The sequence below is a fragment of the Deltaproteobacteria bacterium genome (genome assembly GCA_013151915.1).
Lineage (GTDB): Bacteria > BMS3Abin14 > BMS3Abin14 > BMS3Abin14 > BMS3Abin14 > BMS3ABIN14.
Genome location: JAADHJ010000006.1, coordinates 1 through 57165 on the forward strand (window position 1 = coordinate 1; position 57165 = coordinate 57165).

63 protein-coding genes and 1 tRNA gene (1 of these 64 only partly in view) are annotated in these 57165 nt (G+C 55.6%); 62 read left to right on the forward strand and 2 right to left on the reverse strand.

Features of this window, described 5'->3' with window-relative positions; genetic code table 11:
* The 56 genes from GXP52_00945 to GXP52_01220 form a co-directional block, all read left to right on the forward strand.
* Positions 1–95: elongation factor Tu (locus tag GXP52_00945; protein ID NOY85851.1), on the forward strand; the 95-nt coding region annotated here is incomplete at its 5' end.
* Positions 96–132: 37 nt separating this feature from the next.
* Positions 133–282 carry a 50S ribosomal protein L33 gene (gene rpmG / locus GXP52_00950; GenBank protein NOY85852.1) on the forward strand — a complete coding sequence of 50 codons (150 nt, stop codon included), beginning with the start codon at positions 133–135 and terminating at the stop codon, positions 280–282.
* 26 nt (positions 283–308) lie between these two features.
* Positions 309–385: transfer RNA gene (locus tag GXP52_00955), tRNA-Trp, on the forward strand.
* Between the two features lie 58 nt (positions 386–443).
* On the forward strand, positions 444–629 hold the full coding sequence (secE, locus tag GXP52_00960; GenBank protein NOY85853.1) for a preprotein translocase subunit SecE: 186 nt from the start codon (positions 444–446) through the stop codon (positions 627–629).
* 11 nt (positions 630–640) lie between these two features.
* A complete protein-coding gene (nusG, locus tag GXP52_00965; protein NOY85854.1) occupies positions 641–1183 on the forward strand; it encodes a transcription termination/antitermination protein NusG in 543 nt (180 codons plus the stop codon).
* 131 nt (positions 1184–1314) lie between these two features.
* Positions 1315–1740 (forward strand): 50S ribosomal protein L11, encoded by a 426-nt coding sequence (rplK, locus tag GXP52_00970; GenBank protein ID NOY85855.1) that lies wholly within the window; start codon positions 1315–1317, stop codon positions 1738–1740.
* Positions 1741–1984: 244 nt separating this feature from the next.
* Positions 1985–2686, forward strand: coding sequence for a 50S ribosomal protein L1 (locus GXP52_00975; protein NOY85856.1), 702 nt, complete (start codon positions 1985–1987; stop codon positions 2684–2686).
* Between the two features lie 259 nt (positions 2687–2945).
* Positions 2946–3467 (forward strand): 50S ribosomal protein L10, encoded by a 522-nt coding sequence (locus tag GXP52_00980; protein ID NOY85857.1) that lies wholly within the window; start codon positions 2946–2948, stop codon positions 3465–3467.
* A 230-nt stretch (positions 3468–3697) separates the two neighbouring features.
* Positions 3698–4075, forward strand: coding sequence for a 50S ribosomal protein L7/L12 (rplL, locus tag GXP52_00985; GenBank protein NOY85858.1), 378 nt, complete (start codon positions 3698–3700; stop codon positions 4073–4075).
* Positions 4076–4169: 94 nt separating this feature from the next.
* Positions 4170–8327 carry a DNA-directed RNA polymerase subunit beta gene (gene rpoB / locus GXP52_00990; protein ID NOY85859.1) on the forward strand — a complete coding sequence of 1386 codons (4158 nt, stop codon included), beginning with the start codon at positions 4170–4172 and terminating at the stop codon, positions 8325–8327.
* A 37-nt stretch (positions 8328–8364) separates the two neighbouring features.
* Positions 8365–12459, forward strand: a complete 4095-nt coding sequence (gene rpoC / locus GXP52_00995; GenBank protein ID NOY85860.1) for a DNA-directed RNA polymerase subunit beta' — start codon at positions 8365–8367, stop codon at positions 12457–12459.
* 292 nt (positions 12460–12751) lie between these two features.
* On the forward strand, positions 12752–13123 hold the full coding sequence (locus GXP52_01000) for a 30S ribosomal protein S12 (protein ID NOY85861.1): 372 nt from the start codon (positions 12752–12754) through the stop codon (positions 13121–13123).
* A 15-nt stretch (positions 13124–13138) separates the two neighbouring features.
* Positions 13139–13609 (forward strand): 30S ribosomal protein S7, encoded by a 471-nt coding sequence (gene rpsG / locus GXP52_01005; protein ID NOY85862.1) that lies wholly within the window; start codon positions 13139–13141, stop codon positions 13607–13609.
* 48 nt (positions 13610–13657) lie between these two features.
* Positions 13658–15739 (forward strand): elongation factor G, encoded by a 2082-nt coding sequence (fusA, locus tag GXP52_01010; protein NOY85863.1) that lies wholly within the window; start codon positions 13658–13660, stop codon positions 15737–15739.
* Positions 15740–15775: 36 nt separating this feature from the next.
* Complete coding sequence (gene tuf / locus GXP52_01015) at positions 15776–16978, forward strand: elongation factor Tu (protein ID NOY85864.1); 1203 nt, start codon at positions 15776–15778, stop codon at positions 16976–16978.
* A 60-nt stretch (positions 16979–17038) separates the two neighbouring features.
* Positions 17039–17350 carry a 30S ribosomal protein S10 gene (gene rpsJ, locus GXP52_01020; protein ID NOY85865.1) on the forward strand — a complete coding sequence of 104 codons (312 nt, stop codon included), beginning with the start codon at positions 17039–17041 and terminating at the stop codon, positions 17348–17350.
* Positions 17351–17363: 13 nt separating this feature from the next.
* Complete coding sequence (gene rplD / locus GXP52_01025) at positions 17364–17984, forward strand: 50S ribosomal protein L4 (protein NOY85866.1); 621 nt, start codon at positions 17364–17366, stop codon at positions 17982–17984.
* Positions 17981–18271, forward strand: coding sequence for a 50S ribosomal protein L23 (rplW, locus tag GXP52_01030; protein NOY85867.1), 291 nt, complete (start codon positions 17981–17983; stop codon positions 18269–18271). The genes rplD and rplW overlap by 4 nt, the downstream gene beginning before the upstream one ends.
* A gap of 27 nt (positions 18272–18298) precedes the next feature.
* On the forward strand, positions 18299–19120 hold the full coding sequence (rplB, locus tag GXP52_01035) for a 50S ribosomal protein L2 (protein NOY85868.1): 822 nt from the start codon (positions 18299–18301) through the stop codon (positions 19118–19120).
* Between the two features lie 15 nt (positions 19121–19135).
* A complete protein-coding gene (gene rpsS / locus GXP52_01040; protein ID NOY85869.1) occupies positions 19136–19417 on the forward strand; it encodes a 30S ribosomal protein S19 in 282 nt (93 codons plus the stop codon).
* A 54-nt stretch (positions 19418–19471) separates the two neighbouring features.
* Positions 19472–19804 carry a 50S ribosomal protein L22 gene (rplV, locus tag GXP52_01045; protein NOY85870.1) on the forward strand — a complete coding sequence of 111 codons (333 nt, stop codon included), beginning with the start codon at positions 19472–19474 and terminating at the stop codon, positions 19802–19804.
* Between the two features lie 11 nt (positions 19805–19815).
* Positions 19816–20472, forward strand: coding sequence for a 30S ribosomal protein S3 (gene rpsC / locus GXP52_01050; GenBank protein ID NOY85871.1), 657 nt, complete (start codon positions 19816–19818; stop codon positions 20470–20472).
* 44 nt (positions 20473–20516) lie between these two features.
* The gene (gene rplP / locus GXP52_01055) at positions 20517–20930 is read left to right on the forward strand and encodes a 50S ribosomal protein L16 (protein ID NOY85872.1); all 414 of its coding nucleotides are present in this window, start codon (positions 20517–20519) and stop codon (positions 20928–20930) included.
* Positions 20930–21136, forward strand: a complete 207-nt coding sequence (gene rpmC / locus GXP52_01060) for a 50S ribosomal protein L29 (protein ID NOY85873.1) — start codon at positions 20930–20932, stop codon at positions 21134–21136. Before rplP ends, rpmC begins: the two co-directional genes overlap by 1 nt.
* Positions 21136–21426, forward strand: coding sequence for a 30S ribosomal protein S17 (rpsQ, locus tag GXP52_01065; protein NOY85874.1), 291 nt, complete (start codon positions 21136–21138; stop codon positions 21424–21426). The genes rpmC and rpsQ overlap by 1 nt, the downstream gene beginning before the upstream one ends.
* 153 nt (positions 21427–21579) lie before the next feature.
* Positions 21580–21948: a 50S ribosomal protein L14 gene (gene rplN, locus GXP52_01070; GenBank protein ID NOY85875.1), complete on the forward strand. Its 369-nt coding sequence runs from the start codon at positions 21580–21582 to the stop codon at positions 21946–21948.
* A 5-nt stretch (positions 21949–21953) separates the two neighbouring features.
* Positions 21954–22280, forward strand: coding sequence for a 50S ribosomal protein L24 (locus GXP52_01075; GenBank protein ID NOY85876.1), 327 nt, complete (start codon positions 21954–21956; stop codon positions 22278–22280).
* A gap of 73 nt (positions 22281–22353) precedes the next feature.
* Complete coding sequence (rplE, locus tag GXP52_01080; protein NOY85877.1) at positions 22354–22893, forward strand: 50S ribosomal protein L5; 540 nt, start codon at positions 22354–22356, stop codon at positions 22891–22893.
* Positions 22894–22906: 13 nt separating this feature from the next.
* On the forward strand, positions 22907–23092 hold the full coding sequence (locus GXP52_01085) for a type Z 30S ribosomal protein S14 (protein ID NOY85878.1): 186 nt from the start codon (positions 22907–22909) through the stop codon (positions 23090–23092).
* Positions 23093–23105: 13 nt separating this feature from the next.
* Positions 23106–23504, forward strand: a complete 399-nt coding sequence (rpsH, locus tag GXP52_01090; protein NOY85879.1) for a 30S ribosomal protein S8 — start codon at positions 23106–23108, stop codon at positions 23502–23504.
* 77 nt (positions 23505–23581) lie between these two features.
* Positions 23582–24121, forward strand: coding sequence for a 50S ribosomal protein L6 (gene rplF, locus GXP52_01095; protein NOY85880.1), 540 nt, complete (start codon positions 23582–23584; stop codon positions 24119–24121).
* A gap of 107 nt (positions 24122–24228) precedes the next feature.
* Positions 24229–24573, forward strand: coding sequence for a 50S ribosomal protein L18 (locus tag GXP52_01100; protein ID NOY85881.1), 345 nt, complete (start codon positions 24229–24231; stop codon positions 24571–24573).
* 51 nt (positions 24574–24624) lie between these two features.
* Entirely contained in the window at positions 24625–25152 is a 528-nt protein-coding gene (rpsE, locus tag GXP52_01105) for a 30S ribosomal protein S5 (protein ID NOY85882.1), read from the forward strand.
* 16 nt (positions 25153–25168) lie between these two features.
* Positions 25169–25357 carry a 50S ribosomal protein L30 gene (gene rpmD / locus GXP52_01110; GenBank protein ID NOY85883.1) on the forward strand — a complete coding sequence of 63 codons (189 nt, stop codon included), beginning with the start codon at positions 25169–25171 and terminating at the stop codon, positions 25355–25357.
* Positions 25358–25792, forward strand: a complete 435-nt coding sequence (gene rplO / locus GXP52_01115; protein ID NOY85884.1) for a 50S ribosomal protein L15 — start codon at positions 25358–25360, stop codon at positions 25790–25792.
* Between the two features lie 11 nt (positions 25793–25803).
* Positions 25804–27111 carry a preprotein translocase subunit SecY gene (gene secY / locus GXP52_01120; GenBank protein ID NOY85885.1) on the forward strand — a complete coding sequence of 436 codons (1308 nt, stop codon included), beginning with the start codon at positions 25804–25806 and terminating at the stop codon, positions 27109–27111.
* Position 27112: 1 nt separating this feature from the next.
* Entirely contained in the window at positions 27113–27775 is a 663-nt protein-coding gene (locus GXP52_01125) for an adenylate kinase (GenBank protein ID NOY85886.1), read from the forward strand.
* 49 nt (positions 27776–27824) lie between these two features.
* Positions 27825–28583: a type I methionyl aminopeptidase gene (gene map / locus GXP52_01130; GenBank protein ID NOY85887.1), complete on the forward strand. Its 759-nt coding sequence runs from the start codon at positions 27825–27827 to the stop codon at positions 28581–28583.
* A gap of 14 nt (positions 28584–28597) precedes the next feature.
* Positions 28598–28816, forward strand: a complete 219-nt coding sequence (gene infA / locus GXP52_01135; protein ID NOY85888.1) for a translation initiation factor IF-1 — start codon at positions 28598–28600, stop codon at positions 28814–28816.
* A 94-nt stretch (positions 28817–28910) separates the two neighbouring features.
* A complete protein-coding gene (gene rpmJ, locus GXP52_01140) occupies positions 28911–29024 on the forward strand; it encodes a 50S ribosomal protein L36 (protein NOY85889.1) in 114 nt (37 codons plus the stop codon).
* 17 nt (positions 29025–29041) lie between these two features.
* Positions 29042–29413: a 30S ribosomal protein S13 gene (gene rpsM, locus GXP52_01145; protein ID NOY85890.1), complete on the forward strand. Its 372-nt coding sequence runs from the start codon at positions 29042–29044 to the stop codon at positions 29411–29413.
* Positions 29414–29593: 180 nt separating this feature from the next.
* On the forward strand, positions 29594–29986 hold the full coding sequence (gene rpsK, locus GXP52_01150) for a 30S ribosomal protein S11 (GenBank protein NOY85891.1): 393 nt from the start codon (positions 29594–29596) through the stop codon (positions 29984–29986).
* A gap of 15 nt (positions 29987–30001) precedes the next feature.
* A complete protein-coding gene (gene rpsD, locus GXP52_01155) occupies positions 30002–30628 on the forward strand; it encodes a 30S ribosomal protein S4 (GenBank protein ID NOY85892.1) in 627 nt (208 codons plus the stop codon).
* 123 nt (positions 30629–30751) lie between these two features.
* Positions 30752–31774: a DNA-directed RNA polymerase subunit alpha gene (locus tag GXP52_01160; protein ID NOY85893.1), complete on the forward strand. Its 1023-nt coding sequence runs from the start codon at positions 30752–30754 to the stop codon at positions 31772–31774.
* 166 nt (positions 31775–31940) lie between these two features.
* Positions 31941–32561, forward strand: a complete 621-nt coding sequence (gene rplQ, locus GXP52_01165; GenBank protein NOY85894.1) for a 50S ribosomal protein L17 — start codon at positions 31941–31943, stop codon at positions 32559–32561.
* A gap of 315 nt (positions 32562–32876) precedes the next feature.
* A complete protein-coding gene (locus tag GXP52_01170; protein ID NOY85895.1) occupies positions 32877–34607 on the forward strand; it encodes an ATP-binding cassette domain-containing protein in 1731 nt (576 codons plus the stop codon).
* 306 nt (positions 34608–34913) lie between these two features.
* Complete coding sequence (locus tag GXP52_01175) at positions 34914–36266, forward strand: TrpB-like pyridoxal phosphate-dependent enzyme (protein NOY85896.1); 1353 nt, start codon at positions 34914–34916, stop codon at positions 36264–36266.
* Positions 36267–36278: 12 nt separating this feature from the next.
* Entirely contained in the window at positions 36279–37130 is an 852-nt protein-coding gene (locus tag GXP52_01180; GenBank protein NOY85897.1) for an acetyl-CoA carboxylase carboxyltransferase subunit beta, read from the forward strand.
* Positions 37127–38410 carry a bifunctional folylpolyglutamate synthase/dihydrofolate synthase gene (locus tag GXP52_01185; GenBank protein NOY85898.1) on the forward strand — a complete coding sequence of 428 codons (1284 nt, stop codon included), beginning with the start codon at positions 37127–37129 and terminating at the stop codon, positions 38408–38410. The genes GXP52_01180 and GXP52_01185 overlap by 4 nt, the downstream gene beginning before the upstream one ends.
* Positions 38407–40317: an LPS-assembly protein LptD gene (locus GXP52_01190; protein NOY85899.1), complete on the forward strand. Its 1911-nt coding sequence runs from the start codon at positions 38407–38409 to the stop codon at positions 40315–40317. Before GXP52_01185 ends, GXP52_01190 begins: the two co-directional genes overlap by 4 nt.
* Positions 40318–40469: 152 nt before the next feature.
* Positions 40470–40676 (forward strand): hypothetical protein, encoded by a 207-nt coding sequence (locus GXP52_01195; protein ID NOY85900.1) that lies wholly within the window; start codon positions 40470–40472, stop codon positions 40674–40676.
* Positions 40673–42472 (forward strand): elongation factor 4, encoded by a 1800-nt coding sequence (gene lepA / locus GXP52_01200; GenBank protein ID NOY85901.1) that lies wholly within the window; start codon positions 40673–40675, stop codon positions 42470–42472. Before GXP52_01195 ends, lepA begins: the two co-directional genes overlap by 4 nt.
* A 214-nt stretch (positions 42473–42686) precedes the next feature.
* The gene (gene lepB, locus GXP52_01205; protein ID NOY85902.1) at positions 42687–43310 is read left to right on the forward strand and encodes a signal peptidase I; all 624 of its coding nucleotides are present in this window, start codon (positions 42687–42689) and stop codon (positions 43308–43310) included.
* Positions 43311–43350: 40 nt separating this feature from the next.
* Positions 43351–45768 (forward strand): response regulator, encoded by a 2418-nt coding sequence (locus GXP52_01210; GenBank protein ID NOY85903.1) that lies wholly within the window; start codon positions 43351–43353, stop codon positions 45766–45768.
* 9 nt (positions 45769–45777) lie between these two features.
* Entirely contained in the window at positions 45778–46143 is a 366-nt protein-coding gene (locus GXP52_01215; GenBank protein ID NOY85904.1) for a hypothetical protein, read from the forward strand.
* A 95-nt stretch (positions 46144–46238) separates the two neighbouring features.
* The gene (locus GXP52_01220; protein NOY85905.1) at positions 46239–47000 is read left to right on the forward strand and encodes a response regulator; all 762 of its coding nucleotides are present in this window, start codon (positions 46239–46241) and stop codon (positions 46998–47000) included.
* A 6-nt stretch (positions 47001–47006) separates the two neighbouring features.
* Here the strand turns inward: GXP52_01220 and GXP52_01225 are convergent, their stop codons facing one another.
* Together GXP52_01225 and GXP52_01230 are read right to left on the reverse strand one after the other, a co-directional pair.
* Complete coding sequence (locus tag GXP52_01225) at positions 47007–48035, reverse strand: response regulator (GenBank protein NOY85906.1); 1029 nt, start codon at positions 48033–48035, stop codon at positions 47007–47009.
* An 18-nt stretch (positions 48036–48053) separates the two neighbouring features.
* Positions 48054–48404 carry a TIGR02266 family protein gene (locus GXP52_01230; protein ID NOY85907.1) on the reverse strand — a complete coding sequence of 117 codons (351 nt, stop codon included), beginning with the start codon at positions 48402–48404 and terminating at the stop codon, positions 48054–48056.
* A 308-nt stretch (positions 48405–48712) separates the two neighbouring features.
* Between GXP52_01230 and pyrR the strand changes: the two genes are divergently transcribed.
* From pyrR to GXP52_01260, 6 genes are all read left to right on the forward strand, one after another.
* Entirely contained in the window at positions 48713–49267 is a 555-nt protein-coding gene (gene pyrR / locus GXP52_01235) for a bifunctional pyr operon transcriptional regulator/uracil phosphoribosyltransferase PyrR (protein ID NOY85908.1), read from the forward strand.
* Between the two features lie 189 nt (positions 49268–49456).
* Entirely contained in the window at positions 49457–50392 is a 936-nt protein-coding gene (locus tag GXP52_01240; protein ID NOY85909.1) for an aspartate carbamoyltransferase catalytic subunit, read from the forward strand.
* Entirely contained in the window at positions 50376–51674 is a 1299-nt protein-coding gene (locus GXP52_01245) for a dihydroorotase (GenBank protein ID NOY85910.1), read from the forward strand. The genes GXP52_01240 and GXP52_01245 overlap by 17 nt, the downstream gene beginning before the upstream one ends.
* A 23-nt stretch (positions 51675–51697) precedes the next feature.
* A complete protein-coding gene (gene carA, locus GXP52_01250) occupies positions 51698–52852 on the forward strand; it encodes a glutamine-hydrolyzing carbamoyl-phosphate synthase small subunit (GenBank protein ID NOY85911.1) in 1155 nt (384 codons plus the stop codon).
* A 144-nt stretch (positions 52853–52996) separates the two neighbouring features.
* Positions 52997–56194: a carbamoyl-phosphate synthase large subunit gene (carB, locus tag GXP52_01255; GenBank protein NOY85912.1), complete on the forward strand. Its 3198-nt coding sequence runs from the start codon at positions 52997–52999 to the stop codon at positions 56192–56194.
* Between the two features lie 135 nt (positions 56195–56329).
* On the forward strand, positions 56330–57165 hold the 5' portion of the coding sequence (locus GXP52_01260) for a dihydroorotate dehydrogenase electron transfer subunit (GenBank protein NOY85913.1). 13 nt of this gene lie beyond the right edge of the window; only the first 836 of its 849 coding nucleotides appear in the window; the start codon lies at positions 56330–56332; its stop codon lies off the right edge, out of view.

Here is a 57165-nt window from a genome sequence, read left to right on the forward strand (position 1 = left end):
TTACCCCCATAGCCATGGAGAAGGAACTTCGCTTTGCCATTCGCGAGGGCGGCCGTACCGTGGGCGCCGGAGTGGTCAGCGAAATTGTTGAATAAACCCGCAGTAATTACTTAAGGACAAAGGTTCACTGATATGCGTGTGATCGTAACGCTTGAGTGCATGGAATGCAAAAATCGCAACTATACGACAACCAAAAACAAGAGAAATACCACCGGGCGGGTGGAGCTTAAGAAATACTGCCGTTTCTGTCAGGGACACAGGGTCCATAAGGAGACGAAGTAACCCGTCAGTGTTACGGGCAACGGGATAGGCCAGTAGCTCTAACGGTTAGAGCACCGGTCTCCAAAACCGGGTGTTGGGGGTTCGAATCCCTCCTGGCCTGCCAGCTTTCCTCCCCGCGACAGGGGTGTTGTTGTGTTTTTTAGAAAACGAGGTTGACTCCCATGTGGAAGAAGGTAAAGACGTTTCTCGGTGAGGTTAAAGTCGAACTTAAGAAGGTCACTTGGCCCTCGAGACAGGACACCGTGTCGTCCACAGGTGTTGTCCTGGTCGTGGTTATGATTTCCGCATTTTACCTTGGTTTCGTCGATATTCTACTCAGCCATTTGATAAGGTATATCCTCGGGTAGGAAATCAGGAGATGCTAGTGGAAGAATCCAAAATGGACTGGTACGTCGTTCATACACATACCGGCTATGAGAACCAGGTAAAGGAGGCCCTCGCCCGGAAGTTTCATGAACATGAAAGGGATGATTGGCTCGGACACATCATGATCCCCTCCGAGGAGGTTGTTGAACTCAAGAAAGGGAAGAAAAAGATCTCCACCCGGAAGTTCTTTCCCGGTTACATAATCGTAGAGATGGAGCTTACCGACGAAACGTGGCATCTCGTCAACAGCCTTCCCAAGGTCACCGGTTTCGTGGGAGGTTCCAATCCGGCCCCTCTTTCAGGTGACGAGGTCATCAAGATTCAGAAACAGATTGTGGAGGGCGCCGAGCGGCCTACCCCCAAGGTGATCTTTTCAGCCGGTGAAAGCGTGCGGGTCGTAGACGGCCCGTTCACAAATTTCAACGGCATCGTCAAGGAAGTCAATGAGGAAAAAGGGAAACTCAAGGTGCTCGTCACTATCTTCGGCAGGGCGACTTCCGTTGAACTGGAGTTTCTCCAGGTAGAGAAGAACTGACATCCACCGGTTGGTGCATCGGGTCCGCCGCCGGTCCATGGAAGTCGGATAAATTCAACCTTTGATGACTTCGCAAAAAGTCATGGATGGCCTTTTTACGACCCTGTCAACCTGTAGGAAGGAAACGGCAAATGGCCAAGAAAGTCATTGGGTTCATTAAACTTCAGATACCGGCCGGACAGGCCAATCCGTCACCTCCTGTCGGCCCGGCGCTGGGCCAGCATGGGGTTAATATTATGGAGTTCTGCAAGGCCTTTAATTCCAAAACCCAGGACCAGGGCGGTATGATTATTCCCGTGGTGATAACGGTTTACGCTGATCGGTCCTTCAGCTTCATTACAAAAACCCCCCCTGCGGCCGTTCTTCTCAAGAAGGCGGCGGGCCTTGAAAAGGGCTCCGGGGAACCAAACCGGGTCAAGGTGGGGAAGGTGACAAAGGCCCAGGTCGAGGAGATCGCCAGAACCAAGCTTGAGGACCTGAACGCCTACGACCTCGAGAATGCCGCCAGGATGGTCGAGGGTACCGCCCGAAGTATGGGGATCGTGGTTGAAGATTAAAAACCAGGCGCCGGGTACCGGGGCCTGCTCCCTGAGACCTGGTCACCGAGGTCTATTTACTGATTTTGGGAGATGATGACTTCGCAAAAAGTCATCAATGCGCCCACTGAAGGGCGCCCAAATCAATGACTTGCGTTGCAAGTCCTTAGATTTGTGAGGAAAGTGAAAATGACACTTTTCGCTTTCCGTAGAGTAAAAAGCCACGCATGGACTTTTTACGACACTGTCAGGAGATGATCGAGAGATGAAAGCTGGAAAGAGATATCTGCAGGCCGCCGAAAAGATCGACAGGAACAGGACCGTGGATTTTGAGACCGCCGTTTCCCTTGTGAAGGAGACCGCCGGAGCCAGGTTCGATGAGACCATAGAGTGTGCTGTCCGGCTTGGGGTGGATCCCCGGCGCAGCGATCAGATGGTAAGGGGCGCGACGGTGCTTCCCCAGGGATTGGGAAAGACAGTGCGGGTCATTGTCTTTGCCAAGGGTGAGAAGGAGAAGGAAGCAAGAGACGCCGGTGCTGATTACGTCGGTTCCAATGATCTTGCCGAAAAAATACAGGGCGGCTGGCTCGAATTCGACCGGGTCGTCGCCACACCCGACCTAATGGGGATCGTGGGAAAACTGGGTAGAACCCTGGGACCGCGAGGGCTTATGCCCAACCCGAAACTTGGGACGGTGACATTCGACCTCGTCAAGGCAATCGAGGAAATCAAGGCCGGAAAGACTGAATTTAAAACCGAGAAAAACGGGATCGTCCATTCTCCCATCGGCAAGGCGAGCTTCACCAACGAGCAGCTACTGGAGAATCTTGAAGCCTTTCTGGGGACCTTGCTGAAACTGAAGCCGGCTGCCAGTAAAGGCCGATATTTCAAGAGTATTGCCCTGACATCCACGATGGGGCCAGGGGTCAAGATCGATCCCGTCTGGGCCGTTAACGCCCTTCGTTAGGGGGCAGAACCAGATATCAATATTGCCACACCGGATGTTCAATGACAGCAGGGTCAGCCTTCGTCCGATGAGATGACAAACTCAGGGCTATGGCCGATTAAACGCCCCACGGGCGCCCAGCCGAGGCACGGTGCGGATCCAAGGCATTCCATGAAGATTACCTGGATAGCTGAGGGCCACTTCAAGTCTCATCACGTCTTTGCCGGACCGGCGTGGATAAACTCACGTCAACTGACCATGAGAAGAAAGGAGGTTGAAGTTGGCTCGTACCGATCGAGACAAACAAGTTGAGGAACTGCACAGCCTTTTCAGCGAAATGGAGATGGCCGTCCTTGCGGATTACCGCGGTCTGACGGTTGCTGATTTATCAGAATTTCGCACCCGGCTTCGTGAGGTTCAGGGCAGGTTCCGTGTCGTGAAAAATACCCTGTCCATTCGTGCTGCCGAGGGAACCCCTTTGGAATCAGTCAAAGAACATTTCGTGGGTCCGGTGGGCATCCTTTTCACCGCGGGCGACCCGGTGGGGCCTGCCGAGGCGCTCGTTAAATTCATGGAGGACCACGAGAACCTCGAACTAAAGGTGGGGATTCTCGCCGGAAAGGTTATCAGCCTGAATGAGATCAAGACACTGGCTGCTCTTCCCGACAGGGATACATTGTTGGCGACAACACTGGCCACTTTCCAGGCGCCTGCCGGAAGCTTTGTTCGGCTCCTGTCGGAGATTTCCGGCAGCTTTGTCAGGGTGATGGATGCTATTCGAACCCGGAAGGAAGCCGCCTGATCGCGAATATCCGGGATAGGGCTTAAATAATTGATGACTTCGCAAAAAGTCATCAACGTGCCCACTGAAGGGCGCCCAAATCAATAACTTGCGTTGCAAGTCATTGATTTGTAAAGAAAGTGAAAATGAAATTTTTCGCTTTCCGTGGAGTAAAAAGTCATGAATGGACTTTTTACGACCCTATCAATGATTAATATAAAATCACAATAGTATTTGGGAGGAAAGGTAAAATGGCTGACGTTACAAAAGATGATGTGGTTAAATTTATTGAGAATATGACCGTTCTCGAAATGGCGGAATTCGTCAAGGAATTGGAGGAAAAATTCGGCGTGAGCGCAGCCGCCCCGGTCGCGGTAGCCGCCGCGGCCCCGGGTGCCGTCGCCGAGGCCGAGGAGAAAACCGAATTTGACGTCATACTCTCCGATATCGGAGCTGAGAAGATCAAGGTTATCAAGGTAGTCAGGGCACTCACCGGGCTTGGACTCAAGGAGGCCAAGGACGTGGTTGACGGTGCCCCCGGGCCCGTCAAGGAAGGTGTCTCCAAGGATGAGGCCGAAGACGCCAGGAAACAGCTCGAGGAAGTCGGCGCCAAGGTGGAGGTAAAGTAGCCCCACCCACGAGAATTTCCGGAGGAGCACCCCCTGTGTGGTGTTCCTCCATTAAACCCTTTGTTTGACACGCCTTTTACAATGAGGTGAAGTGATGGCAAAAGCCGCGCAGACCAGGTTTTCTCTGAGAAGAGACTATTCACGATTGCCCTCGATCATAAGTATGCCCAACCTGATTGAGGTTCAGAAGGAATCCTACGAGAAGTTCCTCCAGATGAATGTACCACCTACTGAACGGGAGGAAGTCGGCCTTCAGGCTGTGTTCAAGGGGATATTCCCCATAGAGGATTACTCCAGGACGACTCTCCTCGATTTCGTCGAGTACGACATCAGGGAACCGAAATTCGATGTCCAGGAGTGTCAGGACCGAGGGATGACTTTTGCCGCCCCCCTGAATGTGACGATCAGGCTTATCCACCTTGACGTGGATGAGGAGACCAAAACAAAAAAGGTCCGGGAGGTCAAGGAGCAGGAGGTTTACCTGGGGGAGATTCCCCTCATGACCCAAAACGGCACTTTCATCATCAACGGAACCGAGCGGGTCATCGTAAGCCAGCTTCACAGGTCGCCCGGGGTGTTTTACGAACTGGATAAGAGCAAAAGCATGTTCGCCGGAAGGCCGCTATATTCCGCCAGGGTTATTCCCTACAGGGGATCGTGGCTGGATTTCGAATACGATGCAAAGGGACTTGTTAATGTCCGTATCGACCGGCGGCGCAAGATCCCTGCCACTATTCTTCTTAAGGCGTTGGGATTTCGTCCGGAGGAGATCCTCCGCCAGTTCTACCTTGTCGACCGGGTTGTCCTCAGGGACGGTAAAGCGTTCAAGATCTACCAGAAGGAGACCCTGGAATTTCAGAAGGCGTCCAGGGAGATCATGGACCCGATCAGCGGCGATGTCCTCGTCAGGGGGGGGCGAAAAGTTTTTGCCTCCACCATAAAGAAGATCGAGGCGGCGGGTCTCGTTGAATATGAAGTCGACCCCGAGGAGGATGTGGTAGGGAAATATCTGGCATCCCCCGTGGTGGACACGGCCACCGGGGAAATTATAGGCGAATGCAACGAGGAGATCACCCAGGAGGTTTATGATCGGATCATAGAGGCCGGCGTCGAGGAAATTGAGACGATATTTATCGACAACCTCAGGTATGAAGCGTCCGTCAGGGCAACTCTGGCGGCCGATAAAGCCGCCGACAGCAACGAGGCGTTGCTGGAGATCTATCGGAAACTCAGGCCTGGTGATCCACCTACTCTTGAGACTGCAAAAACCCACTTCGACCGCCTTTTCTTCTCCGATGAGCGATACGATCTCTCCAGGGTGGGAAGATTGAAGCTCAACAAGAAACTGGGTCTGGATACACCGCTGGGGATGAGGACCCTGATGAGCGAGGACATCGTCGCCATCATGCAGTACCTCATCAGGCTGAGAAGTGGTGCCAAGGATGCCCAGATGGATGACATCGATCACCTGGGGAACCGCCGGGTCAGGAGTGTCGGCGAACTTTTGGAAAACCAGTTCAGGATAGGTTTGGTTCGCATGGAGAGGGCTATCAAGGAGAGAATGAGCATCCAGGAGATGGAAACCGTCATGCCCCATGACCTCATCAATGCAAAGCCTGTCTCCGCCGTGGTCAAGGAGTTTTTCGGCAGCAGCCAGCTCTCCCAGTTTATGGATCAGACCAACCCCTTGTCGGAGATAACCCACAAGAGACGGCTTTCGGCACTGGGCCCAGGTGGTTTGACGAGGGAACGAGCCGGGTTTGAGGTTCGTGACGTTCACCCTACCCACTACGGTCGCATCTGTCCCATCGAGACACCGGAAGGACCCAATATCGGGTTGATTTCGAGCCTTAGCACGTATGCCCAGATCAACGAATTCGGGTTCATAGAAACTCCCTACAGGATTATCAGGGACGGGGTGGTCACCAAGGAGATCGTTTATCTTTCAGCCCTTGATGAGGACAGGTACGTAATCGCCCAGGCGAACGCGGTCCTGGATGAGGAGGGTCGATTCGCCGGCGAGTTGGTGTCCGCCCGCAAGAGCGGCGAGCCGACCATGATCGGCCGGGATAATGTCGATCTGATGGACGTATCACCCAAACAGCTTGTATCGGTCGCCGCTTCTCTCATCCCGTTCCTCGAGAACGACGATGCCAACCGCGCCCTGATGGGATCCAACATGCAGAGACAAGCCGTGCCGCTCCTGCGGACCAGCGCGCCGCTCGTCGGAACCGGGATGGAGTCCATTGCCGCCAGGGATTCCGGCGCTGTCGTGGTGGCAAAGAGGGGCGGCAAGGTCGAGAGTGTCGAGGCAAACCGCATTGTGATTCAGGTGGATGAGTCCGAGGAAGAGAAGGAAGGCGTTGAAGGCTCATCCAACGTGGATATTTACCATCTGATCAAATTCAAGAGGTCCAATCAGAACACCTGCATAAATCAGGTCCCCATCGTTGAGCCCGGTCAAAACGTCCTGTCGGGAGATGTCATTGCGGACGGTCCTGGAACGGACGGCGGTGATCTTGCCCTGGGGCAGAATATTCTGGTCGCCTTCATGCCCTGGGGTGGCTACAATTTCGAAGACTCTATCCTTGTGAGTGAAAAGCTTGTTCAGGAAGATGTATTCACATCCATCCACATCGAGGAATTCGAGGTGATGGCCCGCGACACCAAGCTGGGTAAAGAGGAAATAACCCGGGATATTCCTAACGTAGGAGAGGAAGCCCTCAAGGATCTTGACGGGTCCGGCATCGTACGGATCGGCGCGGAGGTTGCTTCGGGCGATATCCTCGTGGGGAAGGTGACTCCCAAGGGTGAGACCCAGCTGACACCCGAGGAGAAGCTCCTCAGGGCGATTTTCGGAGAGAAGGCCGGCGATGTCCGCGATACATCTCTCCGTGTTCCTCCGGGTGTCGAGGGTGTTGTCATTGATGTAAAGGTCTTCTCGAGAAGGGGAATGGATAAGGATGCCCGGGCCCAGGAAATCGAGGACGATCAGGTGGGCAGGTACATCAAGGACCGTGACGATGAGATCAGGCTCGTTCGCAACAGCATGTATGAAAAGGTACGGGCCACTATCATCAACCGTAAACTGGCCGCGGCGGTGACCGGGCCTGATGGGACCGTCCTTGGGAAAAAGGACGGCAAGGCTACTGGAAAGCTCCTTGACGAGCTGCCGAGGGTCAAGTGGTTCGATATCCCCCTGTCGGACTCCAAGGCCATGGAGAGGCTCCTTGCGCTCCGACAAAGAGCTGAAAACCAGGAGGAAATGATCCGTTCCCTGTTTGATGGGAAGATTGAAAAGCTGCGGAAGGGCGATGAATTGCCTCCCGGTGTAATCAAGATGGTCAAGGTCTATCTGGCAATCAAACGGCACCTTTCTGTTGGGGATAAAATGGCCGGTAGACACGGGAACAAAGGTGTGCTTTCCAAAATCGTTCCGGTGGAGGATATGCCGTACATGGAGGACGGTACGACGGTGGAAATGGTCCTGAATCCTCTGGGGGTTCCGAGCCGCATGAATGTTGGACAGATCCTGGAAACAATGCTGGGTTGGGCGGCAAAGGGGGTTGGTGAGCAGGTCAACAAACTCCTCGATTCCGGAGCCGCGACCAACGCCCTTCGCCAATATTTAAAATCCATATATACCAGTGAAATTGTCACAGAGTCCACTGGAAGGGCCTTCAACCTTATTGATGGGTTGGACGATGACGAGCTTCGAGATGTCATTCGGAAGATGAAAAAAGGGATACTTCTGGCTTCTCCGGTTTTCGACGGGGCCGATGAGGGTGATATCCGCGCCCTTCTTACGAAGGGGGGGCTACCGATCAGAGGCCAGGCCGGGCTTTACGACGGCAGGACCGGTCTTCCCTTTCAGCGAAAGGTCACGGTGGGCATCATCTATATGTTGAAGCTCCATCATCTGGTTGATGACAAGATCCACGCCAGGTCAATCGGTCCGTATTCGCTTGTCACACAGCAGCCTCTGGGCGGAAAGGCCCAGTTTGGCGGGCAGAGGTTTGGTGAGATGGAGGTCTGGGCTCTCGAAGGATACGGAGCCGCTCATACCCTGCAGGAGATGCTCACCGTAAAGTCCGACGATGTGGCAGGCAGGACCAAGATGTACGAGGCCATCGTCAAAGGTACCAACACCGTGGATGCCGGCCTCCCCGAGTCGTTCAATGTGCTTGTTAAGGAACTCCAGAGCTTCTGCCTGGATGTGGAGCTGCTGGAGGTTGAGGACGTGGACGTTTAACCTATAAATTCTTTCCTTCCTTTCAGGAGGTTGATGAATGTCTTTAAGCGATTTTTACAGTGAATACTTCGACCGACCGAAGTATCCCGCCAATTTCAATTCCATTCGGCTTAAGCTGGCTTCTCCCGAAAAGATCCGCGCCTGGTCCTACGGTGAGGTGAAGAAACCGGAGACCATCAACTACAGGACCTTCAAACCCGAGAGGGATGGTCTTTTCTGTGCCAAGATCTTCGGGCCCACCAAGGACTACGAGTGCAACTGCGGCAAGTACAAGAGGATGAAGCACCGGGGGATCGTCTGTGAGAAGTGCGGCGTGGAGGTAATTCAGTCCAAAGTCAGGCGGGAGCGGCTTGGCCATATTGAACTGGCCTCCCCCGTTGCACACATCTGGATGATGAAGGGGATCCCGAGCCGTATAGGTCTCATGCTGGACATGTCCTTGCGTGAGTTGGAAAGGGTCCTGTATTTTGAGGAATATATAGTTCTCGATCCCGGAGGTGAGGAGACGGGCTTAAAGGAGCGGGAACTGGTTTCAGAGGACCGATACCGTGAGCTTAAGGAACAGTTCGGGAACACATTCGTTGTGGGAATGGGGGCCGAAGCGGTAAAGGAACTCCTTTCACGGATTGATCTGGATCTCCTGGCTGTAGAACTCCGTGAGGAAATGCTGGAGACCAATTCGGAGGCGAAGCGAAAGAAGATTGTCAAACGTCTTCACACGGTTGAGTCGTTCAGGGGATCCGCCAACCAGCCTGTATGGATGATCCTTGACGTTCTACCTGTACTTCCCCCCGAGTTAAGACCCCTTGTCCCGTTGGATGGTGGGCGATTCGCCACCTCGGACCTCAATGATCTGTATCGGCGCGTAATCAACAGGAATAACAGGCTCAAGAGGCTCATGGAGCTCAGGGCTCCGGAGATTATTGTCAGAAACGAAAAAAGGATGCTTCAGGAGGCGGTTGACGCCCTGTTCGACAACGGCAGAAGGGGACGGCCCATTGTTGGGTCCAACAAGAGGCCGTTAAAATCGTTGAGTGACATGCTCAAGGGCAAGCAAGGCCGTTTTCGACAGAACCTGCTTGGAAAACGTGTCGATTACTCGGGGCGAAGCGTTATTGTTATAGGCCCCGACCTCCGCCTTAACCAGTGTGGAATCCCGAAAAAAATGGCGCTCGAACTCTTCAAACCGTTCATTTATCATAAACTTGATGAGTATGGCCATGTAACAACCATAAAAAGTGCGAAAAAGATGGTGGAGAAGGAGCGACCGGAGGTTTGGGACGTGCTGGATGAGGTTATCAAGGACCATCCTGTCATGCTGAACCGTGCTCCCACCCTTCACCGGCTGGGAATTCAGGCGTTTGAACCTGTTCTCATCGAGGGGAAAGCAATCCAGCTTCACCCACTCGTATGTGCCGCTTTCAACGCCGACTTCGACGGGGACCAGATGGCAGTCCACCTGCCGCTGGGGCTGGAAGCCCAGATGGAAGCCCGGACCTTGATGCTCGCTACCAACAATGTTCTCTCGCCGGCCAACGGGAGGCCCATTGTCATCCCGACCCAGGATATCGTTTTAGGGATTTACTGGATGACCAAAGAACGGCCGAAGTCAAAGGGGGAGGGGCTGATCTTTCCCAGTTTCAGCGCTGTTCGAATGGCTTACGACAGGGATGCAGTTGACCTCCAGGCTATCATAAAGGTCAGGGCTGACGGGAAGATGGTGGATACCACCGTGGGCAGGGTTTTGCTGAAGGAAGTTTTGCCGGAAGAGGTTCCATTTGAATCTATTAATCGGCTGTTGAGGAAAAAAGAGCTGGGGGGGATCATCATGTCCTCCTTCAGGATGGCGGGAAGCGAGAGGACTATCCGTCTCCTTGACGACCTGAAGTCCCTTGGTTTTTCCTATGCCAATCAATCCGGGCTTTCCATCTGCGTCGATGATATGCAGATACCGCGCCGAAAGGCCGAGCTCCTCGACTTGGCGGAAAAAAAGGTTGCGGAGGTCCAGAACCAGTACATCGAGGGGCTGATTACCGACGGTGAGCGCTACAACAAGGTCGTAGACATCTGGGCCGACGTCACCGAGGTCATTGCTTCTGAGGTTATGGAGGACCTGGAGACGGAGGGCGCCGAGGGTGAAGGCACCTTTAACTCCATCTATATGATGGCCGACTCGGGAGCACGAGGGTCGGCTCAGCAGATCAGACAGTTGGCCGGAATGCGTGGTTTGATGGCAAAACCTTCAGGGGAGATCATCGAGACTCCAATAAGGGCCAATTTCCGAGAGGGCTTGAAGGTCCTCGAGTACTTCATCTCCACCCACGGCGCCAGAAAGGGACTGGCGGATACCGCCCTTAAGACAGCCAACTCAGGATACCTGACCCGTCGCCTTATCGATGTGGCACAGGACTGCATTGTCACCGCCGATAACTGCGGCACTCTGGATGGTATTCGCGTGACCTCTCTGGTGGAAAGCGGCGAGGTTATCGAGCCGCTGGAAGAGCGGATCCTGGGCCGGGTGGCTCTGGATGACATCAAAGATCCCGAGACCGGGGAGATTATTGTAAAGGCTTCCGAGGAGATCGACGAGAAAGCCGTGGAAGAGATCGAGAAAAGGGGCCTGGGGTATGAAGGGATCGCAATCCGTTCGGCCCTTACCTGTAGGATGAAACAGGGTATCTGTGCCAAATGTTACGGGAGAGACCTTGCACGGGGACGACAGGTCGCGATGGGAGAGGCAGTCGGTATTATCGCCGCCCAGTCCATCGGCGAGCCCGGAACCCAGTTGACAATGAGAACGTTTCACATCGGCGGTACGGCCAGCCGGCGTGTTGAACAGACCTCTTTGGAAGCGAAGATCCCCGGAACCATCCGTTATATCAACATCACTACGCTGGAAAACAGGGATGGCGATCTCGTGGTTATGAACCGCAATGGGGAGATTGCCGTTATCGATAAAAACGGGCGTGAGAAAAAACGTTACCCATTGATTTTTGGAGCACGCCTGAAGGTTGAGAATTCAGCCAAGGTGAAGGAAGGTCAGCTCATTGCGGAATGGGATCCCTTCAGCACACCGATTCTGACCGAGGTCGGGGGGAAGGTCAAGTTCGGTGATATTATCGAAGGCCGAACCATGAAGGAACAGGTGGACGAGGTGACTGGGATCGCCAGCAGAATGATCACTGAGTACCATGGCACGGACCTAAGACCCAGGATTTCCCTGAAGGGCGAGGACGGCAGAACCCTCAAGGTCCCCGGCAGCAAATCCACAGCACGCTATTTCATGCCCTCCTCGGCCATCATCATCGTCAACGAAGGTGATACTGTCCACCCCGGCGATACCCTGGCAAAAATACCTATCGAGACGACCAAGACCAAGGATATCACTGGAGGTCTGCCGAGGGTGGCAGAGCTGTTCGAGGCAAGGGTGCCCAAGGAACAGGCAACCATAAGCGAGATCGACGGTATCGTTCACTATGGCCGGGATGTCAAGGGCAAGAGAAGGATCGAGGTCAGACCGGACGTGGGTGAACCACGCGAATATCTTATCCCCAGGGGCAAGCATATCAGTGTCCACGAGGGCGACAGGGTCCGGGCGGGTGAACCGCTCATGGATGGCTCCCCCAATCCCCACGATATCCTTCACGTTCTGGGTGAAAAAGAGCTTCAAAAATATCTGGTCAACGAGGTCCAGGAGGTGTACCTCCTGCAGGGGGTCAAGATCAATGACAAGCATATTGAAGTCATCATTCGCCAGATGCTGAAAAAGGTCCGTATCGAGGATATCGGAGACACCCGGTTTCTGGTGGGCGAGCAGGTTGAACGACACGTTTTCGCCGAACAGAACGAGCAGAAAATAAGGGAGGGCGGTCGGCCGGCCACCGGGAGTCCTATTCTCCAGGGTATTACAAAAGCGGCCCTCAACACCGAGAGTTTTATCTCGGCGGCTTCGTTCCAGGAGACCACCAGGGTTCTTACGGAGGCAAGTATCTCCGGAAAGGTGGACATCCTCCGTGGTCTGAAGGAGAACGTCATCGTTGGACGGCTCATCCCTGCGGGCACCGGGCTGAGGCGGTATCTCGATGCCGGCGTCAAACCGGCGGGGCTGCCTGACGGCGGATCGAGCCAGTAGACTGACTCCGCCGCAACCCGGATTCGACACGGTTTTGTGCGTTGATTTGCCCTTGACAAATCTGGGGCATGCTGGTAGCTTCACCGAGTTTTCCCAAAGCCGTTTACAACTATGGGCGGCTCCGGGTAAAGCGGTTAAAATTCAGGTCCGGCGGGGGGTTACCCCTTTCGGCTGGTCAGGTCAGTGAATTGGCAGGGCCTTTCGATTCAGGTACCCGGCCGGTGAAGGGTCACTGCGCCCTTAAGGGCAGGGCTGCTTAAAATATGCGTTTTAACGATTGAGAGGTTAAGGGATGCCGACACTGAACCAGTTGGTCAGAAAAAGCCGGAAAAGAATCACCAAAAAGTCTAAAAGCCCGGCAATGCAGCAGTGTCCTCAAAAGCGGGGAGTGTGTACGCGTGTATATACTACTACACCCAAGAAGCCCAACTCCGCTCTTCGCAAGGTGGCCAGGGTACGCTTGACTAACGGTCTGGAAGTAACCTCGTATATCCCCGGTGTAGGGCACAATCTTCAGGAACACTCGGTAATTCTGATCCGCGGCGGGAGGGTCAAGGATCTTCCCGGTGTAAGATATCATGTCATCAGGGGAACTCTGGATACGGCAGGTGTCGCTGACAGGCGAATGAGCCGTTCAAAGTACGGCGCCAAACGGCCCAAGTAAGCTCGGAGGTAGCAGATGGCTCGAAGAAGGGTCGCAAAAAAGCGGGAAATTCTTTCGGACCCCAAGTTCCACGATAAAACGGTCACCAGGTTTATCAACAGCGTTATGCTCGGTGGTAAAAAAAGTGTTGCCGAAGCTATTTTCTACGATGCCATGGACATTATCTCCGGCAAGGTGGATGAGGATCCCCTTTCGGTTTTCAAAAAGGCCATGGATAACACCAAGCCGGTCCTGGAGGTCAAATCCAGGCGGGTGGGAGGAGCTACCTATCAGGTCCCCGTTGAGGTCCGTTACGACCGCAAACAGGCTCTGGCCATCAGGTGGATCATAGCCAGCGCGCGAGGCCGTTCTGAGAGGACCATGAAGGAACGGCTTGCCAATGAACTGGTCGACGCTGCAAACAAGCGGGGTATATCGATCAAGAAAAAAGAGGATGTACACCGAATGGCTGAGGCCAACAAGGCCTTTGCGCATTACCGGTGGTAATCAGGCCCAGCCGGATTAAATAACCCGGCGGTAGATGAGGATCAGGCTTTGCCCAGGCAATATCAGTTAAACAAGCATCGCAATATCGGCATTATGGCACATATCGATGCCGGTAAGACGACGACCACGGAGAGGATCCTTTTCTATACGGGGGTATCCCACAAAATGGGGGAGGTCCACGATGGCGCTGCCGTTATGGATTGGATGGAGCAGGAACAGGAGAGGGGAATTACCATCACCTCCGCCGCGACCACCACCTTCTGGAAAGACACCCGGATCAATGTCATCGACACCCCGGGTCACGTGGACTTTACGGTTGAGGTTGAGCGTTCACTGAGGGTCCTGGACGGCGCCATTGCTGTCTTTTGTGCCGTGGGGGGCGTGGAGCCCCAGTCAGAGACCGTCTGGCGGCAGGCTGATAAGTATATGGTGCCCCGCATTGCTTTTGTCAACAAGATGGATCGAACGGGCGCTGACTTCACCCGTGTTGTCGAGCAGATAGGCAAACGTCTTGGCGCCAACCCCGTTCCCGTACAGCTGCCCGTCGGGGCGGAGGACCGGTTCACGGGTGTTGTCGACCTTGTCCGCCATGTCGCCTATTACTTCGATGAAGCTGCGCTCGGCGCTAAAGTCAGGGAAAGTCCCGTCCCCGAGGAGATGGAAGGGGAAGTGGCCGAGGCCAGGGACGAGCTTCTGCAGGCCCTTGCCGAGGTCGACGACTCCTTGATGGCGAAGTATCTCGAGGGGGATGATATAGGTGAGGAACAGATAAAATCCGCCCTTCGCAAGGGAACCCTGGAACTTTCCCTCGTGCCTGTATTGTGCGGTTCGGCCTTCAAGAACAAGGGCGTTCAGCCTCTTCTAGATGCCATCGTGGATTTCCTTCCATCCCCGGTGGATGTGGCTGCCATAAAGGGAATTGAATCGGACACCGGAGAGATCATCGAGATCAAGGTTGACGACGACGAGCCTTTTGCAGCCCTTGCCTTCAAGATAATGACGGACCCCTTCGTAGGGCATCTAACCTTCGTTCGCATCTACTCCGGCCATCTTGCAGCCGGCAGTTACGTTCTGAACTCAACCACCGGCCGCAAGGAACGCGTGGGCCGGCTGCTGAAAATGCACTCTAACAAGCGCGAAGACATCAAGGATGTCTATTCCGGGGATATCGTCGCCTGTGTCGGCCTGACGAAATCATTTACCGGCGATACGCTCTGCGACCCCCAAAGACCTGTGCTCCTGGAGCAGATGGATTTTCCTGAACCTGTAATCTCCATCGCCATCGAACCGAAGACGAAGACCGACCAGGAGAAGCTGGGACTGGCCCTGACCAAGTTGTCGCAGGAGGATCCTACATTCCGGGTTAACACGGATCCCGATACCGGGCAGACTCTTATCTCCGGCATGGGCGAACTTCACCTGGAGATCATCGTGGACCGTCTCATGCGGGAGTTTCACGTCGGTGCCAGCGTGGGCCGGCCACAGGTGGCATACAGGGAGACAATTACCGCCGTCGTCAAGGCCGAGGGGCGCTTTATCAAGCAGTCCGGCGGGCGGGGACAGTATGGTCACGTATGGATTGAGCTGGCCCCCAACGGTCCGGACGAGGGATTTACCTTCGAGAACAAGATTGTGGGCGGTGTCGTCCCCCGGGAGTATATCCCCTCGGTGGAGAAGGGAATCATCGAGGCTATGGAACAGGGCGTCCTTGCAGGTTACCCTGTGATCGATGTCAAGGCGACTCTTTACGACGGGTCCTACCACGAGGTGGATTCATCGGAAATGGCGTTTAAAGTCGCGGGTTCCATTGCCTTTAAGGAAGGGGTCAGGAAAGCCGGCGCCGTTCTGCTCGAACCCATAATGGATGTGGAGGTTGTTGTGCCCGAGGAGTATATGGGTGATGTCATGGGTGACCTGAGTGGTAGACGCGGGAGAATTTCCAGTATGGAGGACAGGGCAGGTGCGAAGATTATCAGTTGTCTGGTGCCCCTTGCGGAAATGTTCGGCTATGCCACTGATCTTAGGTCCATGACTCAGGGAAGGGCTACCTACACCATGCACTACGCCCATTACGAAAGGGTACCACAGAGTATCTCCGAGGAAGTCATGGCCCAGTCCGGGGTCGCATAAAGATGCCGTCGGTACGGTTAGCTCAAGGAGGAGAAGATGGCTAAGGCGAAGTATGAGAGGACGAAGCCGCACATTAACGTAGGTACGATAGGCCACGTGGATCATGGCAAGACGACGTTGACGGCAGCGATAACGAAGTGTCTGGCGAACAGTCAGCTTGCGACGTTTGTCCCGTTTGACGAGATTGACAAGGCACCGGAGGAGCGGGAGCGTGGTATTACCATAGCGACGGCCCACGTGGAGTATGAGACGGCCAACCGTCACTACGCTCATGTGGACTGTCCCGGGCACGCCGACTATGTGAAGAACATGATCACGGGCGCGGCTCAGATGGACGGCGCGATTCTGGTGGTATCGGCAGCCGACGGTCCCATGCCTCAGACGCGGGAGCACATATTGCTGGCGCGTCAGGTTGGGGTTCCTTACATAATTGTGTACATGAACAAGGTTGACATGGTTGACGATCCTGAGCTTCTGGAGTTGGTGGAGCTGGAGGTTCGTGAGCTTCTGTCGCAGTACGATTTTCCTGGTGATGACATACCTGTGATCCAGGGTTCGGCGTTAAAGGCGTTGGAGCATGGCTGTGGAGATTCGGATTGCAAGGACTGCGGGTCGATTTTTCAGTTGATGGACGCGGTAGACGCGTACATTCCTGAGCCTGAGCGTCCCATAGACAAGCCGTTTTTGATGCCTGTGGAGGATGTTTTTTCCATATCGGGCCGAGGCACGGTTGCAACGGGCCGGGTGGACCGTGGGATCATCAAGGTAGGCGCTGAGGTGGAGATTGTGGGGATTCGTCCAACCCGCAAGACGGTTGTCACCGGTGTGGAGATGTTCCGCAAGCTTCTTGACCAGGGTCAGGCCGGCGACAACATCGGTCTTCTTCTTCGCGGAGTGAAGCGTGAGGAGGTAGAGCGCGGCCAGGTTGTGGCGATACCCGGCACGATCACGCCGCACACGAAGTTCAAGGCTGAGGTGTATGTTCTTACGAAGGAGGAGGGTGGCCGTCACACGCCGTTTTTTGATGGATACCGTCCTCAGTTCTACTTCCGCACGACGGACGTGACCGGTGTCGTAACCCTTCCTGATGGCGTGAAGATGGTGATGCCCGGAGACAACGTCTCGGTGGATGTGGAGTTGATTACCCCCATAGCCATGGAGAAGGAACTTCGCTTTGCCATTCGCGAGGGCGGCCGTACCGTGGGCGCCGGAGTGGTCAGCGAAATTGTTGATGAGTGATATTTCCCCCTTTTTGGCCACAAACAGCGGCCGGAGGGAAATTAGAGGGAGTAAATGGTGATGGAGCAGCAGAAAATACGGATAAAACTCAAGGCTTACGATCACAGGATCCTTGACGCGTCGGTTGGTGAGATTGTCGAGACCGCCAAGCGTACGGGAGCCAGAGTCTGTGGGCCCATCCCCCTTCCCACCATGAGGAGCATTTACACGGTGCTTCGCTCTCCCTTCATTGACAAGAAATCAAGAGAGCAGTTCGAGATCCGCGTCCACAAACGCATGCTCGACATCGTGGAACCCACTCCCCAGACTGTGGATGCGCTTATGAAACTCGATCTTTCGGCCGGTGTGGATGTGGAGATTAAACTTTCCTAGATAGGGGATGGCCATGCCTCAGGTGGATATCTACAACGTAAAGAAAGAAGTGATCGGGAAGGTGGACCTTGCTCCTTGGTGGGATGAGGATCCAAACGGGGCCCTCATCCATCAGACCGTTGTATCGGCCCTTGCCGGTGCCCGGAGGGGCACTTCCTCCACCAAAACCCGCTCGGATGTCAGGGGTGGCGGTCGTAAGCCTTTCCGTCAGAAGGGAACGGGACGTGCCCGGCAGGGGACTATCCGCGCTCCCCAGATGAAGGGCGGAGGCGTGGTGTTCGGTCCGCTGCCCCGGGACTTTTCAAAATCGATCAACAAGAAGATGAGCAGGAAAGCCGTCAGGAACGCCCTTGCCTACCGGGCAGGTTCCGGGACGCTTGTTGTTTTGGACAAGGTGACGCTCGATGCGCCGAAGACCCGTGAACTGGTTGAGTTCATGGATCGCATGGACGTAGTCAGTGCGCTGCTTGTCGTCGAGGAGATTCAGGAGGATCTTTCCAGGGCCTCCTCAAACCTGTCGTGGGTCAAGGTCGTCACCGTGGACCACATCAACACCTATGATATTCTGGCCTTTGAAAAGCTGATTGTAACCAAGGGCGCCCTGGATGCTTTGGAAGGAGCGCTAACCCGATGAAACCATACAACAAGATAATCCTCCGGCCGCTTCTCACAGAAAAAAATGCCGGGATGAAGGAACTGGAAAACAGGGTGGTATTCGAAGTGGCCAAAGACGCCAACAAGCTGGAGATCAAGGGGGCCGTTGAGGAGGCATTCAAGGTTTCGGTGGAGGCCGTGAATATTCTGAACGTCAAGGGCAAGGTTAAAAAGCTCGGACGAAACCTGGGTAAAAGGCGAAACTGGAAGAAGGCGGTGGTTACCCTCAAGGAGGGCAGCGTCATCGAGTTCTTCGAGGGCGTTTAGGGAAAAATCGGGAATGGGAGATAGATAATGGGTATCCGAAAACTCAAACCAACATCGCCCGGGAGGCGTTTTCAGACAGTGTCTGATTTCGCCGAGGTTACCACAAGCACCCCCGAAAAGAGCCTTCTCGCCCCATTAAGAAAAACCGGGGGGCGCAACAACCTGGGCCGTGTTACAGCGGGACAGAGGGGCGGCGGGCATAAGAGGCGCTATCGAATCATCGATTTCAAGAGGAACAAGCATGATATCCCGGCCAAGGTGCGGTCCATCGAGTACGATCCCAACAGGTCGGCATACATCGCTCTTCTGGTCTACGCCGATGGTGAGAAAAGATATATCCTGGCCCCGCAGGGCCTGAATGTAGGTGACGTTGTTCAATCCGGAGAAAAGACGGATGTTCGGCCTGGGAACGCAATGAAGCTGAAAAATATCCCGTTGGGTACCCATCTCCATAATATCGAGCTTAAAGAAGACAAAGGCGGCCAGATTGTTCGGAGCGCCGGCGGGTTTGCCCAGTTGATGGCCAAGGAGGGTGAATACGTCCACCTCAGGTTGCCGTCGGGGGAAATCAGGCTTGTTCGCCGTGAGTGTATGGCCACCCTCGGCGAGGTTTCCAACCCCCAGCACGAGATCATTTCCATTGGCAAAGCGGGGCGTAACCGCTGGCTTGGCAGGCGGCCCAATGTGAGAGGGGTTGCCATGAACCCGGTTGACCACCCCATGGGGGGAGGAGAGGGAAAAAGCTCCGGTGGCCGACATCCCTGTACGCCCTGGGGTGTTCCCACGAAGGGATACAAAACCCGCAAAAACAAGAACTCCGACCGCTATATCGTAAAGCGGCGGTCCTAGAATGGGAGGATAAAATTGGCCAGGTCCATCAAGAAAGGGCCATTTGTGGATGACCACCTGATGAAGAAGGTCACCGTCATGATCGAGGGCGGTGATAAGAAGGTCATAAAAACGTGGTCCAGAAGGTCGATGATCATTCCCGACATGGTCGGGTTTACCTTCGCCGTCCACAACGGCAGAAAGTTTGTCCCGGTGTTCGTTTCCGAGAATATGGTAGGGCACAGGCTGGGAGAGTTTTCCCCCACCCGTACCTATAAGGGCCATACCTCCAAGTCGGACAGAAGGGGCAAAAAGTAGCGGCCTCAGTCGGTTTCTGAGACCTTCAAGCTGGTTTGAGGCGAGGAAGAGTTCATGGAAGCACATGCAAGGGCAAAATACGTGCGGGTGACCCCCCGAAAAGTCCGGCTCGTCATGGATATGGTACGGGGGAAGGACGTTTCGGAGGCATTGAGCACCCTGTCGTTGGTGAGGAAGAGCGCATCTCCCATCCTGGCCAAGGTAGTCCGTTCCGCGGTGGCGAATGCCGAGAATACAAAGGGCATGGACGTGGAGCGGCTTTTCATCAAGACGGCATTTGTTGATGAAGGCCCGACCATGAAGAGATTCATGCCGCGGGCCATGGGGCGTGCAACGGTGATTCGAAAGAGGACCAGTCATATAACGGTTGTGCTTGGCGAGAGGTAAGGAGGCAGGATTTGGGTCAGAAAGTACATCCTAAAGGTTTCAGGCTTGGGATTATTCAGGATTGGGATTCCCGTTGGTACGCCGAAAAGGACTACGCGAAGCTGCTCCATGAGGATATTCGGATACGCCACTTCATCAAGGAGCGGCTTTTCCATGCCGGCATTTCCGAGATCATTATCGAGAGGACGGCCAAACGTGCCAGGATCAACATCCACTCAGCCCGTCCCGGGATTATTATCGGCAAGAAGGGCGCGGAGGTGGAGGCCCTTCGGCGTGAAATCAAAAAGATGACCGATAAGGACATCTTCATCAATATCATCGAGGTCCGCAAACCCGAAGTGGAGGCCCAGCTTGTAGCCGAAAATATCGCCGGCCAGCTGCTCCGGCGTGTTGCCTTTCGACGTGCCCTGAAAAGGAGCGTCGCTTCGGCCCTGCGTTTTGGAGCGGAGGGTATCAAGGTCATGTGCTCCGGGCGGTTGAACGGAGCCGAGATGTCGCGCAGGGAGTGGTACAGGGAGGGACGGGTTCCCCTCCAGACCCTCCGTGCTGATATTGATTACGGCTTTGCCGAGGCAAAGACCACCTACGGTATCATCGGCGTCAAGGTGTGGATTTTCAAGGGGGAAGTCATGCCCAAGAAGGGCAACGGAGCTGAAACTACCGCCTAGGAGATCAGGTTTTTCAATATCTGGTTCTGGATGGAGATTGTGTCATGTTGATGCCAAAGAAGGTTAAGTTCAGAAAGCAGCACCGGGGCCGGATGAGAGGCGCGGCCAGAAGAGGCAACATACTTAGCTTCGGTGATTTCGGGCTGCAGGCGCTTGAGCCCGGATGGGTCACCGCCCGCCAGATAGAGGCGGCGCGTATCGCCATCACGAGACATGTTAAGAGAGGTGGTAAGGTCTGGATCCGGGTTTTTCCCGACAAGCCTATCACCAAAAAACCCGCTGAAACACGTATGGGTAAAGGTAAAGGAGCCCCGGAGGCATGGGTCGCCGTGGTCAAACCAGGACGGGTTCTGTATGAGCTGGAAGGGGTTCCGCCCGGTGTGGCCCGCGAGGCCATGAGGCTGGCTTCCCACAAACTTTCCATAAAAACACGGATCCTCGTTAGGGAGGAAAGCTGATGAAGGCCCGTGAAATGAGAGATATGACTGTTGATGAGCTTCTGGAGAAGGAGAGGGAACTTTCCCTGGAACTTTTCAACCTTCGTTTCCAGCTTGCCACGAGCCAACTGGAAAACCCCATGCGTCTCCCGCTGACCAGGAAAAATCTTGCCAGGGCCAAGACCTTGCTGGTGGAAAAATCAGCTTCAGGTGAGAGGAAAGAGTGATGTCAGAGACGAAGAACACTCGGAACAGTAGAATCATCACAGGCACCGTTGTCGGCAACAGGATGGATAAGACGGCGGTTGTGCAGTCTCACAGGAAGGTTGGGCACAAGGTGTATCCGAAATTTGTCAGCCGTCGTGTCAAGTACAAGGTCCACGATGAGAAGAACAGCCTCAATGTCGGCGATACAGTCAGGATTGTGGAGACCCGCCCCCTGAGCAGGGGCAAAAGATGGCGACTTCTCGACATCCTGGAAAAGGCCCCGATGGGCCTGGAAAAATCTGATTCATAAAACTGATGACTTTGGAAAAAGTCATCAACGCATCCCATTGAGGGACGCGCAAATCGAAGATTTGTGAGGAAAGTGAAAATGACATTTTTCGCTTTCCGTGAAGTAAAAAGCCACTGATGGACTTTTTACGGCCTTGGAAAGAAGGGATTTAAGATGGTCAAGGTAGAGACGGTCCTTAGTGTAGCGGACAACAGTGGGGCCAAGAAGGTTCTTTGTTTCCGGATACTTGGAGGATCCCAAAGAAAGTCGGCCACCATAGGGGATATAATTGTCGTTTCGGTGAAGGAGGCCACTCCCGAATCCAAGGTGAAGAAGGGTGAGGTTCACAAAGCTGTCGTCGTCAGGACCAGGAAAGAGGTTCGGAGAGCCGACGGTTCCTACATCCGTTTTGACGACAACGCAGCGGTGATTATCAATGATCAGCGGGAGCCCGTTGGGACAAGAATCTTTGGTCCCATTGGTCGGGAATTGAGGGGGAAGAACTTCATGAAGATCGTTTCCCTGGCCCCAGAGGTCCTTTAAGGGAGATCCTAATGCCTGCAATGAGTGTTAGAAAAAATGATTTTGTCATCATCAACGCGGGGAAGGAAAAAGGCAAGAAGGGGAAGGTCCTCAAAGTTGATCATGACAAGGATCGTGTGGTCGTTGAGAAGGCCAACTTCATCAAGAAGCATACCCGTCCCGCCGGCTCCCAGAAGCAGGGGGGAATCATTGAAAAAGAGGGGACTATCCACGTTTCCAACGTCATGCTCTATTGCGAGAAATGCGGCAAGGGAGTCAGGGTGCGTCGGCGGAAACTGGATGACGGCACCACGGCAAGACTATGTGCCGGGTGTGGAGAGTCGTTTGATTGATCTTTCCTAAGTCCCGGAAAATGAACTGTACCGGTTTTTTTCGAGACATCTTGGTTAAGAGGAGTGTCGGTTGATGGATACGCTTCAGAAAAAATATCGGGAAGAGATAGTCCCGTCCATGATGAAGACGTTCAACTACAGCAACGTCATGCAGGTTCCCCGGGTAGAAAAGATCGTTCTCAATATGGGGTTGGGAGATGCTCTTCAGAACGCCAAGATCCTGGATACCTCCATGAAGGAGCTTGGCCAGATTTCCGGCCAGAGGCCGGTCCTGACTCGCGCCAAGAAGTCCATCGCCAACTTCAAACTGAGGGAAGGCAATCCCATCGGGTGCATGGTCACCCTGCGTCGCGGGCGAATGCATGATTTTTTCTACAGGCTCCTGAATATCGCTCTCCCACGGGTGAGGGATTTTAAAGGGACCTCCAACAGGGCATTCGATGGCCGCGGCAACTATACCCTTGGCGTGCGCGAGCAGCTCATTTTCCCCGAGATCAACTACGACGATGTCGAGGAGATCAAGGGAATGAACGTGACCATTGTCACCACTGCCGATACGGATGAGGAAGCCAAGGAACTGTTGAGGCTTTTTGGCGTTCCTTTCAGAAAGTAGAACGGGAGGAGAAATGGCGAAGGAAGCCCTGATTAACAAGGCCAAACGCAAGCCGAAGTTCGCCGTGAGGGGTTATAATCGTTGCCCTATCTGCGGCAGATCCAGGGGATACCTGCGAAAGTTCGGCATGTGCAGGATCTGTTTTCGTAACCGTGCCCTCGCTGGTGAAATTCCCGGCGTGGTCAAGGCCAGCTGGTAGGAGGAACACTGTCATGTCAATGACCGATCCTGTCGCGGATATGCTGACCCGAATCCGGAATGCCCTAATGGCGGGCAAGGAGAAGGTTGACATTCCATCCTCGTCACTAAAAGAGGATATCGCAAGGATTCTCCAGGAGGAAGGGTACATAAAAAGCTTCCGTGTTCTTAGTGACGATAAACAGGGTATTCTGAGAATTACCCTTAAATACTCGGAGGGCGAGACACCTGCAATCGTTCGAATCCAGAGAATCAGCAAACCGGGAGGCCGGGTTTACGTTGGGGCCAAAAAGATCCCCCGTGTTTTGAACGGGCTTGGTGTGGCGATACTCTCAACCTCAAAAGGTGTGATGAGTGATGCCCAGTCGAGAAGGGAAAACGTTGGCGGCGAGATCCTTTGCTACGTCTGGTAGGCTGCCCGGCCTTGTTTCGGGTGGGGCGATAGCTCTCGGATTGATGATGCGGCAGCGGTAATTACGGGGTAAAAAAAATGTCGAGAATCGGAAAACAACCTGTTGGGATACCCGATGGGGTTGAAGTAAGGATCGAAGGACGGCATTTCACTGCAAAAGGTGCCTTGGGGCAACTGAGCAGGGACCTGCCGATGGGTGTTGATGTGGAGATTGACAAAAGAGAGGTTCGGATTCTTCCGCCCTCAAGGCCCAAGGAAACATCGGCCATGCAGGGTCTTACCAGAACCCTGATCGACAATATGGTTCAGGGCGTTTCGAAAGGGTACGAGAAAGGTCTTGACATGGAAGGTGTGGGATATCGGGCTACGGTCAAGGGCGGGACCCTTGAACTCATGGTCGGATTTTCCAACCCGGTGGTTTTTCGGATCCCGGATGAAATCAAGACCGAGGTGGACCGGAATAACAGGATCACCGTCAAGGGGATCGACAAGGAAAAGGTTGGCCAGATCGCAGCCGATATCAGGGCTATCCGTCCCCCGGAACCCTATAAAGGGAAAGGGATCAGATATATCAACGAGCGAATCAGACGTAAGGCTGGAAAGGCCGGCATAACATAAAGTTTTGTCATGGAGCCGCCGGTTGCCGTCGCGGCCTCGGTTCGGAAGGTAGAGAAAGGGATTTTTTGTGGAGGATAAGGAAGTTGACTAATACCGAGAAGAAGAAAATGGCCCGTCTGAAAAGGCGTCGCAGAATTCGCGGCAAGATCAGCGGAACCGCCCACAGACCCAGGCTTTCGGTCTTTCGAAGCTCCCGCCATATTTACGCCCAACTCATTGACGATGATATGGGAACGGTCCTGGCCAGTGCTTCCACCATGGATAGGGAGTTGAGAGGAACCACAAAATCCGGGGGGAATGAAGATGCAGCGCGGAATGTGGGAAAGCTCCTGGCCAGGCGCGCGTCGGAGAAAAAGATCAACACGCTTACCTTTGACAGGGGTGGTTTTCAGTACCATGGCCGCGTAAAAGCGCTGGCTGATGCTGTCAGGGAGGGCGGTCTGAAATTCTAGACCGGTGACGATGGCGATTCAGTACGCCCGGGAAGGACGGTAGAAGCGACAATGAAGAGATCTTTAAAACAGCCACTCAGGGACCACAATATCGACGAGACCGAGATGATCGATAAGGTAGTATTTATCAATCGTGTCGCCAAGGTCGTCAAGGGCGGCAGAAGGTTCCGCTTCAGCGCTCTCGTGGTGGTGGGTGACGGCAAGGGGATCGCAGGTGTTGGTTCGGGCAAGGCCAATGAGGTTCCGGAGGCCATCCGCAAGGGTATCGAGAACGGCAAGAAGAGCCTTTACAAAATCCCTTTAAGCGGGACCACAATTCCCCATCAGGTTATGGGGCGATGGGGAGCAGCGAAGGTCTTTCTCAAACCAGCCTCTGCGGGAACCGGCATTATTGCCGGTGGGCCGGTGCGTGCGCTCATGGAGTCCCTGGGCATTAATGATATTCTTACCAAGTGCATCGGGACAAACAACCCGAATAACGTTCTCATGGCGACCATGCAGGGGCTTTTGAGCTTGAGAAGCGCGGAGGAGATCGCTAACGTTCGGGGCAAGAAAGTCAGCGATATCCTGCACGGCTAGGCCGGGAGAGAGAAAGATGGGCAAAATCGACATAACATTGGTGCGCAGCACCATCGGTAAACCCGAAAAACAGGCGCGGGTCGTGCAGAGCCTGGGACTGCGGAAGGTCAATCAGACCGTCAGACACGATGACAATCCCCGGATCAGGGGAATGGTGAACAAGGTTTCCCATCTGGTTCGCACCCGTGAAGTGGAGGACGAATAGATGCTGGATCAGTTAAAACCGGCCAAAGGTTCGGTAAAGAAAGGACGACGTGTGGGCCGCGGTATCGGCTCAGGGTCCGGTAAAACCTGCGGCAGAGGATCCAACGGGCAGGGCGCACGGTCCGGTGGCAGCGTGAAGGCCGGGTTTGAGGGTGGCCAGATGCCACTGCAGCGCCGGCTCCCCAAGCGTGGATTCACCAATCCCTTCCGCACGGAGTATTCGGTGGTAAATCTCAAGGACCTTTCCCGCATTACGGATGTTGATGTTGTGGACCCCGATCTGATGATTCGCTTCCGGTTGGCGAGGAAAGGTATGCCTGTCAAAATTCTGGCGGTGGGGGAACTGGATCGTCCGGTGACCATCAGGGCCCACAGGTTCAGCGCTTCCGCAGCCGATAAGGTTGCGAAGGCCGGCGGCAAGATAGAGATCATCTAGGGGGCAACGAGTTGCTGGAAAGCTTTCAGAATATATTCAAAATCCCGGAACTGAAGCGGCGGATCATCTTTACTTTCGCTCTGCTTGCCGTTTACCGCGTGGGAACCCATATCCCCACCCCGGGTATCGATGGCGTGGCGCTTGCGGAATTTTTCAAACAGGCCCAGGGAACCCTCCTGGGTTTCTTTGATATGTTTTCCGGGGGAGCTCTCCTGAGAATGACCGTTTTTGCCCTGGGAATAATGCCTTACATCAGTGCCAGCATCATCATTCAGCTCCTCACGGTTGTCATTCCTTACCTGGAGAGGCTTTCCAAGGAGGGGGAGGCGGGACGCCGGAAGATCACCCGCTACACCCGTTACGGCACCGTGGGCCTGGCGGCCTTTCAGAGCTTCGGTATTTCCATCGGCCTGGGGCAGATGACTTCCCCCGGCGGTGCGCCCGTTGTTCCCAACCCGGGATGGGGCTTCAGGATAATGACCGTGATCAGTCTTACTGCCGGAACCGCCTTTATCATGTGGATTGGGGAGCAGATCACCGAAAGGGGAATCGGAAACGGTATTTCGCTCATCATCTTCGCTGGGATTGTCGCCAGGATGCCCGTGGCCACGGGCCGGTCCTTCTCCCTGATGAAAACAGGTGAAATTTCCGCGTTTATCATGATTTTCATCGTTATCCTTATGATCGCTGTGGTGGCGTTTATTATTTTCATGGAACGTGGGCAACGCAAGGTGCCGGTCCAGTATGCCAAAAGAGTGGTAGGAAGAAAAATGTACGGGGGGCAGAGCACCCATCTCCCCCTCAAGGTCAACACCGCCGGGGTCATTCCGCCTATCTTCGCGTCTTCTATCCTCATGTTCCCCGCTACCATAGCCGGTTTCATAAAAAACCCTGTCATGAATGCCCTCGCCCAGACGTTTGCCCCCGGGAAAGCCCTGTATACCGCTCTTTATGTGAGTTTGATCATTTTCTTCTGCTATTTTTACACGGCAATACAGTTCAATCCCGTAGATGTGGCCGACAATCTGAAAAAGTATGGTGGGTACATTCCGGGAATCAGACCGGGAAGGAAAACGGCGGAGTACATCGACAGGGTACTTTCCAGGATCACCTTTGGAGGCGCCATTTACCTCTCTCTTGTCTGTGTCCTCCCATCGATCCTCTACCGTCTCTTTAACGTCCCGTTCTACTTCGGCGGGACCGGGCTTCTAATCGTCGTAGGCGTTGCCCTTGATACGGTAACCCAGATTGAGACACATCTTGTCACGAGGCACTACGATGGATTTCTCAAAAAGGGCAAAGTCAGGGGAAGGAGATAGAATGGACATAATCCTTTTAGGTCCTCCAGGGGCCGGCAAGGGCACCCAGGCGAAATTCATAGTTGAAAAATGGAATATTCCTCAGGTCTCAACCGGGGATATCCTGAGGACCGCCGTTCGTGAGGGGACCGCCCTGGGTGTCGAGGCCAAGTCCTTTATGGACAAGGGCGAGCTCGTACCCGACCGGGTTGTCATAGGCATCATCGCCGAGCGGCTGAAGGAGGATGACGCAGCCAACGGTTTCATCCTTGATGGGTTTCCCCGCACCATACCCCAGGCAGAGGCTCTTGGTGAAATACTCGCCGGCATGGGTCGGACCATTGACCACGTTGTCAGCATAGAGGTTGAGGATCAGGAACTGGTCACCCGTCTGACCGGCCGAAGGATGTGCAAGGGATGTGGGGAAAGCTTCCATATGGTCTTCAACCCTCCCGGAAATGAGGGCGTCTGTGATCGCTGTGGCGGTGAGCTTTATCAAAGGGATGACGACAAAGAGGAGACCATCAGACAGAGGTTGAGGGTATACCACCAGCAAACCTCTCCTCTGATATCATTTTACAGGGAAGAAGGATGCCTGAGGCCCATTAGGGGTACCGGCGCCATGGGGGATATTTTCATCAGGATCGAGCAGGCCCTGACGGGGAAAGGGCAGAACTGTTCGTGACGGTTGTACTCCGGGGATGGCTCCCGGTCGATAACTGCGGATTTCAGCAATGATACACAGAAAAACCGCCGCCGATATTACCATCATGTACCAGGGTGGCGCTATTGTTGGTAATATATTGGAGAGGATGAAGGAAGTGGTAAGGCCCGGAATCACCACTTCCAGGATAGAGGCGGAAACCGACCGGATGTCAAGATCCATGGGGATTGTGGCCGCCTTCAAAGGTTATAGGGGCTATCCCAGCAGCATCTGTGTATCGGTAAATAATGAGGTGGTCCATGGGATTCCTTCCGATAAGCGGCGACTGGACGCGGGCGATATCGTCGGGTTGGATTTTGGCGCCTTCTTCAAGGGCTTTTACTCCGATGCGGCGGTAACCCTTCCTGTGGGCGAGCCCGCGGATGAGGCCAAGCGTCTCATGAAGGTTACCGAGGAGGCCCTATACAAGGGTATAGACGCTGCGGTGATTGGTAACCGCATTGGAGATATATCCCATGCGGTCCAGGAGTATGTTGAAAGCAACGGATACTCGGTGGTTAAGGTTTTTGTGGGGCACGGCATCGGTCGAAGCCTGCACGAAGAACCCCAGGTGCCCAATTTTGGGGATCCCGGATGGGGTGTCCGGCTGAAGGAGGGGATGACCCTTGCCATTGAGCCTATGGTAAACGCCGGGGAAGATCAGGTGCATGTTCTGGATGACGGGTGGACGGCGGTGACGGCCGACGGAAGTCTTTCGGCGCATTATGAGCACACCGTTGCTATTACCGCCAACGGACCCAGGATACTGACTCTGGCCCGGAAGGGCTGAAGGAGAGTAAAAGAATGGCAAAGGAAGAGGCCATTGAAGTAGAGGGGACAGTGGTGGAACCGCTGCCTAACGCGATGTTTCGCGTCGAGTTGGAAAACGGTCACCAGGTGCTTGCCCATATTTCAGGGAAAATGCGCATGCATTACATCAGGATTCTACCTGGGGATAAGGTGACGGTTGAGCTTTCCCCCTATGATCTTACAAGGGGAAGAATTACCTACAGGGCCAAATAATGATGGACTCGCAAAAAGTCATCTCCCGTCTCGGAAAACGGCTCAGAGAGATCTTTTTACGAGGTTGTCAATAAAGGATCGAGAGGAAGGTAAGATGAAGGTCAGACCGTCTGTCAAGAGGATGTGCGACAAATGCAAAATTGTCCGGCGCAGGGGTATTGTGCGTGTGATTTGCGAAAACCCCAGACACAAACAGCGGCAGGGTTGATTTCAGGAGGGTAAACAGTGGCGCGTATCGCTGGAGTGGATTTACCGAGGAGCAAGAGGGTTGAGGTCGCCCTGACTTATATTTATGGGATCGGGCCCTCAAAGGCCAGCCGGATAGTGCGGGACGCCAAGGTGGACCCCGATGTTCGTGTGGTGGACCTGGATGAAGGGCAGATCGTTCGCCTTCGTGAGGTCATCGACAAGGCCCATATGGTTGAGGGTGACCTCCGCAGGGAGGTGGCCTTCGACATCAAGCGCAAGATGGACCTGGGCTCTTATGAAGGGCTTCGGCACCGGAGGGGCCTGCCGGTCAGGGGACAGCGCACGAAAACCAATGCGCGGTCCAGGAAAGGGCATCGGCCTTCTATCGGTGGAAGAAAAAGGAAGTAAACTTGATGACTTTGCGAAAAGTCATCAATGCGCCCATTAAGGGGCGCGCAAATCAATGACTTGCAGGGCAAGTTGTTGATTTGTGAGGAAAGTGAAAATGACATTTTTCGCTTTCCGTGGAGTAAAAAGCCATGTATGGACTTTTTACGACCCCATCAAACCTGATGGCTGGAGGAAAAAATGGCAAGACCTAGGAAAAAGGGATCCGCAAAAAGGGTCAAGAAAAACGTGCCCGTCGGCGTGGCCCACATACAGGCGACATTCAACAATACCATAATTACCATCACTGATCCTGTTGGGAACACCCTGGCCTGGTGTACCGCAGGGAGCAAAGGTTTCAAGGGATCCAGAAAAAGCACACCTTTTGCTGCCCAGTTGGCAGCGGAGGACGCCGCCAAAAAAGCCATGGAACACGGTGTCCGCAAAGTTGACGTACTCGTCAAGGGTCCGGGATCGGGTCGTGAATCAGCTCTGCGATCCCTCCAGGCCGCCGGGCTCGAGGTAACGATAATTCGGGATGTGACCCCTATCCCTCATAACGGATGCAGGCCGCCGAAAAAGCGCAGGGTCTGACGAAGGAGGAAAAAATTGGCTCGATACCGTGAATCCGTATGCCGACTCTGCCGGAGAGAGGGCACAAAGCTTTTTCTGAAGGGAGATCGCTGCTATTCCGATAAATGTGCGGTGGAGCGCAGGCCCTACCCCCCCGGCATGCACGGCACCCGCAGGATGAAGCAGTCAGACTATGGCATCCAGCTCAGGGAAAAACAGAAAGCCCGTAGAATTTACGGGGTCATGGAGTCCCAATTCCGGAATTATTTCAAGACTGCCGATGGGCAGAAAGGCGTGACCGGGCAGAATCTCCTTGTCCTTTTGGAGAGGCGTCTGGATACCGCCGTGTACCGTCTGGGGTTCGCCGCTTCCCGTGCGGACGCCAGGCAGCTCGTAAAACATGGGCATATTATGGTCAACGGCAGAAAGGTCGATATTCCCTCGTACCTCCTCAGAATAGGGGATGAGATTCAGATAAGGGAAAAAAGCCGTGAATCTGTGCGGGTGAAAGAAGCAATGATCTCCGCCGAGAGAAAAAGCGTTCCTGCCTGGCTGGACCTTGAGACAAAGGCATTCAAAGGGGTGTTTAAAAACTATCCCACCCGCGAGGAGGTCGCGCTGCCCGTTCAGGAGCAGCTGATCGTTGAGCTTTACTCCAAGTAGTTCCGATGGACCGGCAGTTGGTTCATCAAAAAAACAATATCACCGGGCTTGGGGTGAAACCGATGGGATTCACTCCAGGTGGTGATCAGGGGGCGTAATCCGCGAGGAGTCGAGATGACAATATTGGATACGAATTGGAAGAGTCTGACCCGCCCAACAAAACTGGAATTCGACAACGATTCGAAAACCGACACGTTCTGCCGTTTTTCCACTGAACCCTTTGAGCGGGGGTATGCCACCACCCTTGGCAACGCACTGAGGAGGGTGTTGATTTCCTCTCTGCAGGGGGCAGCCGTGACCGCCTTTCGCATCGAAGGTGTCCTACACGAGTTTTCAACGATCCCCGGGACCTATGAGGATGTAACCCAGATAATCCTCAACCTGAAGGAGCTCCGGTTCCTGGTGCACTCCGAGGAGCAGAAGATTGTTTCCCTGGACGTCAGCAAAGAGGGGTTGATTACTGCAGGCGACATCATAACCGACCAGGATGTTGAAATACTCACCCCCACCAATCCCGTTGCGACCCTGGAGAAGGGTGCCCACCTGAAGATGGAGATCGTCATAAGGTTAAACAAGGGGTTTATCACCAGCGACAGGAACAAGAATGAGGATCTCCCCGTGGATTTCATTGCCATCGACTCCATCCATTCCCCTGTGGTCAAGGTGAACTACCGGGCTGAAAACGCACGTGTGGGACGGATGACAAATTTCGACAGGCTGATTATGGAAATTACCACCGATGGCAGCCTGCTTCCCGAGGATGCTCTGGCCTACGCCGCCAAGATCATCAAGGAGCACATGAACCTCTTCATCAACTTTGAGGAGACCGCTACGGTGGAGGCGGAGACAGAAAAGGAGAACGTGGAGGAGAAGAAAAACCTCCACGAGAAGCTCAATAGACATGTCAATGAGCTGGAGCTTTCCGTCAGATCCATTAACTGCCTGCAGAACGCAGACATCGACACCATCGGCGAACTGGTCCAGAGAACCGAACCGGAGATGCTCAAAACCAAAAACTTCGGAAGGAAATCGCTCAACGAACTCAAGGAGATCCTTTTGGAAATGGGATTGACCTTCGGGATGGACGTGAAAGGATGGGAACCTTCCACGGAGGGAGAAGAGGAACTTCCTCCAGTGGACGACTGATGAAAAATGATGGACCTGCAAAAAGTCCATCAAGCAGGATGTGCGCGGAGTGGAAGCCATCTCCCGCCTCGTAAAATAGCTTGAAGAGACTTTTTTCGGGGTTGTCGAAAATGGACGTCCGGGCGGGTTCTGAATGTTGATGTAACAGGGAAAGGTAGGGGGTTTTATGCGGCATCAAAAGTCTGGAAAGAAGCTCGGGAGGACGTCGGCTCACAGGAAGGCGCTCTTAAGGAATATGGTGACGTCCCTTCTGAAGCATGAGCGGATTGTTACAACCGCGGTGAAGGCCAAAGAGATCGGGCGGTTGGCGGAAAGGATGATAACCCTTGGAAAGAGGGGTACCCTTCACACCCGGAGGCAGGCCATCGCATTTATCGAAAGCGGCGAGGTGGTCAAGAGGGTTTTTTCCGTCTATGCTGAAAGGTATCGAGACAGGGATGGCGGCTACACCCGGGTGATTAAGCTCGAGCCTAGAGCCGGCGACAACGCTCCCATGGCAATTATAGAGCTGGTGGATCGTCCCATCGAAACCAAGGATTCCGACAAGAAGAAGGCCAAGTCCGACACCAAGAAGGCCAAGTCCGACACCAAAAAGACCAAGCCCGACACCAAAAAGGCTAAACCCGACGCCAAGAAGGGCAAACCGGCTGCTGAAAAAACCAAATCCGAGGATAAGAAAGAGAAACCCGGGAAGAAAGCCTCCGAGAAAAAGACAACGGCATCAAAAAAACCTGCGACGGCCGCAGCCAAAAAGAAGACCGAGGTTCCCAAGGAGGAGAAGGAATAGTATCCAGGGCCGTTTTGGCCATGAGGGAATATTCGCATCAGAGCAAGGGCTGCCGGCCCTTGCTCTTTGTTTTTCGGCAGGAGCGATCCCCTTTGGTCTCACGCAGAGCGAATCACCCACCTTCGCCATCCACCTTCGTTCTCCGAGCTTCAGCCGTTGCCAAGGCTATAGCTGACAGGTCGGTGGACAAGATATTATGGTGGGCAAGCATCGGGTCACGCAGGAACGATTCAGTCTAAGGGTTTTCTTTCTCACGTTGAACGTTGGGTTCCAGGTACTCATTTTCCGGGATGAACCAAAAGGACATTATTGAAGATGCCGTATCTCTCCATTAAAGACCTTTGCTATACCTACGATGTCGGGGGTATTCCCGCCTTGCGTGGTGTTGACCTTGAGGTGGAGAAGGGCGAACTGATGGCGATCGTTGGTCCCAATGCCGCCGGCAAAAGCACCCTGGCCCGTGCCGTCAAAGGGTTGATAAAACCCCAGTCCGGGAGAATAGTCATTGATGGACAGCCCGTGGAAGGGAATTCCCCCGATGGCAGGGTAGGCTATCTTCTCTCCAACCCTGAAAACCAGCTGGTTACCTCCATTGTTGAGGAGGACGTTGCCTTCGGGCTTGAAACACAGGGCGTTGAACCATCGATCATCAGGGCCGCGGTGGATCGTACCCTCAACATGCTCGGTATTGAGCGGTTCCGGCGGGCCATGCCTCATCGCATGTCATGTGGTCAGCAGCAGATGGTCGCGCTGGCCGGAGCGCTTGCACCGGATCCCGATGTTCTCGTTCTCGACGAGCCCACCGCTTACCTTGACCCCATAGGGGGTGCCGCGGTGATGAAGGTTCTGGAGGGGCTTGCCGAAGATGGCCGGACCATCATTTTCATCACTCACGACATGGAGGAGGCATCGCGGGCCCACAGGATTGCCATGATGGTCAATGGCCGGGTAGACCGGGTGTCCGGGCCATACGAATTGTTCCGTGACCAGGAGGCCGTAAAGCTTGGGAGACTGAAACAGCCGTTCGCGGTGATGTTGACCCAGGGGTTGGAATTGGGAGGGATCACCCTGCCGCAACCGAGCGCCTGTCTGGATAGTGTGGTGCCCATGATGACGAATCTTCTGGAGGGTCGTCCAGTCGCCCCGCCCCTTACGGTCGGCTTTCTGAAAGGGAAAGGGGAGAATCGGGACAACCGGCGCGGCCTGAGTTATTGTGACGTCAGCTTCCGATACAGGTCTTCCGGTCCGGGTGGAGTCGAGGTCCTCAAGGGACTGGATCTTGAGGCTCGGAAGGGCTCAATGATGGTGCTGTGCGGGGCCAACGGTACGGGTAAGAGCACATTGCTCCAGATGGCCAACGGCCTTCTGAAACCGGATGCCGGCCACGTTCTGTTGGAAGGGGATACCCTGGAAAAGGCGGCCCGCCTCCCGGGAGGAATCCCTGCCCGCGCCGCTATCCTCTTTCAGAACCCTGAACGGCAGGTCTTTGCCGAGACCGTGTTCGACGATGTGGCGTTCGGTCCCAGGAACCTTGGCGCCGGCGAGAGTGAGGTCAGGGCCCGCGTAATGGAGGCAATAGAATGGACCGGCCTTTCCCCCCGGATTCTCAGGCGGTCCCCCTTCAGACTCTCCGGCGGCCAGTTGAGAAGAGTGGCTATTGCGGGGATACTGGCCATGAAACCCCATCTCATCGTCCTGGACGAACCCACGGATGGTCTCGATCCTCTTGGGGCCGGTGAGCTGATTTCCAGGGCTGCCCAGTATGTGAAGAGTACCGGCACAACCGTTCTCATGGCGACCCACAGGGTCCCGGAATCCAATATCCAGGGATGTGATCTTGCGATCCTCGACGGGGGGAGGATCGCTGCATGCGGTTATTCGGAGGAAATCCTGTTCGGAGCCCAATCCTCCCTTTCCCTGGAATTCATGCCTCCTCACATCCGGGTTCAGCATGAGCTGATCAGGAGGGGAAGGAACATTCCGGAACCCTCCCTGGATGTTGGGGGAGCGGTTGATGCGCTTGTAAAGGCGGTGAAGGGTTTTTAATTAAAAAGTCCATTAATGGTTTTTACTTAACGGAAAGCGAAAAGTGCCATTTTCACTTTTCGTGGAAATCTTCGATTTGAGCGCCCTTAAGTGGTCGCCTTGATGACCTCTCACGAAGTCATCAAAGTTGAACTTTTGACCCATACATGTTACCTAAATCCAGATAAAATCCTTTTTTTGAGCAAGCAGGATGTGCGTGAAGCGTGCAGACTGGCGGGGGAGCCACGCCAATGGCGTGACCACCGAGAAAAACGGTTTGAAGAGACTTTTTACGAGGTTATCAAGATTGAAAAGGAGAGGAACATGATCGCCAAAAAAATTCAGCTAAGCGAAAAGGAGATGCCCAAGGCCTGGTACAATATCGTTCCGGATCTTCCCAACCTCCCGGACCCACCTCTCAATCCCGGTACCGGGCAGCCTATCGGGCCCGAGGACCTGGCACCCATTTTCCCTATGGGACTTATTGAGCAGGAGGTCTCCCAGGAAAGATGGATACCGATCCCCGATGAGGTGCTGGACATCTATCGTCTCTGGCGTCCTTCCCCTCTTTATCGCGCGATCCGTCTGGAAGAGGCGCTGGGTACTCCAGCCAGGATATACTACAAGTACGAGGGGGGGAGTCCTGCGGGAAGCCACAAGCCCAACACCGCCATACCCCAGGCCTATTACAACAGGAAGGAGGGCGTCAGACGCCTGGCCACGGAAACCGGCGCCGGCCAATGGGGCAGCGCTCTTTCTCTCGCATGTCAGTTCTTCGGTCTCGAGTGCACCGTTTACATGGTCAAGGTGAGCTACCATCAGAAACCCTACCGTCGGTCCATGATGCAGGTTTGGGGCGGGGAGGTCATCCCCAGTCCCAGCGACCGGACCAATGCGGGCCGGGGTATCCTCGAGAAGAATCCGGAGTCCCTTGGCAGCCTCGGCATTGCCATCAGCGAGGCAGTGGAGGACGCCGCCACCAGGGATGACACCAAGTATGCCCTTGGAAGCGTACTTAACCACGTCCTGATCCACCAGTCCATTATCGGACTTGAGGTCAAGGAGCAGCTCAAGAAGGTGAACGAGAAACCCGATGTGCTCATCGGGTGCTGCGGAGGCGGCAGCAATTTCGCCGGACTCGCCTTTCCATTCATGCCCGAGAAGTTGGCTGGAGAACAGATCCGGTTCCTCGCGGTGGAGCCCACCTCCTGTCCTACCCTCACCAAAGGCACCTATGCCTATGATTTTGGCGACACCGCAAAAATGACGCCCATGATGCCCATGTATACCCTCGGCCACGATTTCGTTCCTCCGGGGATTCACGCCGGCGGCCTGAGGTACCATGGGGATTCCGCCCTTGTCAGCATCCTGCACAGGGACGGCATAATCGATGCGGTCGCCTATACGCAGAACCCGGTTTTCGAGGCCGCTGCGACCTTTGCCAGGACAGAAGGAATCATCCCCGCTCCCGAATCCTCCCACGCCATAAAGGCCGCCATCGACGAGGCGATCCGGTTCAAGGAGGAGGGCAAGGAGGGGGTCATCGTGTTCAATCTCAGCGGACACGGCCACTTCGACATGGGGGCCTACGACTCCTATTTCGCCGGCAAGCTCGAGGATTACACCTATCCATCCGAGAAGATTGCCGATTCCCTGAAGAATCTCCCAAAGGTTAGGTAGTCTGGAGAGCAGATGGTTTCCTGGTTTAAAAAGCGATCCTCACGTCCGGGGCGTTCTGAGCGGCGCAAGGTAGCTGTTCCCGAGGGCCTATGGGTCAAGTGCAATAACTGTGGACAGATTTCCTACAGCAAGGAGATCGACCGGAACCTGAAGGTCTGTCCCAAATGTGATTATCATTTCCGGATCACCGCCCGGGAGAGGATTGCGCTCCTCGTGGATAAAGGGTCCTTCGAGGAGTTCGATTCCGCCATCGAGAGCATGGATCCCCTCCATTTCAAGGATTCGCAGAAGTATACGGATCGCCTCAAAAAGGCCAAAAAGAAGACCGGCCTGTCCGATGCCGTAATCTCGGGTGTATGCACCATCGATGGTCAAAGGGCGATCCTGTCAGTTTTTGACTTCTTCTTCATGGGGGGCAGCATGGGATCCGTTGCAGGAGAGAAGGTGACAAGGGCCGTGGAGAGGGCCGTTTTGGACCGCTGTGGCCTTGTCATCATTTCTTCCTCCGGGGGGGCCAGAATGCAGGAAGGCGCCCTGTCCCTCATGCAGATGGCCAAGTCCAGCGCGGCCCTTGCAAGGCTGAGAAGGGAAGGTCTCCCCTATATTTCAATCCTTACAGATCCTACCACCGGCGGTGTAACCGCGAGCTTCGCCATGCTGGGGGACGTGAATATCACGGAACCTAAGGCCCTTATCGGATTTGCGGGACCAAGGGTAATCGAGCAGACCATCAGGCAGGAACTGCCGGATGGCTTCCAGAGATCAGAGTTTCTTCTGGAACACGGAATGGTGGACTGCATCGTCTCCCGTAAGGAGATCAAGAGCACGGTCGCCAGTCTTCTTGCGGCCTTTACCGGGCAATGACCTATCAAGAGGCCGTGGATTATATTTCCGGCCTCACCGAGATGAGCATAAAACCAGGGCGAGAAAGGATCGCTGAGGCGCTTGCGATTCTGAAACGCCCTTTTTCTGAGTATCCCCATGTTCTCATTGGCGGTACCAACGGAAAGGGTTCCACCCTGGCCTTCATGGGGGCGGTCCTCGATGCCGCGGGATACCGTGCCGGTCTTTTCACCTCTCCCCACCTTTTTCGTTTCGAGGAGAGGATCCGTGTGGGGCCCGATTCACTGCCCTCCGAAGTCCTGCCGGTCCTGGTCGAGGAGATCAGGGCGTTGAATGTTCCCCTTTCCTATTTTGAGTTTGCAACGGCCATGGCGCTGCTTTATTTTGCCCGTATGAAGGTGGATATAGCCCTTTTGGAGGTTGGCCTTGGGGGGCGATGGGACGCGACGAATGCCACGGATCCGATCCTGTCCATCGTTACGGGCGTGGCGCTGGACCATACGGAATGGTTGGGGCACAGCGTGGAGGCCGTCGCCGTAGAAAAGGCGCAGATTATGCGTCCCGGCAGATCCGTAGTTGTCGGGAGGCTCCCGGAGGAAGCCGAAAGGGTAGTGCTTAGAGAGGCGGCCGCATGCGGCGCCGATGTGGTTCTTTTTGACCGGGATTTTTCCATTCGTTCAGGCCCCGGCGGTCTCCTTTACCGGGGTCGATCCTGGCGCCTGGAAAGGATCGTACCCGGCCTTAGGGGTGTTTTTCAGCAGGATAATGCCGGTTGCGCTCTTGCGGCGCTCGAACGGCTGGAGGAACATGGATTCCATTTCTCCCGGGAGGCCATTCTCCAGGGGGTTCGGAAAGCCGTTTGGCCCGGCAGGTTTCAATCGGTTGTCAGGGACGGCAGGGCCGGGATTATCGTTGATTCGGCACATAACCCCCATGGAATACGGGCGCTCATTCGTTCTCTCCCGGAGGAGGAAAAACCGCCCATATGGCTGATTTCAGCCCTGAGGGAGAAAAATGTCCGCGGTATGGCCCGTGAGATCGCTCGGGTGGGCGGACCCGTCTTCCTGGTGCCCCTCGATCACCCTAGAGCCATGGCTGTTCGGGAGATGTCGAGGTTTTTCGAAGAGGCGGGAATAAGATGTGGTGTCTATCCCGACGTTGATGTCGGCCTGTCGGAGGCTGAACATGTGGCGGCTGAAAGGGGCGGCAGGGTGGTTGCGGCCGGGTCGGTGGTCCTGGCCGCCAAGATCCTTGAGCTTTGCTCCGTGAGGCCGGGCGGGACCATGGAGAATATCCCGTGAGAAGGTGTTTCGCAATCCTCTGTGCAACTGTCCTCTTTGCCGCGACAGCTATGGCCGCCGACGGATCCATCCGTATCCGGGCTGCCTCCATGGCGGCCAGGTCCGACGGGACGCTTGTGGCTGAGGGGGGAGTAACAATTGTGGGCCAGGGGATTACCGCTCACGCGGACAGGATGACATATGATCCAGCCAGATCCTTCTTAAGCCTTTCGGGCAATGTTCTGCTTGAGGATCGTAGCGGGGGGAAGTCGACCGGCGATACCATGGACCTTGATCTTGGAACCATGGAGGGGGGGATCAAGGGAGGGGAAATCATTCTGGAACCGACCGGCTACCGGATCAGGGGGGAAAGCATCAGGCGTCTCGCGCCGGATGAGTACGAGGTGAAAAAGGGAACCCTTACCTCCTGCCCGGGAGACTGTCCGGACTGGTCCCTGACCGCCTCGAAAATCCGGGTTAAAAAAGAGGGCTATCTGACGGCGAGAAACGTCACTTTTCGCCTGGCGGGTATCCCTGTCTTCTATTCGCCGTACCTGGTATATCCCGTCAAGGCCGGGAGACAGACGGGGTTCCTTCTGCCGGAGGTGGGGTTTACCGATGCCCGCGGATGGGAGGCATATTTTCCATTTTTTGCCACCTTGGGGCAATCGGCCGACCTGACCTTGACCCCGGAGACCTTCAGCCGGGACCGGATGGGTCTGAATGGTGAATTCCGATATCTACTGCCCTATGGCGGGGGCGGCAGGTGGTCGGGTTTTGCCATCGGAGATAGGGGAGATGGCGGCGACACCGGTCGATATTTCGTTTCGGGAAGCCATGCTCTCGCCATCCTCCCTGGTTTCTGGATGAGGGGAAGGTGGTATGATGCAGGAAATTTCAACACCCCAGCCGATTTCGGAGCGACCTTCGATCAGCGCAACCCCGGTCTCGTAGACAGGCACATCAGCCTCGATTTCGAGGGGGGTGGAATATCCCTTTGGGCCGGGCTGTCGGATCTTGCTCCCAATGGCGCCACGGTGCGAACCGGTCCGACCCTCGGGAGAGCGGAGGCGGGCGCCGCGATCGGCCCCATCTCGTACGGCGCCGGGACAGCCGCCCTTTCCATGGACGTTACCCGGTTCAAGGGCGGTGACGAACGTTTTCTCATAACCCCGCGGTTGTCCGCCGACTGGGACGGCCCCGGGGGCCTTGCGGGGCGTCTTTCGGGGGAGTGGACGGGTTCGGCTGAGATCGAGGGGTCATCGTCCGATTCCATGGCTGTCGTAACACTGGAGGAAAGGCTCGCTCTCTCCCGATCCTTTTCCTGGGGTCTGCATCGCCTGGATATCTCTCTCCTTGGAGGTGTGGCGGACGGGTATTCCTTTGCCACGACCGGCAGCAGAGACGGACTTGACGCCGGCCGGGAGAGCTCTGTGGTGGCGGGACATATCCGGAGCCGAATTAACGCAGGCGCCCTGAACTGGGACCTCCAGGCGGGGGTGTTAAGAGACTTCCATCAGGAGGAGTCCGTTGTTTTCGGCAGAACTTCCCTGCGTCGTGGACCGTGGTTTCTCGGGGGAACCTGGAACCGCGACGCAAAATACGGGCTTATCCTTCCCATCGCGTCGTCCGTGTCTACGCAGAGCCATGGGTGGACCGTGGAGACCGGCTACGAGACGGACCGGCTGATGTTGAGGGTAACGCGCAATGAAGCGGATGGGTCGCCGGGTGTCCTGTCCGGGTCTTACCGCGTTTCACTGGGGGCATTCAGAGTGTCCGGTACTGCACAGTACGACCTGGACGCCGAAGATATCTCTGACGATACTCGGACGATTACATACGGGGCCACATGCTGGGAACTGTCCCTGACCCAGAGCCGTAACAGGGGCGGAACCAGGTGGAAACTCAACGCCGCGATAAGGTATTGATGACTTCGTAAGAAGTCATCAAAGCGCCCACTTAGGGGCGCTCAAATCGAAGATTTGTGAGGAAAGAGAAAATGACATTTTTCGCTTTCCGTTGAGTAAAAAGGCAAGGATGGACTTTTTACGACCCTATCAAAATTGACATGAGGGACCCCATGTTCTATATTCTAGCGCCCTTCGCCTTGGCTTTCGGCCTTTTCGTGGTTTTTCTCATTGTCGGCATCCTGATCGGTGATCCTGTCAGACCCTTCCGGATGTTCGCCTCCAGGCCCATTCCCGGGTCCACGGAAGAAGAGGAAGAGGATGCCCTTCCAGGGGGAGATGGAAACAACGGGGCCCCCAAAGGCGGAAAAGACCCTTGAAACAGGATCAGATCAGAAATTTTTCCATAATAGCTCATATAGATCACGGCAAGTCCACCCTGGCTGACAGGATTCTTGAGATTACCGGGGCGGTAGCCAAAAGGGACATGACTGAGCAGATCCTCGACTCCATGGATATCGAGCGGGAGAGGGGCATCACCATCAAGGCCCAGACGGCCCGCCTGTCCTACCGGGCACATGACGGACAGACCTATCAGTTAAATCTCATTGACACACCGGGACACGTGGATTTTACATACGAGGTCTCCCGTTCCCTCGCCGCCTGTGAAGGCGCGGTCCTGGTGGTGGACGCGTCTCAGGGTGTGGAGGCCCAGACAATTGCCAACGCCTACCTTGCTGTGGAGCAGGATCTGGTGATAATCCCGGTCATAAACAAGATTGACCTTCCCAGCGCGGACCCCGGCCGCGTCAAGGAAGAGCTGAAATCCGTCCTTGGAATTGACGCTGAGGATGTTCTGGAGGTCAGCGCCAAGGATGGCACCGGCGTTTCATCCCTGCTGGAGGCCATCGTCAAGGGGGTGCCGCCTCCAAAGGGTGATCCTTCCGGCCTGACCAGGGCCCTTATCATGGATTCCTGGTACGACAACTATGTGGGAGTCGTGTCCCTGCTCAGGGTCTTCGATGGGATTCTGAGGCCGAAGGACGAGATCCGTCTGATGGCCCAGGGGGGGCTCCACAGCGTGGGGGAACTGGGTGTTTTTACCCCGGCAGCTGTGGGCGTTTCAAGCCTCTCCGCGGGCGAGGTCGGATACCTGGTGACCGGGATCAAAGACATCAGGGTGATGCAGGTTGGGGACACGGTAACGGAGCGGGCCAGGCCCGCTTCTACACCCCTGCCGGGATTTCGTGCCGTACGTCCCATGGTATTCGCAGGACTTTACCCTGCTGTAAGCGAGGATTTTTCCGCCCTTCGGGAAGCTCTGGAGAGGCTTCAGCTCAACGATTCCTCCCTTGTCTACGGACCGGAGACCTCCGAAGCCCTTGGTTTCGGATTCAGGTGCGGTTTTTTGGGGATGCTGCACATGGAGGTGGTCCAGGAACGCCTCGAACGTCACTTCGAATTGGATCTTGTGACCACCGCGCCCACCGTAGTCTACCGGGTTAAAAGAACGGAGGGTGGATGGTCTGAGGTGGACAACCCGGCCCGGCTGCCGGTGGCCGGCGATGTTGAGGAGATCCATGAGCCCTATGTCCGTGCCACCATCATGGTTCCCGACGACTACCTCGGAGGGGTACTGGCCCTCCTCACGGAGAGGAGAGGCGAGCAGCGGGCCATGAGCTACCTGGAAGGGCGAAGGGTCATTCTGGAGTACGATCTTCCCCTATCGGAGGTTATCTTCGATTTCTACGACAGGCTCAAGTCCATCAGCAGAGGGTACGCGTCCTTCGATTACGATCCTGAAGGATACCGCCCGGGGGATCTGGTCAAACTGGACCTCAGGGTTAACGGCGAGTCGGTTGACGCTCTGTCTACCATTGTTCCCAGGGAGAAAGCCTATTACAGGGGGCGCGACCTGGCCAGAAAGATGAAGGGCCTGATCCCGCGCCAGATGTTCGAGGTGGTCATCCAGGCTGCCATAGGCAACAGGGTAATCGCCCGGGAGGTCGTAAAGGCTCTGAGGAAAAATGTCCTTGCCAAATGCTATGGCGGTGACGTAACACGTAAAAGAAAACTGCTGGAGAAGCAGAAGGAAGGGAAGAAGAGGATGAAGAACGTGGGCAAGGTACAGATACCCCAGGACGCCTTTATGGCCATTCTCAGGGTGGAGGATTGAGGGCGTTCGTTCACCGGGATAAGGAACGTTCAATGTCCAACGTCCAATGTTCAATGTTCAATGTTCAACGTTCAATATTCAATGTTCAACGTTCAACGTTCAACGTCCAAACCTTGCCCTCTGGACCCTGGACTCTGGACTCTTACTTTAAATAGAGGAGAAACACGTGTCAAAGGATAGCGATCAAACCGAAACCGTCCATGGGAAAGCGGGGCTGCTCACCTGGTGGAAAACGAAGAGACGCAGCAAGGTCGGCGAATATGTCGAGGCCATCCTTCTGGCTCTGGTCCTCGCCCTCTTCATCAGGACCTTCGTTGTCCAGGCCTTCAAGATCCCCTCTCCCTCCATGGTACCGACCCTGCTTGTAGGTGATCATATTCTGGTCAACAAGTTTATCTATGGTTATGCTTTCCCTTTCCTGGACCACAGGGTTCTGGTTTTTGAAAAACCGCACAGGGGAGATGTCATCGTTTTCAAGTACCCGAAAAACCCCAAGCTGGATTTCATCAAACGCTGCGTGGCTGTGGGAGGGGACACGGTAGAGGTACGAAACAAGAAACTTTTCATTAACGGCAAAAAAGTCCCGGATGAGCATGCCAGGTACTTCGAGGGCTCCCTTTCGGGGTTCATGGAGGGGAGGGACAATTTCGGGCCTGTCACGGTGCCCGAGGGGAAGCTCTTCATGATGGGGGACAACAGGGACAACAGCAACGACAGCCGGTTCTGGGGCTTCGTTCCCATGAAAAATGTCAGGGGTAAGGCCTTCATGATCTACTGGTCATGGGACAAGTCAAGGAATCTACCGAGAATCGGTCGAATCGGCGATCTGTTAAAGTGAAAAAACCTTTTGGTGGAGGGGTATGACGGCAAGTTCATCAATGAAAGCCAGGTTGAAGGTCTTCGCTTCGGGGATCTGGATGCCGGCTCTGGTATTCTGCATTATCGTAGCAGGGACACTGCTCCTGAAGCGGAATATCGACCGGTATCGGAACGAGCGGATCCTGAATGAAACGGAGATAACGGCAGGACAGGTGGGGGTGCGTCTCGCGGACTGGATAAACATCCGGACGGCCCTGGTTACGCACATTGCGCGTGACATGCAGGTCTGGATGGGAAGGCCCCAGGATGAGTTTCGGCGCATGGTCTCCGGTTTTCTTCAGGTCTATAAGGGTTTTCAGGCCATCAACCTGGTGGACCCTGACTGGGTGATCCGCGTCACAGTTCCCAACAAAGGCAATGAGCCGGCCTTGGATAAGGATCTGCATAACCATCCTGACCCCAGTGTAGTCCCCGCGATCAGCAGTGCCCTGAAAAACCGCTCACTGGCGCGAACCGATGTCCTCGGTCTCCTCCAGGGGGAAAAAGGATTCGCCGTCTTCATGCCCTCGTTTGACCGGAGGGGCGGCCTTGTGGGGATCGTCGACGGGGTCTTCCGTGTCAGGCCCATGATTGACCGCTGTATCCGGGATAAGGAGCTCCGCCGCCGCTTCAGGTTCACCCTGAGTGAAGTGGACGGACGTCCCGTCTACTCGCATCAATCCGGAGGAGATCCTCCTCCCTGGCCCTTCCAGACCCTGCTTTCCTTGCAGATCGTAAACCGGCCCTGGATTCTCACCTTCGCCCCGTCCCCCACCTATCTTGCCCGACTCTCATCCCAGACCAGCAGCGCCCTGGTTCCGTTCGGGATCATCCTGGCGAGCCTTATGGCTCTGATGACCCGTGTTCTCAAGACCCGGCAGAGGGAACTTTTGCAAAGCGAGGAGCGCTTCCACTCCATTACCGAAGACGTGCTCGATTATACCCTGGTGGGCATTATCATCCTCGACGCCGGGTGCCGGGTGGTCTGGGCCAACAGGGCCGTCGCCAAGTATTTCGGCATGAGCCGGGAGGAGATGGTAGGGCAGGATAACCGCCGGCTCATCCGGGAGAAGATAAAATACCTTTTCGAAGACCCCGAACATTTTTCAAAAAAAGTCCTGGCCACCTACGAGGACAACACCTACGAGGAGGCTTTTGAGTGCCACGTCCTTCCTGATGGGGAGCGTAAGGAGCGGTGGCTTGAGCACAGGAGCAGGCCTGTCAATACAGGGGTCTACACCGGTGGGCGCATCGAGCAGTATTATGCCATAACCCAGCGAAAAAAGGCCGAAGAGGAACTTTTGCACGTCCGAAAGATGGAATCCATCGGAGTGATGGCCGGAGGCGTCGCCCACGATTTCAACAACATCCTTATGCCCATCCAGGGGTACGTGGAGATGGCCATGACCGAGCTTGGCGCTTCAAGCCCCGTCTACGGTAAGCTGCAGAACGTTCAGACCGCCGCCAGGAGAGCTGGCGAGTTGACCAGACAGCTGCTGGCCTTCAGTTCCCGGCAGCCCCTGTCCTTCGAGATGATAAACCTCAATGACGTCATAGCCGAGCTGACGGGAATGTTGGACAGGATACTCCGGGAGAACATCGAGCTCGTGGAGGATCTGGATCCCGGCCTTGGAGACATCCACGCCGATTCGGGCCAGATAAGCCAGGTTCTCATGAACCTGATCGTCAATGCCAGGGGAGCCATGGAAGCGGGTGGTCGTCTAACCATAGAGACGCGGAACGTGACCGTGGGTAGGGATGGGGTGCCGGGCCATACAGAGGTCCCGCCGGGGAAGTACGTTTCGGTGGGTATGGCCGACACCGGGGCAGGAATGGAGCCCGGAGTTCTGGAGCATATTTTCGAGCCTTTCTATACGACAAAGGCCCGCGGGAAGGGGACGGGGCTCGGCCTCGCCACGGTGTTCGGGATTATCAGACAACATGGCGGAACAATAACCGTGGACAGCAAGCCGGGCAAGGGGTCTACGTTCAGGATCTACCTGCCGCGAAGTGATGAGCCGGCAGACGATGAGCCGAAGGTCCCAAAGGGGTTCGATGGACAGGGAGCCCGGCCGGAAATCAAGGCCAGAGTCCTGGTGGCCGAGGACAACGAGATGGTCCGGGAAATCACGGTAAACATGCTCCAGTCCCTGGGCTGCGAGGTTCTTTCCTCCGGTTTGCCCGACGAGCTTCTGTCTTTTCTAGGCCGGTATGACGGCCCGGTCCACATCCTTGTGTCCGATGTCGTCATGCCGCAAATGAGCGGAGTGGAGCTTTTCCGGAGGGTTTTGCAGAGGCTGCCCGACGTGAAAGTCCTCTTCATTTCGGGCTATGCGGACTGCACGCTCCTCGGTGAGGTCAGGGCGTCCGGTATGCCATTCCTGCAGAAACCTTTCAGTCTGGAGGATCTTTCCGCGAGTATTAGGAAACTCATGTAGGGGGGTGTCATGCGGTTTAAACACTATCTTCTCATTGCCGTTCTCGTCTACGGATTAATTGCCGGTATCCGACTGGGTTCCCCATACGTTCGGAACATGATGTTTTCCCACGAGATGGACAGCCAGGCCAACCTGATGAAGTTCGGCACAGCCATTCGGGCCAGAAACAGGCTCCTGGAATCGGCCAGGCAGTACAAGGTGCCCGTGGACGAGGATAACCTGGTGGTGATCAAGGACGAGGAGAGGGGGCTTGTCACCGTGGAGGCTGAGTACAGCATGACGGCGACCATCCCCTTCGGACTGTACTCCTACACGTGGCATTTTCACCCCGTGGTACGGAACAAAATTTCACCGAAGCCTCAGCGTAATTTCTGACCGGCCGACCTTCTTCGAGGAGTTGATCATTGAAGCGGACCGGAGGATGTACGAGAATAAGGCCGCGAACAGGGCGGCCGGTGGAGGAGTGGACGATGACGGACAACGCTGAAAAAACGATCCTTCTGGTTGACGACTCGCTCCTTTTTCTGACCCAGATGAGAGATCTCCTTGGCGAGGCATCGTTCAGGACTATTGAATGCTCCGACAGCCGGAAGGCCAGGGATATCATCGAAGGCAGGTACGGGGACCTGGACCTGATCATCACCGACCTGAAGATGCCCCGCTGGGACGGGTTCGAGCTGATAGGTTGGCTGAGGGATCAGCCGTACGGGGAATCCATCCCGGTCGTGGTTATGAGCGGCGCCTATGAGCTGTCGGAGATAGTGGACCGGCTCAATGAACTGAAGGTCAACGGGATGCTCAACAAGGGCGCCCATCCCCACCACATCGTGACCCGAATAAACTCCATCCTTTTCCCTGAAATGGAGGAGAAGAGGCAGTATGAGAGGGTCTCCGTCCACATCCCATCCAGCTATACCCTCGATGGGGTCGCCCATGACGCTGTAATCACCAATATCAGCCTGGGGGGCTGCTTTCTCGTGACCGGTGACCTCGCCCCGGCCAACGAGGTGGTCTCAGTAAAGATCGCGTTGTCCGATCCCGAAAGGATTATCCTTCAGTCCGGGGAGGTGGTGTGGGTGGTCGGTAAGGAAAGCTGGTCGGGGAAAAAACAGGCAATACAGGGTATGGGGGTCCAGTGGGTCGGGCTGATACATCCCGTCAAGCTGCTTCTGGAAAGTTATATCGAGGACGTCCTGAAAACGGAGCGCCTTTTCACCATATTCAGCCCCTGACAGACCTCATTCCCACTCGAGGTCTTTTTCAGTTATGGGAAGGAAGGCGAGTGCCAGGTCAGGGTCGAACTGGGTGCCGGAACACCGCTTGATCTCGGTAAGAGCCTCGTCCCATTCCTTTGCCGGCCTGTAGGCCCTGGTAGAGGTTATGGCGTCGAAGGTGTCGGCAATAGCGATAATCCTCCCCCCGAGAGGAACCTTGTCGCCGGCCAGGCCGTCGGGATATCCCCGACCATCCCACCGCTCATGATGGTGTCTTACGAATCCAATGGTGGGCTGGGGAATAATGGGTTCCAGGATTCGGACGCTCGTCAATGGATGCTGTTTGACAAGGTCGAACTCCTCGTCTGTCAGCTTTCCGGGCTTGTTGAGGATACGGTCCACAATCCCCAGTTTGCCGATGTCGTGAAGCTGCGCAGCCGTAACAATATTCTGCGTCATCTCCCTGCCCATGTCCAACCGGCTACAGAGCCACTCGGAGAGCTGTGTGACCCGAGCGGAGTGGCCGCTGGTATACTGGTCCTTGGCCTCAATGGCGTTTGCCAGGGAGGAAACCACGTCGGTGAACATTGAGCGGATCAACACGGACTGCTCCATAACTTTCTGCTCAAGGGTATTCTGGTACTCGCGGTTCAGCCGGATGAGGTTTACCTTCTCCAGCGCTCGGTCCACCGAGACCTGAAGGCTGTCGAAATTGAACGGCTTGGAGATGTAATCGTAGGCGCCCATTCGCAGGGCCTCAATGGCGGTGTCGAGATCGGAGTGCCCGGTCATGAGGATTACGGCCGTGTTGGTAAACTTCTTCCTGACGCCTTCCAGGACAGCGATGCCGTCTTTATCAGGCATCCTGATGTCTGTGAGGACAAGGTCGTACGAATTGGCTTCGATAAGATCAAGGGCTTCCAGCCCTCCGGAAGCGGTTTCAACCTGGTAGCCCTGGGTGATAAGGAACTCGACAAGGACTTCCCGCACCATATCCTCGTCGTCAACGACCAGTATGCGGGTCGAATCGGTCCGGCCTGTAAGATGAGTCATCTTCTCCCCCGTGAAAAATCAGTATCCCTGTCTTGTAATCTGGGACTCCAGCACATACTGACGAAGCAGGCCGCTGTCCCTGTCCGAAATGTCGGTGAACTCGATTCCCATGCCTGCATCCCCACTCTCGTCCCCCTTTTCTTTTCGCCACGCCACTTTTCCTTCAATGGAGAAGGTGTGGCCAAGAGACGGGAGGGTGAACTCTACCTTGATCGTTGTATCGGCGTCGAGAGGTTTCGGGGTCCTGATAAAGATGCCCCCCTGGCTGACATTCAGGGTGTAGTGATAGAAGGAATCGGCGCCGTACTCACAGGTTACCCTGACCTCAGTGAGAACCCTGGGGTATCTTCTCTGGTCTTTAAATGACATGTGTCCCCCAAAATGGACTGGATACCTAATTTTCAACAGCGGGAACATTTTACATGGATATTCCAAAATTGCCAAATATTTCTTTTTTCCCGAAATCCGCAGGGGACATTCTTCCGGTCAGGACCTGGGATTATCCTTATTACTTGACAAGAGGGGCGGAAGAAGGGATAAGGAAGAAAGTGTGGATCACCCTTTAATCTAATTCCGTGAGATTAGAAAGGGAGAACAATGGGTTTTTGGACAGACAGAAAAGATGCAACCTCTTCGCCCAACGGCGGAGGGGTTTTTTTGTGTGAGGTTTAAAGGCCATGCAAGGGCGCAGAAAACGTAGAATACTGGACCATGTGGAAATAGAGCGTGCTATTCGCAGGATAGCTTTCGAGATCCTTGAGAAAAACAAAGGGCCTGGAGACCTTGTGATCATCGGCATACCTGAGCCTGGACCTTTTATCGCCGAACGAATTCGTGAGCAGATCCGGGAAGTGGAAGGAGCCGACGTTCCTACCGGGAGCCTGGATATTACCTTCTACAGGGACGACATTGACGATAATCCCAGGCCGCTGCCCAAGGTCACGAATCTCCCTTTCAGGGTCCGGGGGAAGACGGTTGTCCTGGTGGATGATGTCCTGTTCACCGGGAGGACCGTCAGGGCGGCCCTGGATGCCTTGGTTGACCACGGGAGGCCGGCCAGGGTCCAGCTTGCGGTGCTCGTGGATAGAGGACACCGGGAGCTTCCAATCAGGGCGGATTTCGTGGGACGCAACATCCCCACAGGGAAGCATGAGGATATCATTGTGCAGTTAAAGGAGATGGGGGCCGAAGAGGATCTGGTCTACATCACGGAAGGGGAGATCTTATCTTAGTCCAGGGTCCAGGGTCCAGAGTCCAGAGGGGGAGAGCAGACGCGGAGACGCGAAGAAAGGGCGCTTGGGCGACGGGGCGCATGGGGGCATGGGCGTGTGGAGGGTCGGGATGTGCATGGAAGTATCGAGGAGCCTCTACTCTGGCCTTTCGACTCTGGACTCTGAAACTGATGTGAAGAGGTAGCGAAGATGATCGGTAACAGCAGGCACCTGATAGGTCTTGACGGTCTCACGGCCGGGGAGATCACGAGGGTACTGGATACGGCGGCGGGCATGAAGGAGATCGCGGACCGTAAGATCAAGAAGGTCCCCGCGCTTCGGGGAAAAACGGTGATCAACCTCTTCTTTGAACCCAGCACCCGTACAAGGACGTCCTTCGAGATCGCCGCGAAGAGGCTCTCGGCCGATGCGGTCAATTTCGCTGTGTCCTCCAGCAGCACTTCGAAGGGGGAGACGCTCATAGACACCGCGAAGAATCTTGAGTCCATGGCTCCCGACGTCGTGGTGATCCGTCACAGGTTCTCAGGCGCGCCCGACATGCTTGCGAACCGTCTGGACTGCTCCGTCGTCAATGCCGGCGACGGGTCCCATCAACATCCGACCCAGGGGCTCTTAGACCTGTTCACCGTCAGGGAGGCGAAGGGGCGTATCGACGGGCTGAAGGTCGCCATTGTCGGCGATATCACACACAGCCGCGTTGCCAGGTCGGATATCTGGGGCTTCACTGCCATGGGGGCAGAGGTGTTCGTGAGCGGTCCGCCGACCATGATACCAAGGGGGATCGACCACATGGGCGCGAAGGTGGCGGGGAGTTTCGACGAGGCGGTGGATCATGCGGACGTGATCATCATGCTGCGAATTCAGCTCGAGAGGAAGAGCGGGGCTCTCATTCCAACGCTCCGGGAATACTCGCGTTTTTTTGGGCTTAACTCTGAACGGCTCAAGCTGGCCAGGGACGATGTCACGATCATGCACCCGGGGCCCATCAACCGGGGTGTGGAGATCTCATCCGACATCGCCGACGGGGCGCGCAGCGTCATCCTCGATCAGGTGGAAAACGGAGTGGCTGTCAGGATGGCGGTCCTCTATCTTCTGGGCGGAGGAAGCGATGAAGTGGCTGATTAGGAACGGAAGGGTTGTCGATCCCGGCGCAGGCCGTGACGATGTGACAGACCTTCTCCTTAAGGACGGCAGGGTATTCCGTGTGGGGAAAGGCCTCGAGGCCCCGGATGGCTTCAAGGTGATGGACGCTTCAGGCAAGGCGGTGATGCCGGGGTTTATGGACATGCACTGTCATCTGAGGGAACCCGGGTTCGAACACAAGGAGACCGTTGCATCGGGCAGTGCGGCGGCCGTTAAGGGAGGGATTACCTCCCTGATGTGCATGGCCAATACCGATCCGGTCAACGACAACGCCTCGGTGACCTCGTACATCCTCGAAAAGGCCCGGGAGGCTGATCTTGCAAGGGTATACCCCGTGGGCTGTGTGACCCATGGGATGAGGGGCGAAACCCTCTCCGAGATGGGGGAACTGGCCGGTTCAGGATGCGTTGCGGTGTCCGATGACGGCCGTCCCATACTCGATGGGGAGATAATGAGGAGAGGAATGGAGTACGCGTCCGCTTTCGGGCTCTTTGTCATTGACCATGCTGAGGATCTCACAATCACCGGAGACGGGGTGATGCATGAGGGATTCGTGTCCACCATGCTGGGACTGGCGGGGATCCCCGCCGCTGCGACCGTCACCGGGGTAGCACGCGACATCGCCATCGTAAAGGAGCTCGGAGGGAGGGTCCACCTGGCACACATCAGCACCAGGAACTCCGTCGACCTGGTCCGGCAGGCCAAAAAGGAGGGGCTTGCGGTGACCGCCGAGACGTGCCCTCATTACTTTTCTCTCACCCACGAGGCTGTAATCGGCTACAACACGAACGCCAAGGTCAAGCCGCCGCTCGGGACCAGAGACGATATCGAGGCTGTGATAGAGGGGCTGGCCGACGGGACCATCGACGTCATCGCCAGCGATCATGCCCCTCACCACCGGGATGACAAGGATGTGGAGTTTGATCTGGCCGCCTTCGGGATATCCGGCCTGGAGACCTCGCTTTCCCTTACCCTCGGACTTGCGGAAGATGGGCGTCTGGGCCTCATGGAGGCGGTGAAAAAGTGGACCTCGGCTCCAGCCGCCATCGCCGGGTTGCCCGGGGGTTCCCTGAAAAAAGGAGAACCCGCCGACCTGATCATCGTCGACCTTGAAAAGGAATGGACCGTTGATCCTCAGCGGTTCGTCTCAAAGGGGATGAACACCCCCTTTGCGGGAATGACTCTGAAAGGAGAGGTCGACGCGACATTCGTTGGTGGGAAACTGGTGTATGAGAGGAAGAGTGGGGTTAGCCCTGGAACCTGAAACCCGGAATCCTCGGAGCGGCCATGCAAAGTCTTGCTCAAATTCTGAAGGATAACAAACCGCGGGCGACCCTCGCCCTTGCGGACGGCACCGTCCTGCATGGATGGGGTTTCGGGACATCCGGGACGGCTGTGGGCGAGGTTGTCTTTAACACATGTATGACAGGTTACCAGGAAGTCCTCACCGATCCCTCCTACCACCGTCAGATCGTGGTGATGACCCCCACGCAGATCGGAAATACAGGGGTTAATTCAAACGATAGTGAATCGGCCAGGCCATATGTCGCCGGCTTCATCGTTCGGGAGAGTTCCCTGCTCACGAGCAGCTGGAGGGCGGATGAAGGGATGGAAAGCTTTCTGGCGAGGAATGGGATCACCGGGATCGAGGGTATAGACACCCGTGCATTGACGAAGCACCTTCGTGATCACGGGGCACAGGGCGGAGTGATCGGCATCGGTGATGTTGATCCGGATGAACTCATTGCAAAGGCGAGGGGATGGGGCAGCATGGAGGGCAGGGACCTTGTCACGGAGGTAACCCCTTCCGAAGAATACAGGTGGGAAGAGGGCCCGTTTCATCCTGTTGCCGGGTTTGCCGAGGTTGAAAAAACGCGGCGCGTTGTAGCAATGGATTTCGGAATAAAACGTAATATTCTCCGGGAATTAGCGGGTTCAGGTTGCGAGGTGACGGTGGTTCCGGCTTTCACCTCCCCGGAGAGGATCCTGGAACTTTCGCCGGATGGGATCTTCCTCTCCAACGGTCCGGGCGACCCGGGGCCGGTCAGATATGCCGTTGATACCGTGAGGGCCCTTCTGGGCAAAGTCCCCATTTTCGGGATCTGTCTGGGGCACCAGATCCTCGGCCTGGCGCTGGGCGGTCGTACTCGCAAGCTGGTGTTCGGGCACCACGGGGGAAATCACCCCGTGAAGGACCTCTCCACGGGGAAGGTGGAGATTACATCGCAGAACCACGGGTTCGTTGTGGATTCCGACTCCCTCCTCGCGGCCGGCCAGCGGGTTGAGGTGAGCCATATCAACCTGAACGACGGGACGGTGGAGGGAATACGGCATCTGGAGATTCCCGTTTTTTCCGTCCAGTACCATCCCGAGGCATCCCCGGGGCCCCACGACTCACACTACCTTTTCCACCGTTTTGTTGAACTTATGACTATCCCGTAAAAAGTCTCTTCGAGCCTTTTTACGGGGCGGTCAAGCCAACGGCGTGATTCCCCCGCCAGGCGAAGCGAATCCACCTGGTTCCACCCCCACCCAAGGATGTACGCTCCGCGCACATCCTGCTTGATGGAGTAGGAGAATAATACTTTGCCCAGGCGAGACGACATAAAGAAAATTCTCCTTATCGGATCCGGTCCGATCATCATCGGCCAGGCGTGCGAGTTCGATTACTCCGGCACCCAGGCCTGCAAGGTCCTCCGGGAGGAGGGCTACGAGGTGGTCCTCGTGAACAGCAATCCCGCCACGATCATGACCGACCCGGAGCTTTCCGACAGGACGTATATTGAACCTCTCCTGCCTGAATTTGTGGAGAAGATCATCGAAAAGGAGCGCCCGCAGGCAGTTCTCCCCACACTCGGCGGCCAGACGGCTTTGAATCTGGCTGTGGCCCTGGAGAAAAGGGGTGTATTCAAAAAGTATGATGTGGAGATGATAGGCGCCGACCGGGAGGCCATCGAGAAGGCTGAGGACAGGGACCTGTTCAAATCCGCAATGTCCAGGATCGGGCTGGATCTGCCCATCAGCGGCTACGCTCATTCCATTGAGGATGCGATGATCATCCTCGAGGAGGTCGGCCTCCCCGCCATAATCAGGCCATCCTTCACCCTGGGGGGCACCGGTGGAAACATTGCCTACAACATGGAGGAGTACGAACGGTACATAAAGTGGGGGCTGGACCTGTCGCCGTCCCACGAGATCCTTGTCGAGGAGAGCATTATCGGCTGGAAGGAGTTCGAGCTGGAGGTGATGCGTGACCGCAAGGACAACGTGGTGATCGTGTGTCCCATCGAGAACTTCGATCCTATGGGAATCCACACGGGAGATTCCATAACTGTGGCTCCAGCCATGACCCTGACCGACAGGGAATATCAGGAGATGAGGGATGCCTCCCTGGCCATTATCAGGGAGATAGGTGTGGACACGGGCGGGTGCAACATTCAGTTCGGGGTACATCCGGAAACCGGAAGGATGGTGATAATCGAGATGAACCCACGGGTTTCCCGTTCCAGCGCCCTGGCCTCCAAGGCGACCGGTTTCCCCATAGCCAAGATCGCTGCCAGACTTGCCGTGGGCTATACCCTGGATGAGATCACCAACGATATTACCAGGGAAACCCCTGCCTGTTTCGAGCCCACCATTGATTATGTCGTCGTCAAGGTCCCCCGATTCACATTTGAGAAATTCCCCAACGCGGATCAGGTCCTCACCACCCAGATGAAATCGGTTGGAGAGGTCATGGCAATCGGGCGAACCTTCAAGGAGGCCCTCGGGAAGGCCATCTCTTCCCTGGAGATCGGTTCCTGCGGCTTTGAGCCGCGCGACGTCGATGAGAACGGCATAATGGAAAAACTCAGGGTTCCCAACTGGGAGCGGCTCTGGTACCTGGCCGAAGCTTTGCGCAGGGAGATCCCCATGGAGCAGATACATAAGCTCACCGGGATAGACCCGTGGTTCCTTGAGCAGGTGGCGCAACTCGTGCGGGCGGAGGAGTGGTTCACCGGAAAATCGCTGGAGGATATGACCGCCGAGGACCTCATGGTGGCGAAGCAGGCCGGCTTTTCAGATCTGAGGCTCGGGCAGTTGACCGGGTCGGAGGGCAAGGAGGTCAGAAGAAGGCGCATCGCCGAAGGAATCCGGGCGACCTTCAAGACGGTGGACACATGCGGGGCGGAGTTCAAGGCGTTCACCCCCTACCTTTACTCGACATACGAATCCGAGGATGAGGCTGCTCCAACGGACCGGAAAAAGGTAGTCATACTGGGGGGAGGGCCGAACCGTATCGGCCAGGGCATTGAGTTCGACTACTGTTGCGTCCATGGTATCTTTGCCCTTGCCGATGAGGGGTACGAGACCATAATGGTGAACTGCAACCCCGAGACGGTGAGCACCGACTACGATACGTCTGACCGGTTGTACTTCGAACCTCTCACCCTCGAGCACGTACTCAACATATTCGAGGTAGAAAAACCCGATGGGGTTATCGTTCAGTTCGGTGGCCAGACCCCTCTCAAACTTGCGCTGGACCTGGAGGCGGCGGGTGTTCCCATTCTCGGCACCAGTCCCGAGAAGATCGACCTGGCCGAGGACCGCGAGAGATTCAAGGATCTTCTCAACGGACTTGGTCTCAGACAGCCCGCCAACGATGTGGCCACATCATTCGAGGAGGCGAGGCAGGTCGCCTTCGAAATCGGTTATCCTGTCGTGGTCCGGCCTTCCTACGTCCTGGGGGGCCGTGCCATGGAAATTGTGCACGACGATGAGAGTCTGGAGAGGTACATGACGGAGGCGGTATCCGCGTCCTCGGAGCACCCAGTGCTCATCGACAAGTTCGTGGATCACGCCATCGAGGTGGATGTTGACGCCATTGCCGACGGGAACATGGTGGTCATCGGTGGGATTATGGAGCACATCGAGGAGGCGGGGGTCCACTCCGGCGATTCAGCGTGCAGCCTTCCCCCCGTCACCCTCGAGGAGGTGACCGTCGAGGAAATTGCCCGTCAGACCCGGCTCCTGGGAAAGGCCCTCGATGTTAAAGGGCTGATGAACGTCCAGTTCGCCGTGCGTAACGGAGAGGTGTTCATCCTGGAGGTAAATCCCCGCGCGTCACGGACGGTGCCCTTCGTGAGCAAGGTTACAGGAGTTCCCCTGGCGAACCTGGCCGCCAGGATAATGATAGGGAAGTCCCTCCAGGATCTGAGGTTCACCGAACAGGTGGTGCCTGAGCATGTCGCCGTCAAGGAGGCGGTGTTTCCGTTTATCAAGTTTCCCGGAGTGGACTGCCTGCTGGGTCCGGAGATGAGGTCCACCGGCGAGGTCATGGGGATCGATGCTGATTTTCCCCTGGCCTACGCAAAAGCCCAGCTTGCGGCAGGAGTGCATATGCCCCTCGGGGGAACCGCGCTTCTGTCCATTAAGGACAGGGATAAGGCGGCGGTTGCGCCCATTGCCGCACACCTTGTGGAGATGGGATTTACGATACTTGCCACGGGGGGGACGCAGAAGTTCCTTGGCGAGCGGGGCATCCCGGCCGATTTTGTACGAAAGGTACGGGAGGGCCGTCCCCACGTTGTGGATGCCATCATCAACGGCGGAGTCCAGCTTGTCATCAACACCGTTGAGGGGGCCAAATCCATTCAGGATTCCTACACCATCCGGCGATCGGCTGTGGACAGGAACGTGGCGTACTTTACCACCATCCCCGGTGCCAGAGCGGTGGGCCTGGGCATACAGGCTTTGAGGAAGAAAGATTGGGACGTCAAGGCCCTTCAGGATTACGTTTACTGATCCTTTCGATTTTCATCCCGGCGGTCCTGACTGAATGCCGGGGGTAAAGAACGTTCAACGTTCAATCTGGAACCCCCTGTCCACCATAGCTTTAGCGAAGGTGGATGGAACCCATAAACCGCGAGGCAATTGACGATGGCATGCACCGACGGTCCTGTAGAAGCTGTTTCCTCCCTGACCCGGGCACGGGTGATCTCCAACACCCGTGTGGCGGAGGGGCTTTTCATCATGAGGGCGGAGGCTGCCGGCTGGACGGGGGGCGATCCGGCCCCGGGACAGTTCATCATGCTGCGGATTTCAGACGGGGACGACCCGCTCCTGGGGCGGCCGTTCGGGATTGCCGGGTTTCGGATGATTGAAAATGGGGCCGAGATCGATGTCATCTACAGAACCGTGGGGCGAGGGACCATGGCAATGGCCACATGGGTCCCCGGCAGAGCAGTACGGTTTCTCGGCCCTCTCGGGCGCGGTTTTCCCCTGCCCCCCAAAGGTTCCCAAAGCATTTTTATCGCCGGTGGGGTGGGACTTCCGCCGTTGCTGGCGCTGGTTCGCCGGATGGTTGAACTGGGGCGGGGAGAGGAGGTGACCCTCCTTTACGGGGAGGCCAATGCCGGGCGAATGCTGGACCTCGGCAACGAGAAGGACCTGCAGGTACGCTTTCGCATCTGCACCGAGGACGGAAGCGGCGGCTTTAAAGGCCTCGTGACTGATCTTCTGGTGAGCATGGGTGGCCTTGAGGACGCCCATCTTTACGTCTGCGGACCAAGCCCCATGATGCGTGCCGTACATCGTCTGGCCCAGGGAAAATGCCTGACGTCGCACTATTCCCTTGAATCCCGGATGGCGTGCGGCTTCGGGGTGTGTATGGGCTGCGCCGTTATGGTGCTGTCTGCGGGTAAGACGGAGTACGTAAGGGCTTGCCGCGAGGGCCCGGTTTTCCCCGGTGGGATGCTCGTTGAGGAGTCCTTTCC

Bases quoted from the DNA above. Each gene is read 5' to 3' on its own strand.
- GXP52_01240 (NOY85909.1), top strand. From the start codon at position 49,457: ATGATCGGTAACAGCAGGCACCTGATAGGTCTTGACGGTCTCACGGCC.
- rpmJ (NOY85889.1), top strand. From the start codon at position 28,911: ATGAAGGTCAGACCGTCTGTCAAGAGGATGTGCGACAAATGCAAAATT.
- secE (NOY85853.1), top strand. From the start codon at position 444: ATGTGGAAGAAGGTAAAGACGTTTCTCGGTGAGGTTAAAGTCGAACTT.
- rplE (NOY85877.1), top strand. From the start codon at position 22,354: ATGGATACGCTTCAGAAAAAATATCGGGAAGAGATAGTCCCGTCCATG.
- rplV (NOY85870.1), top strand. From the start codon at position 19,472: ATGGAAGCACATGCAAGGGCAAAATACGTGCGGGTGACCCCCCGAAAA.
- GXP52_01170 (NOY85895.1), top strand. From the start codon at position 32,877: ATGCCGTATCTCTCCATTAAAGACCTTTGCTATACCTACGATGTCGGG.
- pyrR (NOY85908.1), top strand. From the start codon at position 48,713: ATGCAAGGGCGCAGAAAACGTAGAATACTGGACCATGTGGAAATAGAG.
- rpmG (NOY85852.1), top strand. From the start codon at position 133: ATGCGTGTGATCGTAACGCTTGAGTGCATGGAATGCAAAAATCGCAAC.
- nusG (NOY85854.1), top strand. From the start codon at position 641: ATGCTAGTGGAAGAATCCAAAATGGACTGGTACGTCGTTCATACACAT.
- rpsK (NOY85891.1), top strand. From the start codon at position 29,594: ATGGCAAGACCTAGGAAAAAGGGATCCGCAAAAAGGGTCAAGAAAAAC.
- carA (NOY85911.1), top strand. From the start codon at position 51,698: ATGCAAAGTCTTGCTCAAATTCTGAAGGATAACAAACCGCGGGCGACC.
- rpmD (NOY85883.1), top strand. From the start codon at position 25,169: ATGGGCAAAATCGACATAACATTGGTGCGCAGCACCATCGGTAAACCC.
- rpsH (NOY85879.1), top strand. From the start codon at position 23,106: ATGTCAATGACCGATCCTGTCGCGGATATGCTGACCCGAATCCGGAAT.
- GXP52_01225 (NOY85906.1), bottom strand. From the start codon at position 48,035: ATGACTCATCTTACAGGCCGGACCGATTCGACCCGCATACTGGTCGTT.
- rpmC (NOY85873.1), top strand. From the start codon at position 20,930: ATGAAGGCCCGTGAAATGAGAGATATGACTGTTGATGAGCTTCTGGAG.
- rplQ (NOY85894.1), top strand. From the start codon at position 31,941: ATGCGGCATCAAAAGTCTGGAAAGAAGCTCGGGAGGACGTCGGCTCAC.
- GXP52_01100 (NOY85881.1), top strand. From the start codon at position 24,229: ATGGCCCGTCTGAAAAGGCGTCGCAGAATTCGCGGCAAGATCAGCGGA.
- tuf (NOY85864.1), top strand. From the start codon at position 15,776: ATGGCTAAGGCGAAGTATGAGAGGACGAAGCCGCACATTAACGTAGGT.
- rplF (NOY85880.1), top strand. From the start codon at position 23,582: ATGTCGAGAATCGGAAAACAACCTGTTGGGATACCCGATGGGGTTGAA.
- rplN (NOY85875.1), top strand. From the start codon at position 21,580: ATGGTCAAGGTAGAGACGGTCCTTAGTGTAGCGGACAACAGTGGGGCC.
- GXP52_01000 (NOY85861.1), top strand. From the start codon at position 12,752: ATGCCGACACTGAACCAGTTGGTCAGAAAAAGCCGGAAAAGAATCACC.
- GXP52_01230 (NOY85907.1), bottom strand. From the start codon at position 48,404: ATGTCATTTAAAGACCAGAGAAGATACCCCAGGGTTCTCACTGAGGTC.
- GXP52_01180 (NOY85897.1), top strand. From the start codon at position 36,279: ATGGTTTCCTGGTTTAAAAAGCGATCCTCACGTCCGGGGCGTTCTGAG.
- GXP52_01085 (NOY85878.1), top strand. From the start codon at position 22,907: ATGGCGAAGGAAGCCCTGATTAACAAGGCCAAACGCAAGCCGAAGTTC.
- GXP52_01215 (NOY85904.1), top strand. From the start codon at position 45,778: ATGCGGTTTAAACACTATCTTCTCATTGCCGTTCTCGTCTACGGATTA.
- rpsG (NOY85862.1), top strand. From the start codon at position 13,139: ATGGCTCGAAGAAGGGTCGCAAAAAAGCGGGAAATTCTTTCGGACCCC.
- rplP (NOY85872.1), top strand. From the start codon at position 20,517: ATGTTGATGCCAAAGAAGGTTAAGTTCAGAAAGCAGCACCGGGGCCGG.
- rplD (NOY85866.1), top strand. From the start codon at position 17,364: ATGCCTCAGGTGGATATCTACAACGTAAAGAAAGAAGTGATCGGGAAG.
- infA (NOY85888.1), top strand. From the start codon at position 28,598: ATGGCAAAGGAAGAGGCCATTGAAGTAGAGGGGACAGTGGTGGAACCG.
- rplK (NOY85855.1), top strand. From the start codon at position 1,315: ATGGCCAAGAAAGTCATTGGGTTCATTAAACTTCAGATACCGGCCGGA.
- rpsQ (NOY85874.1), top strand. From the start codon at position 21,136: ATGTCAGAGACGAAGAACACTCGGAACAGTAGAATCATCACAGGCACC.
- rpsJ (NOY85865.1), top strand. From the start codon at position 17,039: ATGGAGCAGCAGAAAATACGGATAAAACTCAAGGCTTACGATCACAGG.
- GXP52_00975 (NOY85856.1), top strand. From the start codon at position 1,985: ATGAAAGCTGGAAAGAGATATCTGCAGGCCGCCGAAAAGATCGACAGG.
- GXP52_01245 (NOY85910.1), top strand. From the start codon at position 50,376: ATGAAGTGGCTGATTAGGAACGGAAGGGTTGTCGATCCCGGCGCAGGC.
- rplB (NOY85868.1), top strand. From the start codon at position 18,299: ATGGGTATCCGAAAACTCAAACCAACATCGCCCGGGAGGCGTTTTCAG.
- rpsE (NOY85882.1), top strand. From the start codon at position 24,625: ATGAAGAGATCTTTAAAACAGCCACTCAGGGACCACAATATCGACGAG.
- GXP52_01220 (NOY85905.1), top strand. From the start codon at position 46,239: ATGACGGACAACGCTGAAAAAACGATCCTTCTGGTTGACGACTCGCTC.
- map (NOY85887.1), top strand. From the start codon at position 27,825: ATGATACACAGAAAAACCGCCGCCGATATTACCATCATGTACCAGGGT.
- GXP52_01210 (NOY85903.1), top strand. From the start codon at position 43,351: ATGAAAGCCAGGTTGAAGGTCTTCGCTTCGGGGATCTGGATGCCGGCT.
- rplO (NOY85884.1), top strand. From the start codon at position 25,358: ATGCTGGATCAGTTAAAACCGGCCAAAGGTTCGGTAAAGAAAGGACGA.
- GXP52_01125 (NOY85886.1), top strand. From the start codon at position 27,113: ATGGACATAATCCTTTTAGGTCCTCCAGGGGCCGGCAAGGGCACCCAG.
- GXP52_01185 (NOY85898.1), top strand. From the start codon at position 37,127: ATGACCTATCAAGAGGCCGTGGATTATATTTCCGGCCTCACCGAGATG.
- rpoB (NOY85859.1), top strand. From the start codon at position 4,170: ATGGCAAAAGCCGCGCAGACCAGGTTTTCTCTGAGAAGAGACTATTCA.
- GXP52_01195 (NOY85900.1), top strand. From the start codon at position 40,470: ATGTTCTATATTCTAGCGCCCTTCGCCTTGGCTTTCGGCCTTTTCGTG.
- rplL (NOY85858.1), top strand. From the start codon at position 3,698: ATGGCTGACGTTACAAAAGATGATGTGGTTAAATTTATTGAGAATATG.
- rplW (NOY85867.1), top strand. From the start codon at position 17,981: ATGAAACCATACAACAAGATAATCCTCCGGCCGCTTCTCACAGAAAAA.
- rpoC (NOY85860.1), top strand. From the start codon at position 8,365: ATGTCTTTAAGCGATTTTTACAGTGAATACTTCGACCGACCGAAGTAT.